General features: G+C 72.8%; 48 protein-coding genes and 1 riboswitch (1 of these 49 cut by a window edge). Of the genes, 12 read left to right on the plus strand and 36 right to left on the minus strand.

The window, feature by feature from the left end; genetic code table 11:
- Positions 1-109: 109 nt before the first annotated feature.
- From ABT041_RS21925 to ABT041_RS21935, 3 genes are read right to left on the minus strand one after another with little or no spacing between them, the layout of a single operon-like run.
- Positions 110-871, minus strand: coding sequence for a DUF3710 domain-containing protein (locus tag ABT041_RS21925; RefSeq protein WP_351186882.1), 762 nt, complete (start codon positions 869-871; stop codon positions 110-112).
- 1 nt (position 872) lies between these two features.
- The gene (dut, locus tag ABT041_RS21930) at positions 873-1,385 is read right to left on the minus strand and encodes a dUTP diphosphatase (RefSeq protein WP_351186884.1); all 513 of its coding nucleotides are present in this window, start codon (positions 1,383-1,385) and stop codon (positions 873-875) included.
- Positions 1,385-1,969 carry a PaaI family thioesterase gene (locus ABT041_RS21935; protein ID WP_351186886.1) on the minus strand — a complete coding sequence of 195 codons (585 nt, stop codon included), beginning with the start codon at positions 1,967-1,969 and terminating at the stop codon, positions 1,385-1,387. Before ABT041_RS21935 ends, dut begins: the two co-directional genes overlap by 1 nt.
- 561 nt (positions 1,970-2,530) lie before the next feature.
- On the opposite strand from ABT041_RS21935, the gene ABT041_RS21940 reads away from it, so the two are divergent.
- Positions 2,531-3,034, plus strand: coding sequence for a DUF3093 domain-containing protein (locus tag ABT041_RS21940; protein ID WP_351186888.1), 504 nt, complete (start codon positions 2,531-2,533; stop codon positions 3,032-3,034).
- Here ABT041_RS21940 and ABT041_RS21945 read toward each other — a convergent pair.
- From ABT041_RS21945 to ABT041_RS21960, 4 genes are all read right to left on the minus strand, one after another.
- Entirely contained in the window at positions 3,031-4,077 is a 1,047-nt protein-coding gene (locus ABT041_RS21945) for a hypothetical protein (RefSeq protein WP_351186890.1), read from the minus strand. The genes ABT041_RS21940 and ABT041_RS21945 overlap by 4 nt on opposite strands.
- 12 nt (positions 4,078-4,089) lie before the next feature.
- Entirely contained in the window at positions 4,090-4,386 is a 297-nt protein-coding gene (locus ABT041_RS21950) for a DUF4193 domain-containing protein (RefSeq protein WP_003955561.1), read from the minus strand.
- Positions 4,387-4,781: 395 nt separating this feature from the next.
- The gene (locus ABT041_RS21955) at positions 4,782-6,020 is read right to left on the minus strand and encodes a sensor histidine kinase (protein WP_351186892.1); all 1,239 of its coding nucleotides are present in this window, start codon (positions 6,018-6,020) and stop codon (positions 4,782-4,784) included.
- A gap of 4 nt (positions 6,021-6,024) precedes the next feature.
- Positions 6,025-6,678, minus strand: coding sequence for a response regulator transcription factor (locus ABT041_RS21960; RefSeq protein ID WP_017237674.1), 654 nt, complete (start codon positions 6,676-6,678; stop codon positions 6,025-6,027).
- A gap of 375 nt (positions 6,679-7,053) precedes the next feature.
- Between ABT041_RS21960 and ABT041_RS21965 the strand changes: the two genes are divergently transcribed.
- Entirely contained in the window at positions 7,054-7,227 is a 174-nt protein-coding gene (locus tag ABT041_RS21965) for a hypothetical protein (RefSeq protein WP_167352214.1), read from the plus strand.
- A gap of 138 nt (positions 7,228-7,365) precedes the next feature.
- On the opposite strand, the gene ABT041_RS21970 is transcribed toward ABT041_RS21965, so the two are convergent.
- Together ABT041_RS21970 and ABT041_RS21975 are read right to left on the minus strand one after the other, a co-directional pair.
- Positions 7,366-8,184 carry an inositol monophosphatase family protein gene (locus ABT041_RS21970; protein ID WP_351186894.1) on the minus strand — a complete coding sequence of 273 codons (819 nt, stop codon included), beginning with the start codon at positions 8,182-8,184 and terminating at the stop codon, positions 7,366-7,368.
- 10 nt (positions 8,185-8,194) lie between these two features.
- Positions 8,195-9,322 (minus strand): ferrochelatase, encoded by a 1,128-nt coding sequence (locus ABT041_RS21975; RefSeq protein WP_351186896.1) that lies wholly within the window; start codon positions 9,320-9,322, stop codon positions 8,195-8,197.
- A gap of 166 nt (positions 9,323-9,488) precedes the next feature.
- Here ABT041_RS21975 and ABT041_RS21980 point away from each other — a divergent pair, with 166 nt between their 5' ends.
- Entirely contained in the window at positions 9,489-10,760 is a 1,272-nt protein-coding gene (locus ABT041_RS21980) for an MFS transporter (RefSeq protein WP_351186898.1), read from the plus strand.
- Positions 10,690-12,039 carry a D-arabinono-1,4-lactone oxidase gene (locus ABT041_RS21985; RefSeq protein ID WP_351186900.1) on the plus strand — a complete coding sequence of 450 codons (1,350 nt, stop codon included), beginning with the start codon at positions 10,690-10,692 and terminating at the stop codon, positions 12,037-12,039. The genes ABT041_RS21980 and ABT041_RS21985 overlap by 71 nt, the downstream gene beginning before the upstream one ends.
- Before the next feature lie 3 nt (positions 12,040-12,042).
- Here ABT041_RS21985 and ABT041_RS21990 read toward each other — a convergent pair whose 3' ends face one another.
- Complete coding sequence (locus tag ABT041_RS21990) at positions 12,043-12,927, minus strand: hypothetical protein (RefSeq protein WP_502976571.1); 885 nt, start codon at positions 12,925-12,927, stop codon at positions 12,043-12,045.
- 465 nt (positions 12,928-13,392) lie between these two features.
- Between ABT041_RS21990 and sepH the strand changes: the two genes are divergently transcribed.
- Positions 13,393-14,433 (plus strand): septation protein SepH, encoded by a 1,041-nt coding sequence (sepH, locus tag ABT041_RS21995; RefSeq protein ID WP_351186904.1) that lies wholly within the window; start codon positions 13,393-13,395, stop codon positions 14,431-14,433.
- A gap of 362 nt (positions 14,434-14,795) precedes the next feature.
- Here the strand turns inward: sepH and ABT041_RS22000 are convergent, their stop codons facing one another.
- Positions 14,796-15,623, minus strand: a complete 828-nt coding sequence (locus ABT041_RS22000; protein WP_351186906.1) for a sulfurtransferase — start codon at positions 15,621-15,623, stop codon at positions 14,796-14,798.
- A gap of 162 nt (positions 15,624-15,785) precedes the next feature.
- On the opposite strand from ABT041_RS22000, the gene ABT041_RS22005 reads away from it, so the two are divergent.
- A complete protein-coding gene (locus ABT041_RS22005) occupies positions 15,786-16,559 on the plus strand; it encodes a VOC family protein (protein ID WP_351186908.1) in 774 nt (257 codons plus the stop codon).
- 84 nt (positions 16,560-16,643) lie between these two features.
- On the opposite strand, the gene ABT041_RS22010 is transcribed toward ABT041_RS22005, so the two are convergent.
- The 4 genes from ABT041_RS22010 to ABT041_RS22025 all read right to left on the minus strand — a co-directional run bounded on the left by ABT041_RS22010 (position 16,644) and on the right by ABT041_RS22025 (position 22,532).
- Positions 16,644-18,011 carry a polysialyltransferase family glycosyltransferase gene (locus ABT041_RS22010; protein WP_351186910.1) on the minus strand — a complete coding sequence of 456 codons (1,368 nt, stop codon included), beginning with the start codon at positions 18,009-18,011 and terminating at the stop codon, positions 16,644-16,646.
- A gap of 3 nt (positions 18,012-18,014) precedes the next feature.
- Complete coding sequence (locus tag ABT041_RS22015; protein ID WP_351186912.1) at positions 18,015-18,980, minus strand: glycosyltransferase family 2 protein; 966 nt, start codon at positions 18,978-18,980, stop codon at positions 18,015-18,017.
- Between the two features lie 129 nt (positions 18,981-19,109).
- On the minus strand, positions 19,110-21,761 hold the full coding sequence (locus ABT041_RS22020; RefSeq protein ID WP_351186914.1) for a YfhO family protein: 2,652 nt from the start codon (positions 21,759-21,761) through the stop codon (positions 19,110-19,112).
- 153 nt (positions 21,762-21,914) lie between these two features.
- Positions 21,915-22,532, minus strand: a complete 618-nt coding sequence (locus ABT041_RS22025) for an isochorismatase family protein (protein WP_351186916.1) — start codon at positions 22,530-22,532, stop codon at positions 21,915-21,917.
- A 110-nt stretch (positions 22,533-22,642) separates the two neighbouring features.
- Between ABT041_RS22025 and ABT041_RS22030 the strand changes: the two genes are divergently transcribed.
- Positions 22,643-23,317, plus strand: coding sequence for a TetR/AcrR family transcriptional regulator (locus ABT041_RS22030; RefSeq protein WP_351186918.1), 675 nt, complete (start codon positions 22,643-22,645; stop codon positions 23,315-23,317).
- A 63-nt stretch (positions 23,318-23,380) separates the two neighbouring features.
- Here the strand turns inward: ABT041_RS22030 and ABT041_RS22035 are convergent, their stop codons facing one another.
- The 4 genes from ABT041_RS22035 to ABT041_RS22050 are packed head-to-tail and all read right to left on the minus strand — an operon-like array spanning position 23,381 to position 28,859.
- A complete protein-coding gene (locus ABT041_RS22035; RefSeq protein ID WP_351186920.1) occupies positions 23,381-24,031 on the minus strand; it encodes a thymidine kinase in 651 nt (216 codons plus the stop codon).
- 51 nt (positions 24,032-24,082) lie between these two features.
- On the minus strand, positions 24,083-25,288 hold the full coding sequence (locus ABT041_RS22040) for an alkaline phosphatase family protein (protein WP_351186922.1): 1,206 nt from the start codon (positions 25,286-25,288) through the stop codon (positions 24,083-24,085).
- On the minus strand, positions 25,288-25,884 hold the full coding sequence (locus tag ABT041_RS22045) for a DUF5998 family protein (RefSeq protein WP_351186924.1): 597 nt from the start codon (positions 25,882-25,884) through the stop codon (positions 25,288-25,290). Before ABT041_RS22045 ends, ABT041_RS22040 begins: the two co-directional genes overlap by 1 nt.
- Positions 25,885-25,925: 41 nt before the next feature.
- Complete coding sequence (locus ABT041_RS22050) at positions 25,926-28,859, minus strand: bifunctional acetate--CoA ligase family protein/GNAT family N-acetyltransferase (protein WP_351186926.1); 2,934 nt, start codon at positions 28,857-28,859, stop codon at positions 25,926-25,928.
- Positions 28,860-29,066: 207 nt separating this feature from the next.
- Here ABT041_RS22050 and ABT041_RS22055 point away from each other — a divergent pair, with 207 nt between their 5' ends.
- Entirely contained in the window at positions 29,067-29,348 is a 282-nt protein-coding gene (locus ABT041_RS22055; RefSeq protein ID WP_015036698.1) for an HPr family phosphocarrier protein, read from the plus strand.
- Positions 29,349-29,484: 136 nt separating this feature from the next.
- Here ABT041_RS22055 and ABT041_RS22060 read toward each other — a convergent pair whose 3' ends face one another.
- The 4 genes from ABT041_RS22060 to ABT041_RS22075 form a co-directional block, all read right to left on the minus strand.
- A complete protein-coding gene (locus ABT041_RS22060) occupies positions 29,485-30,168 on the minus strand; it encodes a GntR family transcriptional regulator (protein WP_351186929.1) in 684 nt (227 codons plus the stop codon).
- Positions 30,169-30,359: 191 nt separating this feature from the next.
- Positions 30,360-31,130 (minus strand): M23 family metallopeptidase, encoded by a 771-nt coding sequence (locus ABT041_RS22065; protein WP_351186931.1) that lies wholly within the window; start codon positions 31,128-31,130, stop codon positions 30,360-30,362.
- Between the two features lie 12 nt (positions 31,131-31,142).
- Positions 31,143-31,307, minus strand: a riboswitch (cyclic di-AMP (ydaO/yuaA leader).
- A gap of 200 nt (positions 31,308-31,507) precedes the next feature.
- Complete coding sequence (locus tag ABT041_RS22070; protein ID WP_502976573.1) at positions 31,508-32,875, minus strand: M16 family metallopeptidase; 1,368 nt, start codon at positions 32,873-32,875, stop codon at positions 31,508-31,510.
- A gap of 26 nt (positions 32,876-32,901) precedes the next feature.
- Positions 32,902-34,257, minus strand: a complete 1,356-nt coding sequence (locus ABT041_RS22075; RefSeq protein ID WP_351186935.1) for a M16 family metallopeptidase — start codon at positions 34,255-34,257, stop codon at positions 32,902-32,904.
- A gap of 181 nt (positions 34,258-34,438) precedes the next feature.
- On the opposite strand from ABT041_RS22075, the gene ABT041_RS22080 reads away from it, so the two are divergent.
- Positions 34,439-36,895: a DNA gyrase/topoisomerase IV subunit A gene (locus ABT041_RS22080; RefSeq protein ID WP_351186937.1), complete on the plus strand. Its 2,457-nt coding sequence runs from the start codon at positions 34,439-34,441 to the stop codon at positions 36,893-36,895.
- Between the two features lie 90 nt (positions 36,896-36,985).
- On the opposite strand, the gene ABT041_RS22085 is transcribed toward ABT041_RS22080, so the two are convergent.
- On the minus strand, positions 36,986-38,038 hold the full coding sequence (locus ABT041_RS22085) for a CobW family GTP-binding protein (protein ID WP_351186939.1): 1,053 nt from the start codon (positions 38,036-38,038) through the stop codon (positions 36,986-36,988).
- A 110-nt stretch (positions 38,039-38,148) separates the two neighbouring features.
- Here ABT041_RS22085 and ABT041_RS22090 point away from each other — a divergent pair, with 110 nt between their 5' ends.
- Both ABT041_RS22090 and ABT041_RS22095 read left to right on the plus strand, forming a co-directional pair.
- Positions 38,149-39,828, plus strand: coding sequence for a sensor histidine kinase (locus tag ABT041_RS22090; protein WP_351186941.1), 1,680 nt, complete (start codon positions 38,149-38,151; stop codon positions 39,826-39,828).
- Entirely contained in the window at positions 39,825-40,514 is a 690-nt protein-coding gene (locus tag ABT041_RS22095; RefSeq protein WP_351186943.1) for a response regulator, read from the plus strand. Before ABT041_RS22090 ends, ABT041_RS22095 begins: the two co-directional genes overlap by 4 nt.
- 85 nt (positions 40,515-40,599) lie before the next feature.
- On the opposite strand, the gene ABT041_RS22100 is transcribed toward ABT041_RS22095, so the two are convergent.
- The 5 genes from ABT041_RS22100 to ABT041_RS22120 form a co-directional block, all read right to left on the minus strand.
- The gene (locus tag ABT041_RS22100; RefSeq protein ID WP_351186945.1) at positions 40,600-42,192 is read right to left on the minus strand and encodes a monocarboxylic acid transporter; all 1,593 of its coding nucleotides are present in this window, start codon (positions 42,190-42,192) and stop codon (positions 40,600-40,602) included.
- The gene (locus ABT041_RS22105) at positions 42,189-42,674 is read right to left on the minus strand and encodes a DUF485 domain-containing protein (protein WP_351186947.1); all 486 of its coding nucleotides are present in this window, start codon (positions 42,672-42,674) and stop codon (positions 42,189-42,191) included. Before ABT041_RS22105 ends, ABT041_RS22100 begins: the two co-directional genes overlap by 4 nt.
- A 98-nt stretch (positions 42,675-42,772) precedes the next feature.
- The gene (locus tag ABT041_RS22110; protein ID WP_351186949.1) at positions 42,773-43,600 is read right to left on the minus strand and encodes a response regulator; all 828 of its coding nucleotides are present in this window, start codon (positions 43,598-43,600) and stop codon (positions 42,773-42,775) included.
- Positions 43,597-44,712: a sensor histidine kinase gene (locus ABT041_RS22115; RefSeq protein ID WP_351186951.1), complete on the minus strand. Its 1,116-nt coding sequence runs from the start codon at positions 44,710-44,712 to the stop codon at positions 43,597-43,599. The genes ABT041_RS22110 and ABT041_RS22115 overlap by 4 nt, the downstream gene beginning before the upstream one ends.
- 232 nt (positions 44,713-44,944) lie before the next feature.
- Positions 44,945-47,062 carry a DNA gyrase/topoisomerase IV subunit B gene (locus tag ABT041_RS22120; protein WP_351186953.1) on the minus strand — a complete coding sequence of 706 codons (2,118 nt, stop codon included), beginning with the start codon at positions 47,060-47,062 and terminating at the stop codon, positions 44,945-44,947.
- A gap of 433 nt (positions 47,063-47,495) precedes the next feature.
- On the opposite strand from ABT041_RS22120, the gene ABT041_RS22125 reads away from it, so the two are divergent.
- Entirely contained in the window at positions 47,496-47,729 is a 234-nt protein-coding gene (locus ABT041_RS22125) for a DUF7455 domain-containing protein (protein WP_017237643.1), read from the plus strand.
- A gap of 102 nt (positions 47,730-47,831) precedes the next feature.
- Here the strand turns inward: ABT041_RS22125 and ABT041_RS22130 are convergent, their stop codons facing one another.
- From ABT041_RS22130 to ABT041_RS22160, 7 genes are all read right to left on the minus strand, one after another.
- On the minus strand, positions 47,832-48,650 hold the full coding sequence (locus ABT041_RS22130) for a S1 family serine peptidase (protein WP_351186955.1): 819 nt from the start codon (positions 48,648-48,650) through the stop codon (positions 47,832-47,834).
- Positions 48,651-48,792: 142 nt separating this feature from the next.
- Positions 48,793-50,340, minus strand: coding sequence for an RNA polymerase sigma factor (locus tag ABT041_RS22135; RefSeq protein WP_351186957.1), 1,548 nt, complete (start codon positions 50,338-50,340; stop codon positions 48,793-48,795).
- Positions 50,341-50,718: 378 nt separating this feature from the next.
- Complete coding sequence (locus tag ABT041_RS22140; RefSeq protein ID WP_351186959.1) at positions 50,719-51,606, minus strand: FadR/GntR family transcriptional regulator; 888 nt, start codon at positions 51,604-51,606, stop codon at positions 50,719-50,721.
- A 160-nt stretch (positions 51,607-51,766) separates the two neighbouring features.
- Entirely contained in the window at positions 51,767-53,569 is a 1,803-nt protein-coding gene (locus tag ABT041_RS22145; RefSeq protein WP_351186961.1) for an ATP-binding cassette domain-containing protein, read from the minus strand.
- 122 nt (positions 53,570-53,691) lie between these two features.
- The gene (locus ABT041_RS22150; RefSeq protein WP_351186963.1) at positions 53,692-54,462 is read right to left on the minus strand and encodes an NUDIX hydrolase; all 771 of its coding nucleotides are present in this window, start codon (positions 54,460-54,462) and stop codon (positions 53,692-53,694) included.
- Positions 54,463-54,571: 109 nt separating this feature from the next.
- The gene (locus tag ABT041_RS22155; protein ID WP_351186965.1) at positions 54,572-56,647 is read right to left on the minus strand and encodes an amylo-alpha-1,6-glucosidase; all 2,076 of its coding nucleotides are present in this window, start codon (positions 56,645-56,647) and stop codon (positions 54,572-54,574) included.
- Positions 56,648-56,762: 115 nt separating this feature from the next.
- Positions 56,763-57,265, minus strand: partial view of a DUF4192 domain-containing protein gene (locus ABT041_RS22160; RefSeq protein WP_351186967.1) — the 3' end only. The gene runs 958 nt beyond the window's last position; only the last 503 of its 1,461 coding nucleotides appear in the window; its start codon lies beyond the right edge, outside the window; its stop codon occupies positions 56,763-56,765.

Here is a 57,265-nt window from a genome sequence, read left to right on the forward strand (position 1 = left end):
CTCTTCTGTTCCCACCGGCCGCCCCCCTCCCCCCCCCGCGGCGCCCCCCCCCCCCCCCCCCCGGCCGTGTCTCGATCATGCCGGGCCACCACGGCGGCCCGACGGGGGTTCAGCGGATCTCGGAGATCTCCGGGCCGCGCTGAAGCTGACCCATGCCGCCCGAGAAGCGGGAGTTCTCCTGCTCCTCCTGCTGCACGCCGTCCGGCACCATCTGCGCGTCGTTCGGCAGCTTGAGGACGATCGGGTCGCGGGGGGCCATCGGACCCTCGCCGCGGACGACCACGGTGTCCCGGACGATCTGCTCCAGGAGGCCGGCGGCCTCGGGCTGGACCGCGCCCTGCCCGGAGATCACTCCGCGCAGGAACCAGCGGGGTCCGTCGACGCCCACGAAGCGCACCAGCTGCACGCCGCGGTTGCCGTCCGGCAGCTGCACCGGGACCTGCGCCCGCAGCTCCCAGCCGAGGGGGCCCTCGACCTCGTCGATGGCACCGCCCTGCTGGACGATGCCGGTGGCGATCTCGTCGCGGACCTCGCCCCAGATGCCCTCGTTCTTGGGGGCGGCGAAGGCCTGCAGCTGTACGGCGCTGTCGCGCAGCACGACGGTGGCCGCGACGATCGCGTCGCCCGCCACCTCCACCCGCAGCTCCATGCCCTCGACTCCGGGCACGAAGATCCCGCCGAGGTCCACGCGGCCCTCGTCGGGCTTGGCTACCTCGGAGATGTCCCAGGGTCCGTCGGGCCGGGGCGCCGGCGGAAGGTTCACGCGGCGCGGCGCCTCGGCCGCGTCCTCGCCCTCCACCGCGTCGACGACCTGCTCGGCCTCGCTCGCCGCGTCCTCGGCGGCACCGCTCTTCTTGCGACGTCCGAACACGTCACTGTCCTTCCCGGTCGGATACGACCGAAGCGTATCGATTCCCACCCGTTGTGCCGTCCACGGCGGCATGACCGCCGGTGGAACCGAAGCCCCCCTCGGCCCGCGCCGAACCGGGAAGCTCCGCCACCTCGTGGAAGCGAACCTTCTCGACCTGCTGGACGACAAGCTGGGCGATCCGATCGAATCGTTCGAACCGCACGTCCTCGCGCGGGTCGAGATTGACCACGATCACCTTGATCTCTCCACGGTACCCGGCATCCACCGTCCCCGGGGCATTCACGAGCGCCACTCCGCAGCGGGCGGCGAGACCGGAGCGCGGGTGCACGAAGGCCGCGTACCCGTCCGGGAGGGCGATGGAGACCCCGGTGGGCAGCACGGCGCGCTCGCCGGGGGCCAGCACGGCGGCCTCGGTGGTCACCAGGTCGGCTCCGGCGTCGCCGGGGTGCCCGTAGGCCGGGATCGGCACCTCCGGGTCCAGGCGCCGGATCAGTACGTCGACAGGGTTGCGCATCAGGGGTTCACCTCGAAGGCGCGGGCGCGCCGGACCTGGTCGGGGTCGGACATGGCGGCCTGGATCTCCTCCGGGCGGCCGTTGTCGATGAAGTGGTCGACCTTGACCTCGATGAAGAGGGCGTCGGCGCGGACCGCGACGGGGCCCTCGGGCCCCCCGATCCGGCCGACGGCGGTCGAGTAGATCTTGCGGCCGTGCACGGCGGTGACGGCGGCCTCCAGGTGGAGGACCGTGCCGACCGGGACGGGCCGGGCGAAGTCGGTCTCCAGGCGTCCGGTCACGGCGATGACCCGCAGCAGCCAGTTCAGGGAGCCGAGGGTCTCGTCGAGCGCGGTGGCGAGCACGCCGCCGTGCGCGAGGCCGGGGGCGCCCTGGTGGTCGGGGGTCACCGTGAACTCGGCGGTGACGGTCACGCCCTCGCCCGCGCGCGCTTCCAGGTGGAGGCCGTGGGGCTGCCCGCCGCCGCACCCGAAGCAGTGCTCGTAGTGCGCACCGAGCAGCTCGCCGGGGGCGGGCGCGTCGGGGTGGCGTACCGGCGGTATGGCGTCGGCCGGCGGGGTGAGGGCGGCAGATGTTGCAGTCACAGCCGCAGACCTTACCCGCGCGGATGCCCGCAGGTCGCGCCGTGCCGGGCCCCACGGGGACGGGGCGGGTCACGGCGGGGGGTGGGGCGTCGCTCACGCCGTCCCGGGCCCATACCCGACCGCGCGGCTCACGCCGTGCCGGGCCCCACGGGGACGGGGCGGGTCACGGCGGGGGTGGGGCGTCGCTCACGCCGTGCCGGACCCACGCCCGACCGCGCGGCTCACGCCGTGCCGGGCCCCACGAGGACGGGGCGGGTCACGGCGGGGGGTGGGCGTCACTCACGCCGTCCCGGGCCCACACCCGACCGCGCGGCTCGCGCCGTGCCGGGCCCCACGAGGACGGGGCGGGTCACGGCGGGGGGTGGGCGTCACTCACGCCGTGCCGGACCCACGCCCGACCGCGCGGCTCGCGCCGTGCCGGGCCCCACGGGGACGGGGCGGGTCACGGCGGGGGGTGGGGCGTCGCTCACGCCGTCCCGGGCCCACGCACGCGCGCCCGGGTCTCGCCGTGCCGGCACCCACGCGGGCGGGCGTCGCTCGCGCCGTGCCAAGCTTGGTCGCATGCAGCCTTCCGTACCGTCCCAGGCCCCCTCCCCCGCGCCCGCCGCCGCGCCGCGCTTCGACGAGCGGCTCACGGCGCCGCGCTCGTGGTGGGTGATCGTGGGTCTGCTCGGTCTTTCCGGCGGTCTGATCATGTTCCCGCTGGGCACGGTCCCGATGCTGGGCGGCATCATCGTGGCCGCCGTCCTCGCCGGGGTGGCGGTCTCCTCGTACGGCTCCGCCCGGATCCGGGTGGTGGCCGGTTCGCTGGTGGCGGGCGACGCCCGGATCCCGGTCTCGGCGCTCGGGGCGGCCGAGGCGCTGGACGCGGAGGAGGCGCGCGCCTGGCGCACCCACAAGGCGGACCCGCGCGCCTTCATGCTGATGCGCAGCTATGTGCCGGGGGCGGTACGGGTCGAGGTGACGGACCCGGCGGACCCGACGCCGTACGTGTACCTGTCCAGCCGCGAGCCGGAGGCGCTGGTCGCGGCCCTGGAGGCGGAGCGCGCCCCGCTCGGCGGCTAGAAGCCCAGTTCCTCGGGGTTCTCGGGCTGCTCCAGCGGGGGCAGCTCCGGGAGGGCGTCCCAGGGGATCTGGCGGGCGCGGAGGTCCTTGCGGATGTGCGCGGCGAGCTTCTTGGTGTCGCGGCGGTTCATGACGGCGCCGACGGCGGCGCCCACCATGAAGGGCATGAGGTTCGGCAGGTTGCGCACCATGCGCTTCATGATCTGCTGGCGCAGTTCGCGCTTGAGCTGGCCGCCTAGTGCGGCGTTGACCGTGGTGGGCCTGGTGGGGTCGATGCCCCGCTCCTCGGCCCAGGAGGTCAGATAGGCCGTCGAACGCTGGGTGATCCGGCCGGGGGGCCGCAGCCCGTAGACCTCGTGCAGTTCGGCGATGAGTTTGAGCTCCACGGCGGCGACGCCGGTGATCTCGGCCGCCAGTTCGGCCGGCAGGGCCGGGGGCACGGGGAGCATGGCGGCGGCGCCGACGCCCGCGCCCACGGTCGAGCTCGCGTTCGCCGCGCCGGCGACGAGCTTGTCGGCGATCTGCTCGGGGCCGAGCCCGGGGAACTGTCGGCGCAGGGTCGCCAGGTCGCGGACGGGGATCCGCGGGGCGAGTTCGATCAGCCGGTCGGCGAGATGGCCGAGGCCGGCCCTGGCGCTGTCTCCGCCGCGCTTCACGCCCTTCCGGACGCCCTGCGTGACGCCGCGCCGAACGGCGTCGATCCGGCCGGGATCGATCCTGATCCGGTCGAGCTGGGCCCGCGCCGGGTTGGCGAGGCGCCGGACGGCGCCGAAGCGTCCGCCCTGCCGTGCTTCGGCCTGCCCGGCCTGTTCCTGCCCCTCGGGCAGGCGTGCCGTATCCGTCTCGGCGACCTCGATGACTGCTTCGAGCGAGGCCGGGAGGCCTCGCTCGTCGTCACGTGCGCCGAGGGAGGGCAGGGAGGCGGCGCGCTCGGCTTCAGGTGCCTCCTGGGCGCCCTCTGCCGGGCCCGGGCCGCCCTTGTGCGTCTCCGGGCTCCCGGGGAGCCGCAGACGCCGCTTCCGGGACGGGTTGTCGCCTGCCACGGCCGAGCGGTCTCAGTCGCAGTCGCGGCAGATCGGCTGGCCGTTCTTCTCCCGCGCCAGCTGGCTGCGGTGGTGCACGAGGAAGCAGCTCATGCAGGTGAACTCGTCGGCCTGCTTGGGCAGGACCCGGACGGCCAGCTCCTCGTTCGAGAGGTCGGCGCCGGGAAGCTCCAGGCCTTCGGCGGCCTCGAACTCGTCGACGTCGACGGTCGAGGTCGACTTGTCGTTCCGGCGGGCCTTCAGTTCTTCAAGGCTGTCCGAGTCGACGTCGTCGTCGGTCTTGCGTGGGGTGTCGTAATCCGTTGCCATGTCGCTCTCCCCCTCTGGGTGGTTGCGGTGTCTCCAGCGCACGTAACGCGTGAGAGGTCGGACTTGTGCCCGACCTGAGGCGGAGATTTTGCCTCACATCAAGGTCTGTTACTCAATCGACACCCGTCGCGCACTCTCGCGAGTGATCGGCTTCGGGTGGCGAACCGGACCGTACACGGTCCTCCGGGCGGCCCTCACGGGTGCCACCCCGTGTACTTCCCGTCATTCCGGGCCCCGGAAACCCGGACTTTTCCTGGTTTTCCGAGGGATTTCCCGGTCACGGAGAGTGGAGGGCCGGACACCCTCTCCTGTGATCGATCACACATGAGCGTCTCAGAATCGGGGCTCCGGAATTCCGCGCAAAGCGAACGGAACCGGTCGGCCCGTGCAGTGTGTCAGATCGGCAGAGTGACGCGCATCACGAGTCCGCCGCCCTCGCGCGGCTCCGCGATGATACGGCCGCCGTGGGCTCTCGCCACGGATCGGGCGATCGACAGGCCGAGACCGACCCCCTTGTCGCTGCCGGTCCGCTCCTGCCGGAGCCGCCGGAACGGCTCGAAGAGGTTGTCGATCTCGTACGCGGGGACCACCGGTCCCGTGTTCGAGACGACCAGGACCGCCTGGCCGTCCTTGGCCTCGGTGGTGACCTCCACCCAGCCACCCTCCGGCACGTTGTACCGGACGGCGTTCTGGAGCAGGTTCAGCGCGATCCGTTCGAGGAGCACGCCGTTGCCCTGGACCACGGCGGGCGCGCGCTCGCCGCGGATCTCCACGCCCTTGGCCTCGGCCTCGGCGTGCACCTGGTCGACGCCCCGCTCGGCGGCCTCGGCCAGGTCGACGGGTTTGCGCTCGATGATCTGGTTGTCGCTCCGGGCGAGCAGCAGCAGGCCCTCGACGAGCTGTTCGCTGCGCTCGTTGGTGGCGAGCAGCGTCTTGCCGAGCTGCTGGAGCTCCACCGGTGCCCCGGGATCCGAGAGGTGGACCTCCAGGAGGGTGCGGTTGATCGCGAGCGGGGTCCGCAGCTCGTGCGAGGCGTTCGCGACGAACCGCTGCTGGGCCGTGAAGGCCCGCTCCAGGCGGTCCAGCATCTCGTCGAAGGTGTCGGCGAGCTCCTTGAGCTCGTCGTCGGGGCCGTCCAGCTCGATCCGCCGGGACAGGTCGGAGCCGGCCACCTGGCGGGCGGTGCGGGTGATCCGGCCGAGCGGGGAGAGCACCCGTCCCGCCATGGCGTAGCCGAAGGCGAAGGCGATGATGCTCAGGCCGAGCAGGGCGAAGAGGGAGCGGCGCAGGAGGTCGTCGAGGGCGATGTCGCTCTGGTGCCGCAGGCAGAGCGTGACGGCGTCGTTGAGCTGGTCACCGGTGGGCGACTCGGGCAGCCGGCACCAGGAGGTGGTGGGCTGGACCGTGCCGTTGACGACCTTGAACGGCAGCTGGGAGGTGCTGTCGCTGAGGGCCTGGGCGGTGAAGAGGTAGATGATCGACAGCAGCAGGATGCCGGCGATCAGGAACATCCCGCCGTAGAGCAGTGTGAGCCGTATCCGGATGGTCGGGCGCAGCAACGGCCGGACCGGGTCCCGGGGGTCCCAGGTCGGTTTCGGCGGCGCCTGCGGGTGGGGCGCGGGGGTCGTGGCCATCGGCTCAGATCCGGTACCCGGAGCCGGGCACGGTGACGATGACCGGCGGCTCGCCGAGCTTGCGACGCAGGGTCATGACGGTGACGCGCACGACGTTGGTGAAGGGGTCGGTGTTCTCGTCCCAGGCCTTCTCCAGGAGCTGCTCGGCCGAGACGACGGCGCCCTCGCTGCGCATGAGGACCTCCAGGACGGCGAACTCCTTCGGCGCGAGCTGGACCTCCTTGCCCTCGCGGAAGACCTCGCGGCGGTTCGGGTCGAGCTTGATGCCGGCGCGCTCCAGGACGGGCGGGAGCGGGACGGTGGTGCGGCGGCCGAGGGCGCGCACGCGCGCGGTGAGCTCGGTGAAGGCGAAGGGCTTGGGGAGGTAGTCGTCCGCCCCGAGCTCCAGGCCCTCGACGCGGTCGCTGACGTCGCCGGAGGCGGTGAGCATCAGGACGCGGGTGGGCATGCCGAGCTCGACGATCTTGCGGCAGACGTCGTCGCCGTGGACGAGCGGGAGGTCGCGGTCGAGGACGACGACGTCGTAGTCGTTGACCCCCACGCGCTCCAGAGCCGCGGCGCCGTCGTACACGACGTCGACGGCCATGGCCTCCCGGCGCAGTCCGGTGGCCACCGCATCGGCGAGCAGCTGCTCGTCCTCGACGACGAGTACGCGCACGTCGTAGATCCTTTCCCGTTGAGCCATTGTCCGAGGTGGGGACCGGCTGAAATCCGAGCACTGACTGTGCGTGTCCATCCTGCCCCGTACGCGCGTAAACCGGCTGTAAGACGGGGGTGCGGGGCCCGGGGCGGGCGGCTGTCGAGCGGGGGCGCGCGGTGGGGCGCGCGGGCCGGAACCAAGAATTCACCGGATTCTCGGGCCAGTTGAGGTTTCTCTGAGGAAAGGGCTGGGGAGGACGACTGCACACCCCGTGATCACGCCCTGTATGTGGCGCGCCACCTACCGCTCTCTGTCCCCCAGAGTTTGCAGTGTGTGATCCACCCACCCTCGGCACACCCCCGTGCCACCGGACCCACGAGGAGGGGGCGCACGATGGACGCTTTCACCGCAGGACTGCTGCACCGCATCAGGACCACGCAGACGGACCTCACGCGGGCCCGTGAGACGGGCGACGACTACCTGGCGGAGATGGAGCAGGCGGAGCTGGACGACCTGCACCGGCTGGCCGCCGAGCACGGCGTGGAGGTGGCCGCGCCGGGAGTCTGACCGTCCCACCTGTCCGACCCGTACACCCGTCCGGCCCGCACGCCCGATCCGCGGCCGTCCGACCGTACGCACGCGTGGGCCCCGGCGCCGTCCCGGCACCGGGGCCCACGTGCGTCCGTCTCCCGGCCGCCGGGAGGGCTAGTCGTGCCAGGCCCCCAGCTCCTCCAGGAGCTCCTGGAGCGGGGCGAAGAGGCCCGGGGAGGCGGCGAGCGTCAGTTCGCCGGACTCCGGCTCGCCGGGGCGGCCGCCGGTGAGGCCGCCGGCCTCGCGGGCGATGAGCGCGCCCGCGGCCAGGTCCCAGGGGTTGAGGCCGCGCTCGTAGTACGCGTCGAGGCGGCCTGCGGCGACGTCGCAGAGGTCGATGGCGGCCGAGCCGCCGCGGCGGATGTCGCGGACGCGCGGGATGACCTGCTGGGCCACGTCCGCCTGGTGGGCGCGGCGGGTCTGGATGTAGCCGAAGCCGGTGCCGAGGAGGGCCTGGTCGAGCGCGGGCGAGGGGCGGACGGCGAGACGCCGCTCCCCCGCGTACGCGCCGCCGCCGAGGACGGCGTGGTACGTCTCGCCGCGCATCGGGGCCTCGACGACGCCGACGACGGTCTCGCCGTCCCGTTCGGCGGCGATCGAGACCGCCCAGGTGGGCAGGCCGTACAGGTAGTTCACGGTGCCGTCGAGCGGGTCGATCACCCAGCGGATCCCGCTGGTCCCGGGGCTCGACGCGCCCTCCTCCCCGAGGAAGCCGTCCTGCGGGCGGTGCTCGGAGAGGAAGCCGGTGATCAGCTTCTCGGCGGCGATGTCCATCTCGGTGACCACGTCGATGGGGCTCGACTTGGTCTGGGCGACGGCCAGGTCGTCGGGCCGGCCGTCGCGGAGCAGCGCTCCGGCCCGCCGCGCGGCCTCCAGGGCGAGGTCGAGCAGTTCGGTGAGCAGGGGATCGGGTACGTCGGAAACGTCGGTCACGCTGAACTCCTTACGCGTACGGGCTGTCGGCGCCGGCCGCGGCGGGCCGCTCCGCCCTGGCCGGGCAGCAGCCGATGGGGCAGAGGTCGTGGGAGGGGCCGAGCGCACCGAGGGCGCAGCGCTCGACCCTGGCCCCCCGCTCGCCGGCGGCGCGCTCCAGGACGAGCTCGCGGACGGCGGCGGCGAAGCGCGGGTCGGCCCCGACGGTCGCCGAGCGCCGGACGGGCAGCCCGAGCTCGGCCGCCTTGGCCGTGGCCTCGGTGTCGAGGTCGTAGAGGACCTCCATGTGGTCGGAGACGAAGCCGATCGGGACCATGACGGCGGCGGGCACGCCGGCCCCGTGCAGCTCCTCCAGGTGGTCGCAGATGTCGGGCTCCAGCCACGGGATGTGGGGGGCGCCGCTGCGGGACTGGTAGACGAGCTTCCAGGGGTGGTCGACGCCGGTCTCCTCGCGGACGGCGTCGGCGATGACCCGGGCCACGTCGAGGTGCTGGCGGACATAGGCCCCGCCCTCGCCGTGCTCGGTGACCGGTCCTGAGCTGTCGGCGGCGGAGTCGGGGATGGAGTGCGTGGTGAAGGCGAGGTGGGCGCCGTCCCGCACGGACGGGTCGAGCTCGGCGAGGGAGGCGAGGACGCCCTCGATCATGGGCTCGACGAAGCCGGGGTGGTTGAAGTAGTGCCGGAGCTTGTCGACCCGGGGCAGCGGGAGCCCCTCCGCCTCCAGGGTGGCGAGCGCGTCGGCGAGGTTCTCGCGGTACTGGCGGCAGCCGGAGTAGGAGGCGTACGCGCTGGTGGTGAGGACGGCGATGTGGCGCCGCCCGTCGGTGATCATCTCGCGGAGGGTGTCGGTGAGGTACGGCGCCCAGTTCCGGTTTCCCCAGTAGACCGGCAGACCGAGCCCGGCCTGCGCGAAGTCGGTCCGCAGCGCGTCGAGGAGCGCGCGGTTCTGGTCGTTGATCGGGGAGACGCCGCCGAAGAGGAAGTAGTGCTGCCCCACTTCCTTGAGCCGTTCCTTCGGGATGCCGCGGCCGCGCGTCACGTTCTCGAGGAACGGGACCACGTCGTCCGGGCCCTCGGGGCCGCCGAAGGAGAGCAGCAGCAGGGCGTCGTACGGGGCGGGATCGTGCTGATCGGACATGGCACCGATCCTCCCACCCGCCGGCGGCGGCCAAGGGCGCGGCCTGTCCGGGGGTGTTCGTCCGAAAACCCGTCCATGAGCGTTCGTCCGAAAAATGGGGATGACCGACCGACTTCAACACCGTAGACTTTAGCCGTTAATTACACGTGTTGACCAAGGACCTCTCTTGCCCAGTCCCTACCGCGCGATCTTCGCGGCGCCCGGAACCGCCTCGTTCTCCGTCGCGGGATTCCTCGGCCGGATGCCGCTGTCCATGATGGGCATCGGCATCGTGACCATGATTTCGCAGGTCACCGGCCGGTACGGCCTGGCGGGCGCCCTCTCGGCGACGCTCGCGATGTCCGCCGCGGTCCTCGGCCCCCTGGTCTCGCGCCTGGTCGACCGGCACGGACAGCGCAAGGTGCTCCGCCCGGTCACGCTGGTCTCGCTGACCGCGGCCGCCGGACTGCTCCTGTGCGTGCAGCAGAAGGCCCCGGACTGGACCCTGTTCGTCTTCACGGCCGTGATCGGCTGTGTGCCGAGCGTCGGCGCGATGACCCGCGCCCGCTGGGCGGAGATCTACCGGGGCGAGGAGCGGCGCCTGCACACGGCGTACTCCTGGGAGTCGATCGTGGACGAGGTGTGCTTCATCTTCGGCCCGATCCTCTCCATCGGCCTGTCCACGGCCTGGTTCCCGGAGGCCGGTCCGCTGTTCGCCGGCGCGTTCCTGGCCGTCGGCGTCTTCTGGCTGACCTCGCAGCGCGCCACGGAGCCGGTGCCGCACCCCAAGGAGGGCGCCCGGGGCGCCTCCGCGCTCCGCTCCCGCGGCCTCCAGGTGCTCACCCTCGCCTTCGTCGCCACCGGCGCCATCTTCGGCTCGGTGGACGTGGTGACCGTGGCCTTCGCCGAGGAGCAGGGCAGGAAGGCCGCCGCGAGCCTGGTCCTGGCCGTCTACGCGCTGGGCTCCGGTCTGGCGGGCGCCGTCTTCGGACTGCTCCACCTCAAGGGCCAGGCGTCCCGCAGGTGGCTCCTGGGCCTGTGCGCGATGGCCGTGAGTATGATCCCCCTCCTACTGGCCGGGAACCTGCCGTTGCTGGCCGTGGCGCTCTTTGTCGCGGGCCTGTCCATCGCGCCGACGATGGTGACCACCATGGCCCTCGTCGAAGCGCACGTACCGCGCACCAAGCTGACCGAGGGCATGACCTGGACGGGTACCGGGCTCGCGATCGGCGTGGCGCTCGGCTCCTCGGCCGCCGGCTGGGTGGTCGACGCGTCGGGGGCGGAGGCGGGGTACGTGGTGCCCGTCGTCTCGGGCGCGCTCGCGGTCGCGGTGGGTCTCCTCGGACACCGCCGGCTGCGCAGGCCGGCGCCGAACCGGGAGGGGCAGCGTGGGCAGCACGACAGCAGCGGGGACAGCGGGGTCGGGGAGCGCCAGGACGGCGAGCAGCCCGTGGCGTAACTGGGCGGGGAACATCACCTCCCGCCCCGTACGGGAGGTGAGCCCGGCCTCGGCCGAGGAGCTCGCCGAGGCGGTGCGCCGCGCGGCCGAGGACGGGCTGCGGGTCAAGACCGTCGGCACCGGCCACTCCTTCACCTCGATCGCGGCCACCGACGGCGTACTGATCCGGCCGGGACTGCTGACCGGGATCCGGCGGATCGACCGCGAGGCGATGACCGTGACGGTCGAGTCGGGCACCCCGCTGAAGCGGCTCAACGTGGCGCTGGCCCGGGAGGGCCTGTCGCTCACGAACATGGGCGACATCATGGAGCAGACCGTCGCCGGCGCCACCTCCACCGGCACGCACGGCACGGGCCGCGAGTCGGCCTCCATCGCCGCGCAGATCCGCGAGCTGGAGCTGGTCACGGCCTCGGGCGAGCTGCTCACCTGCTCGGAGAAGGAGAATCCCGAGGTCTTCGCGGCCGCCAGGATCGGGCTCGGCGCCCTCGGGGTGATCACGGCGATCACCTTCGCGGTGGAGCCCATATTCCTGCTCACCGCGCGCGAGGAGCCGATGAGCTTCGACCGGGTCACCTCGGACTTCGACGCGCTGCACGCGGAGAACGAGCACTTCGAGTTCTACTGGTTCCCCCACACGGACAACTGCAACACCAAGCGCAACAACCGCAGCGCGGGCCCCGCCGCTCCCCCCGGGCGGATCGGCGGCTGGGTCGAGGACGAACTCCTCTCCAACGGGATCTTCCAACTCGCCTGCTCGCTCGGCCGGGCGGTGCCGCCGGTCATCCCGTCGATCGCCAAGGTCTCCAGCCGGGCCCTGTCGGCCCGTACGTACACCGACATCCCGTACAAGGTCTTCACCTCGCCCCGCCGGGTCCGCTTCCTGGAGATGGAGTACGCGCTTCCGCGTGAGGCGGCGGTCGCCGCGCTGCGCGAGCTCAAGGCGATGATCGAGCGCTCGCCGCTCAAGGTGAGCTTCCCGGTGGAGGTGCGCACGGCCCCGGCGGACGACATCGCGCTGTCCACGGCCTCGGGCCGGGAGAGCGCGTACATCGCCGTCCACCTCTACAAGGGAACGCCCCACCACGGGTACTTCACCGCGGTGGAGCGCATCATGACGGCGCACGGGGGCCGCCCCCACTGGGGCAAGGTCCACACCCGCGACGCCGCCTACCTCTCCGAGGCCTATCCGCGCTTCGCCGAGTTCACGGCGCTGCGCGACCGGCTCGACCCGGACCGGCTGTTCGCCAACGACTATCTGCGCCGGGTCCTGGGCGACTGACGGTCACTCGGCTCCCCCGTCGGCCCCGGCCGGCGCCGGGGCCTGGGTGGCCGGGGCCTCGGGCTGTCCCGTGGCCGGCTCCTGGGTCGGCGCGGTCGGTTCCGTCGTCGGACCGGTCGGCGTCGGCGCCGGAGTCGTCCCGCCACCGGCGGAACCGGAAGGGGTGGGCTCGGCCGACGGGGTCCCGGTGGCCGGCTCGCGGGTCGGCGTGGCTCCCGTCGTGGGGGTGCCGGTGCCGCCCTGCTGCCGTCCGGTGCCGTCGGCGGATCCCGAGGGCGCGGGCGCGGGGTCCTGCTGCCGGTCCGGCGCGTCCCGCTCCGCGCTCCCGCCTCCGCGGACCGCGGAACCGAAGGTGGTGGTGCCCTGCCTGCCGCTGAAGTCCTGCCCGGCGACCAGTTCGTAGGCGGTGATGCCCCCCATGGTGACGCCGAAGACCAGGGCGGCGGCGATCGCCGGGCGCTTCCAGCCCCGGACGCGGGTGCCGTGGGTGGTCGCCTCGCCGAACTCCTCGTCGGACGGGAGCGGGGCCGGGACCGTGGTGAGCAGGAGGGTCCGGTCGTCCTGCGGCCCGGCGGGGACCGGGACCTGACGCGCCTTCGGCTTGGCCGCCGCGGTCACGTCCCGGACCTGCTCGCCGGTGCGCTTGAAGAGGTGCTGGAAGAGCGGTCCGCCGCAGGTCGCGATGACACTGATCACACCGGCGCCGAGGATCGTGCCGTACACGCCGAGCGTCGAGGCGAGTTTGGCGGCGACGACCGCGGCCAGGGCACTGCCGGAGACCTGAGCCACACTCAGGTCGATCCTTCTCCTGCCGCTGTCCCCGCCCTCCTCCGGCTCGTCCCTGTCGGTTTCCGGCCTGTGACGCATCTCCAGCCCCTGATGGTTCATCCGTTCGCCTTGCACCCAGAAGGGACAAACAGGAGAAGCGAATAGTTCCGTTTCTGCTGTTTCTGTGAAGAGCGACACGTACGGGGGAAGATCGCGGAGACTCAACTCCCGTACCGCCCGAGAAGTTGAGCGGCGCGCCGGTCCACCCAGGTGGCCCGAATGGAGTACATTGACGAACCCTGGGTCCGGACGCCCTCACGGGTGCCCGCGATCACGGGGAGGGGGCCGGACACGGCGCTCGAACCGGCGGCGCCTCGGCATCGCACGGGAACCGGCTGCACAGAGTGACCGCCAGTCACTCCGGGTAGCGATCAGGTAACCGTGCCATAACGGCGTTCCAGGGTCCATGCCCGACACGCCGGGCAACTCGGCAAGGTAGTGGCAGGCTGCACCCGGGCAGGCCACACTCGACTAGCGGAAGCAGCGACGCACGTGACGTCGGCAGGCACCACCCGGGAGGTCCCCATGCCCGAACTGCGTGTCGTGGCCGTCTCCAACGACGGCACACGACTGGTGCTGAAGGCTGCTGACAGCACGGAGTACACGCTTCCGATCGACGAGCGGCTCCGTGCCGCCGTGCGCAACGACCGCGCGCGCCTCGGCCAGATCGAGATCGAGGTGGAGAGCCACCTCCGCCCCCGCGACATCCAGGCGCGGATACGAGCCGGTGCCTCCGCGGAGGAGGTCGCCCAGCTCGCCGGCATCCCCGTCGACCGCGTGCGCCGCTTCGAGGGCCCCGTGCTCGCGGAGCGCGCCTTCATGGCCGAGCGCGCCCGCAAGACCCCGGTCCGCAGGCCCGGGGAGAACAGCGGCCCGCAGCTCGGCGAGGCGGTGCAGGAGCGGCTGCTGCTGCGCGGCGCCGAGAAGGACACCGTGCAGTGGGACTCCTGGCGGCGCGACGACGGCACCTGGGAGGTGCTGCTCGTCTACCGGGTCGCGGGCGAGGTCCACACGGCCAGCTGGACGTACGACCCGCCGCGGCGGCTCGTCCAGGCGGTCGACGACGAGGCGCGGGCCCTGATCGGCGAGACGGACGACACGATCGCCGCCGCGCCGGAGCCGAGCTTCCCGTTCGTGCCGCGCATCGCCCGGCTGCCCCGGGACAGGCCGCTCGACCGCGCCCTGGACCGCCAGATCGACCGGTCCGACCGCCAGCTGGAGCGGGCTCCCGCGCCCGTCGAGCCGGAGGAGGAGCGGGACTCGCTGACGAGCCTCCTGGAGGCGGTGCCGAGCTTCCGCGGCGACATGGTCGTCCCCGAGCCGCCCGACACCGAGCCCTCGGAGGAGGCGGAGGCGGAGGAGCCGCCGGCCCCGGCCGCCTCGGCGGGCGCGGGCTCGGCCTACGCCGACGTCCTGATGCCGCGCGCCGTCTCGGGCCACCGGGACCGGCTGCACGGCGCCACCGACCGACAGGCCGAGGCGGACGGCGTCCGCCCGGGCCGCCGCGCCGCGGTACCGAGCTGGGACGAGATCGTCTTCGGCACCCGAAGGAAGAAGCAGGACTGACGGCTGTACGGGGAGGGCCCGCGCCTCTGGAGGACGCGGGCCCTCCGCGTACGACCGGGTACTGACGGGGCCCTCCCGCGTACGGCTGGGCGCCTTCCCCCGTACGCCTGGGTACGGGTGGGCACCCTCCCCCGTACACCTGGGTACTGGGCCGGGCCCGCCGCCCGTACGTCCGCCACTTGCCGGCGCGGGCCCCGCCCGTACGTCAGCTACTCGGGTACCAGCGCGGGCCCTGCCCGTACGCCTGCGTACCGACGCGGGCCCGCCCCTACGCCTCGCTTACTCGGGGTTCTGGCGCCGGCCCTGCCCGTACGGCCCCGGGCCGGTGCGCGCCCGCCCCGTACGCCCCGGTCACTCGGGTCCTAGCGCGGGTCCGGGCCCGTGGCGACCGGGCGGGTCGGGTCCGAGGACCATTCCGACCAGGAACCCGCGTAGAGGCCCGCGGGGATGCCCGCGATCTCCAGGGCGAGGACCTCGTGGGCGCCCGAGACGCCCGAGCCGCAGTAGACGGCGACCGGGGTCCCCTCGGTCGCGCCGAGCGCGGTGAAGCGGTCCCGCAGGACGTCGGCGGCCAGGAAGAGGCCCTCGGCGTCGACGTTCTCGGTCGTCGGGGCCGAGACCGCGCCCGGGACGTGCCCGCCGACCCGGTCGATCGGCTCCACGTCGCCCCGGTAGCGCTCCGCCGCCCGCGCGTCGAGCAGCAGCCCCGTACCGGCCAGCGCCGCCGCCGCGTCGGCGTCGAGCAGTCCGAGGGCGCCCGGTTCCGGCCGGAAGTCGCCCGGCTCGGGGGCGGGGACCTTCTCGGTCAGCTCGCCCGTCCAGGCCGCGAGGCCCCCGTCCAGGACCCGCACGTCCGGGTGCCCCGCCCAGCGGAGCAGCCACCAGGCGCGGGCGGCACCCCAGCCGAGCCCGCCGTCGTAGACGACGACCGGCCGGTCCTTCGAGACGCCCGCCCGGCGCATCGCGGCGCCGAAGACCTCCGGGTCGGGCAGCGGGTGGCGGCCGCCACTCCCGGGCGGTCCGGCGAGTTCCGCGTCCAGGTCGACGTAGACGGCGCCGGGAAGGTGGCCGGCCTCGTACGCGGGCCGTCCGGGCGGGCCGCCGAGCGTCCACCGGACGTCCAGGAGGACCGGCGGCCGCGGCCCGGCCGACTCGCTCAGCAGTTCGCTTGCGGAGATGATGGGCTTCATGGGAGCCATCCTCGCGCAGCCGCACGGCCGCGTGGGACGGTCCCGGCGACCTCCGACCGGATCGCGCCACGTTCGGTGCGCCCCGGGCGCGCGGCGCCGCCCTCGGTGTCACCATCGGACGCGTGGGCACGGCCGCGACGATGGTCCGAGGAGAGAGTGACGATGACGCAGGCGACTCCCCGATCCCCCGGCACACCCTGCTGGGTGAGCTTGATGGTGCACGGGATTGACGCCACGCAGGAGTTCTACAACGCGCTCTTCGACTGGGAGTTCGTCCCGGGACCGCAGCAGCTCGGCCCGTACGTGCGCGCGCTGCTCGGGGGCAAGGAGGTGGCGGGCATCGGCCAGCTGCCGCCCGACCGGAACCTGCGCATCGCCTGGACCCCCTATCTGGCCACCCAGGACGCCGACGAGACCGCCGAGAGCATCCGCTGCTGCGGCGGCACCGTCGCCGTCGGCCCGCTGGACGCGGGCGAGGCGGGCCGCATGGCCATCTGCTCCGACCCCACCGGCGCGGTCTTCGGGGTCTGGCAGGCGGAGGCGCACCACGGCACGGTGATCGCCGGGCCCCCCGGGACACCGGTGTGGAACGAGCTCCTCACGTACGAGACGTCCTCGATCGGCAAGTTCTACCGGACGGTCTTCGGCTTCGAGGTCGAGCCGATCGTCTCCGCCGACCACGACTACGCGACGCTGCACGTGGCCGGAGCGCCGGTGGCCTCGCTGCACGGCGTCGGCAACGCCCTGCCCCGGGACCGGGGCCCGCACTGGATGACGTACTTCGAGGTCGCCGACACCGACGCGGCCGCGCGGCTCGTCGTGGAGCTCGGCGGTCAGGTGCTGCGCCCGCCGCGCGAGGGCACGGCGGGCCGGCTCGCCCTGGTGGCGGACCCGGAGGGCGCGGTCTTCACCCTGGTCAGGTCCGCCGAGCGCTGACGCCTCCGGTCAGGTCCGTCGCGCCCTTCACGCGCGCCGCCTCCGGTCAGCCTCGGCGGCTCCCGTCAGCCGCGTCGGACCCCGTCACCCCCGGCGGCTGCGGGCCAGGCCGCGGCGGAGCCGGGCCACGGCCGTGCGCTGCGGGGCGGGGCCGCCGCCGGGCAGGCCGAGCTCGGTCAGCCGCTCGGCGGTGAAGTGGTGCGCGGTGCCGGGGTCGGCGTGGTGCTCGGCCAGGAAGGCGGCGGCCTCCTCGCGGAGCCCCGGATGGACCTTGTGCCGCATGCAGTAGCCGACGGCCCGGACGAGCGGCGTGAGCGAGGCCGGGGCCGCCCCGGGGACGGAGGGCTCCTCGCCGCCCTCCAGGTCCGCGACGAGGTGGTCGACGACGGTGAGCGGGATCCGGTTGCTGTTCTCGAAGGGGGTGAGCCGTTCGAGGACCTCGGCCGTGCCCACGCGCGCGATGGGGACGCCGTAGTGGACGGCGGCGGTGAGCATCGCCGTGGAGAAGCAGCCGACGACGAGCCCGGGCCGGCAGCGCTCGTAGAAGGTCTCGGCGAGCAGCGGCCCGTCGAGGACCGTGAGCCGTACGCCGCTGCGCGCGGCCTCCTCGTCCAGGGCCTGGGAGTAGCGGGCGGGCGCGGTCGGGTGCGGCTTGAAGACGATCGAGCGGTGTCCGGCCGCGGCGGCCCCGCGCAGCATCCGTACGTGCAGCTCCTCTTCCTCCTCGGCGGTGAGGAGGGAGAGGGCGGCGAGGTACTGGCCGAGCAGCAGGGCCGTCGGCTCGGCGGCGGCCGCCCGGGCGATCTCCGGGTCGTCGGCCGCCGCCTCGGCGATCTCCCGCAGGACGGCGCGGAAGGCGGTGTCGGGGACGAGTTCGGGCTCGACCCCGTACTCGCTCAGGAGCAGCGGGCGCAGGCCCGGCACCAGGTCGAGGTGGAGGACTCGGCGGACGCGGCAGGCGATCGACTGCGCGAGGTCGGAGCGGGTCGGGCCGTAGCTCATCAGGCCGTCGGCGTAGACGTGCACGGTGCTCTCGGGGAAGGTGCCGGCGAGCGCCTTGGCGGGGTTGACCTGGATGGATTCGACGATCAGCTCGACCGGGCCGGTGCCCAGGTCCCAGGCGGTGCGCAGGACGCGCTGCCAGAGCGGGGCCTCCTCGGGGCGGGGCGCCCAGGCGGCCGGGTGGTACGGGTGGATCGTCTCGTTCCAGTCGAGGGTGCCGTCGAAGCGGGCGGCGATCCGCTCGTACCCGGTCATGGTCTCCAGGCGCAGCGCGGTCTCCGGGATCTCGGCGTTGTGCGAGAGCAGCAGGAGCCGGCGGGCGGAGTCACGGGGGCCGAACTGTCCGGCGTCGAGCGCGGCGGCCAGGGTGGCCGCGCCGTACAGGGTGGACACCTGGAAGATCTGGACCGGCAGGTCGGGGGCGGGCGCCGTCTCGGGGGCGGGGGCCATGGGTCAGGCGGTCCTTCCGGTGTCGCGCAGGCTCCGGAGGAGGGTGCTGCGCGGGGTGTCCATGGTGGCGAGGGTCTCGTCGAGGACCTCCTGCGGCATGCGGTGCAGGGCGTCGCGGACGTCGGAGCGCAGCCGCGCGGCGACGGCGGGCTCGTACTTGTCGACCTTGCCCATGTGGAAGGCGATCATCGCGCAGTAGGTGCGGACCGCCTTCGGGAGGAAGCGGTCGGCCTCCGCGTCCCGGGAGACGTCGTCGAGCAGGAGGTCGTACGAGGGAATGAAGTCCAGTTGCCGGTTGTCCGTGATCTGCGTGAGCGAGGTGGTGACGCCGCGCCGGTAGAAGACGCCGTGCAGGGAAAGCGCCGCGAAGGTGCGCGCCTTGAGGTGGAGCCGCCAGATCCAGAGGCGGTCCTCCGCCGTTCTGAGGGAAGTCTCGAAGCGTGATTCGCCGTTCTTGAAAAGACGACCGCTGTAAATGCCGAAGGGCACGAAGGGATAGTCGACCATCGTGACCATGCTGGCCGGAGAGATTCCGTCCCTGGGGTCCATGACGGTGTCGCGGCGCTTGGCCGGGGCATAGCGGATCTGCCGCTTCCGGCCTTCCGACAGGACGTGGTCGGTGCGGGCGAAGTCGCAGTCCAGGCGGGAGATCCCGGCCACGGCGGCGCTCAGGTGGCCGGGCGCGTACCAGTCGTCGCCGTCGAGAAAGGTGAGGTAGTCGCCGCTCGCCGCGTCGATTCCGGTGTTGCGGGCCTGGGCGACGCCCTGATTCGTCTCGTGCCGGATGACGGTGGCGTTCGGCAGGCGGCTCTGCCAGCGGTCCAGGATCTCCGGGGTGTCGTCCGTCGAGCAGTCGTCGATGAGCAGGAACTCGAATTCCGGATCCGCGTTGTTCGCGAGACTGCGCAAGGTGTCGGGCGCATAGGCCCCGACATTGTGGAACGGTACGACGACGGACAGTTTCGGCACTCGGGATCCCCACGCTGAATCGAACAATTTAACGCCGTTATGGCGGGCACAGTAACGACCGACTTCTCCGGGTGAACGATCCGCGCGTGCACTCCCGGTGAACTCTTGTCGTCTCCGACGCGAACCGCGTCACTGGCGGGCCCGCCGGCGGTGCAGGAAGGCCGTCGTGGCGAGGGCGAGGAGCGCGGCCGCGCCGATCGCGCCGCCGAGCCGGAGCCCCGGCGGCCGGAAGGAGCAGCTGACCGTGCTCGCCCGTCCGTCGAGGGGGACGGCGACGAGGCCCTCGTACGCGCGCGCGGGGCGGGCGTCCGCGTCGCCGGCGGCGCAGCGCCAGCCGGAGATGCGGGGCGCGGCGAGGACCGCGACGCCCTTGCTGCCCGGGGGCAGTTCGGCGGTGACGGTGTGCCCGTCGGCACGCACGCGCGTGGCGCCGGTCGCGGTGAGCTGCCGTACGGCGGAGTCGAGGCGGGCGCGGAGCAGGCAGCCGATCGGCTCCCGGGGCAGCCGCGCCTTGCCCTCGGGCGCCAGGTCGATCCGTACGGCGCCGGAGGCCGGGACGGTGCCGAGGGCCTGCATGGGGGCGCGTACGGAGGGCGGCTTGCCGTCGAAGTCCACGGGCCGGTCCCCCGCAAGGGCCGCCGTGCCCCGGTACTCGGGGGCCCAGAACCAGACCTGGGAGCCCGCCGGACAGCGGGCGGTGACGGTGCGTCCGGTACGGCTGGGGGCGGGCAGCTCGTACACGTCGGCGCCGAGGAGGCGTTCCTGTCGGGCGAAGGCCGAGTCCCCGGGGTGCGTGGCCGGCCGCTCCGGCGGGCGGACGGTGACCAGGGGCGGCACGGGGGCGGTGGTGACGGTGACCGTGGCGCGGGGCGGGGCGTCCTGCCGTACCGGCTCCGTGGGCTGGGAGTGGAGCCGGGTGCCGATGGAGAAGAGGGCGTCCGTGACGGGGTTGTCGAGGCTGACGGGGTGCCGGCCCTTGGCGTAGTAGCCGAAGCCGAGCGAGGCGAGGGTGCGGGAGGTCACATCGGCGGTGAGGCTGCTGTAGTAGTCGGCGCCCTGCCCTCCGACGAGCAGCACGTCGTTGCCGCCGGGGACCTCGCCGGGGTCGGTGCGGTGGCGGGGCCAGTCGTCCGCCCGGGCCACCTCGGCGGCGGCGGTCGCGTGCCAGGGGCCGATCCGGGGCGACCAGGAGACCTTGGCGCGCTGCTGCTCCTCGATCCGCTTCCCGTTGACGGCCGCCTCGCCCGCCTGCGCGGCGACGAGCAGGACGACGGCGAGGACGGGGAGCACGCGCGCGGCGGACCGGGGACGGGCTGCCGAATCGGGCCGTACGCGCGCGGTGCCCGCGTCGCTGGCGGTCGCATCGTGGCGTACGCGCGCGGTGCCCGGATCGTCGGCGGCCGAATCGGGCCGTACGCGCGCGTGGCTCCGGCGGTCGCCGGCCAGGGCCAGGACGACGGCGGCGAGCGCCAGGAGCGCGGCCGCGCCGGCGGCGGGGAAGGTCCACCGGTCGATGTCGGCACTCCCCCGGGCCGCCCACGCCAGGGCTCCGAGCAGCGCCAGGCCCCCGAGGAGCGCGGTCGGCCGGGGCACGCCCCGGGCGGCGGAGAACCAGGCGGCGATCAGCAGCAGACCGCACAGGACGAAGGTCTGACGGTACGGAATGCCGTTGGGTGAGGCGCCCGCGTGCCACAGGAGGTGCGTGGGCTCCCACTGGAGGGAGAGCGTCACCAGGACGATCGCGGCCGTCCACCCGGCCCGGACGCGGGCGGCGACGGCCCGGTTGAAGGGCAGCGTCAGGGCGAGCGCGAGGGCGGGCGTCCCGATGAAGAGGGCGGGGCTGGAGACGCTCGCGGTGGCGGGCAGGAACCGGGCGAGGACGTCCGTCCAGGGCGCCGGCGCGAAGGTGGTCTCCGGGGTGGGGTCGGCGACCTTGGTGGCGAGGAAGACGACCACGACGAGCGGCGCGGCGAGCCCGATGCCGAGGAGGACGCCCCGGGCGGCGCGCAGCGCCCCGGCGAGGCGCTGCCGGGCGGTGGCCGTCTCCTCGGCGGTGAGGAGGCGCACGACGAGGACGACGGCGGCGCCGAGGGTCGCCATGTACGCGGTGTAGAAGTTGGCGGTCCAGGCCAGGGCGACGACGAGGGGGCCGAGGACGGGACGGCGGCCGGTGCGGGCCCATTCGCCGACCAGGCAGAGAAGGGGGAAGGCGACGAGCCCGTCGAGCCACATCGGGACGGAGGCGCCGTAGTTGAGGGTCCAGCCGGAGAGGGCGTACGCGGTGCCGAGGACGGCGGCGACCGGCCACGGTCCGGGGCGCAGCCGCAGGAGCAGCAGGGCCATCGCGGCCGCCGCCGCGCTGATCTTGGCGGCGGTGACGACGTACAGCGCGAGTTCGACGCGGTCCGCCGGGAAGAGCACGACGAGCAGGTCGAAGGGGCTGCTCAGGTAGGTGCCGATGTCGCCGAGGAAGTTGGAGCCGAAGCCGGAGTTCCAGTTGAGGAAGGTGTCCCCGTGCGTCTCGCCGAGCAGGAAGGCCCGCCAGTAGGCGTGGAACGGCAGGTACTGCTGGCCGAGGTCGACGATGTTCCTGGTCACCGGGCCGAAGGGGTACGTCCGGGAGAGCCGGGTGGCGAGGCAGAGCAGCGCGGCGGTGAGCAGGCCGGCGGCGGCCGGGGCCCGCAGACCCGCGAACCGCCGCCGCCCGTCGCCGCCGGGCTCGTCGCGTACGGTCCCGTGCTCGGCGTCCTCGACGGACACGGCCTCGGCGGCGGGTGGCACGAATCCTCCAGGGGGCGCACGGCACGGAGCGGCCCGGAGGGGTCGTCACGGGCCGACCGTCATTACCGCCGAGGCGGGCGACCCGCAACCGATCAGGAGGCGCTCTTCAGGCACACCCCGGGTGAACTCCGGGTGCCCCACGCCCTGGAGGCATCAGCCGACGGGCGCCGCGGTGACGAGCTCGTCGACCGTGCGGGCCACGGTGCCGAACAGGTCGCGGACCGTCGTGAGGCTCGCGGCCTGGAGGGCCGCCGAGGACTGGACGGTGCCGTCCGGCGCCTCCAGCGGGCGGGTCGCGGTGGCCTCGGCGACCACGGTCGGGCGGTAGCCGAGGTTGAAGGCGCCCTGGGCGGTGAAGAGGACGCACATGTGCGTCATGAAGCCGGCGATGACGAGGTCGCCGCTCACGCCGAGCTCCTTGAGGGTCGGCTCCAGGTCGGTGGCGTGGAAGGCGTTGGGGAACTGCTTGACGACGACCTTCTCGCCCTCGATCGGGGCGACTTCGTCGCTGATCGCGCCGATCTCGGCCCGGATGTCGTACGGGGTGCCCTCCCCGCCGTCGTTGACGATGTGGACGACCGGCGCACCGGCGGCGCGGGCGGCGGCGAGCAGCCTGGCCCCGGCGGACAGGGCCTCCTCGGCTCCGTCGAGCCGCATGACGCCGGTGCGGTAGGTGTTCTGGAAGTCGACCAGGATCAGGGCGGACTCGCTCAGTCGCGGCAGCTCCTGGGGCAGGCCGATCACATCGCGGAGGGTGGTGGACGCGGTCATGACGGTTCCTCTCGGTCGAACGAGATTGACGTTATGAACGCTAACACATGGCGTTAACGTCGCTACCAAAGATCCCGGATGCTCGTGTTAGCGCTGTTATCGTGGGAGCCATGTCGACGGCACGAGAGCGCATCCTGGAAGCCACCGGGGAACTGCTCGCCACCAAGGACGCGCTGGCGATCTCGACCCGCGCCATCTGCGACCGGGCAAAGGTCGGCGCGCCGGAGATCTACCGCCAGTTCGGCGACAAGCAGGGGCTGCTCACGGCGGTGGCCGACATCGGCTTCGAGCGATTCCTCGCCGAGAAGCGGCGGAACCCGCTCACCGAGGACCCGGTGGCGGACCTGCGCACGGCCTGGGACAGCCATGTCGCGTTCGCGCTGCGCAACCCGCACCTCTACCGGCTGATGTTCACGCCGACGGGCGACGCCAAGCCCCGGGCCATCAAGGAGGCCCAGGCGATCCTGTTGAAGGCCGTGGAGCGCTGCGGTGACGCCGGACGGCTGCGGATGGCCCCGGAGCTGGCCGGCCAGTCGATCCTCTCCGCCAACGTGGGCGTGTGCATGATGGCGCTGTCGTTCCCCGAGCTGTTCGAGGACGCCGCCATCTCGTACGCGGTACGGGACGCGGTCATCGGGAAGGTCACCGGCGACGAGCGCGAGGACACCCGGATCGGCACCGCGACCGTCCTCGCCCAGGCGCTGCTCGGCACCCTGACGGGAACGGCTCCGGTGAGCACGGCCGCCCTGGACGAACTGACCGACACCCTGCGGCCGCGGGCCTGAGACCCAGGGAGGCTCGAGCCCTACGGACGCCTGAGACCTCCGAAGCCCGAGCCCCACGTCCCGTCAGGCGTTGCCGACGGGAAGGACGTCCGGGGACAGGGCGCCCGCGTGGGCGGAGGCCGAGGTCATGCGGCGGCGGTGGTGGCGGCGGCAGAGGACCTCGTAGCCGATCTCCTCGGCCGGACGGTTCACGTCCCCGACGACGACCTGCTCGCCCTCGACGACCATCTCGCCCCCGACCGTACGGGCGTTGTGCGTGGCGCGGGCGCCGCACCAGCACAGGGCCTCGACCTGGAGCTGCTCGATCCGGTCCGCGAGCTCGATCAGCCGCTGCGAGCCCGGGAACAGCTTCGTACGGAAGTCGGTCGTGATCCCGAAGGCGAAGACGTCGAGGCCGAGGTCGTCGACGATGCGGGCGAGCTGGTCGATCTGCTCCGGGGCGAGGAACTGGGCCTCGTCCACGATCACGTAGTCGGCCTTGCCGCCCTGGGAGAGCTGGGTGACGAGGTACCCGTACAGGTCCATGTCCCGCGGCGCCTCGACCGCCTCCGTCACCAGGCCGAGCCGGGAGGACAGCTTGCCCTCGCCCGCCCGGTCGTCACGGGTGAAGATCACGCCCTGAAGCCCCCGCGCGTCGCGGTTGTGGGCGATCTGGAGCGCCAGGGTGCTCTTCCCGCAATCCATGGTTCCGGAGAAGAAGACCAGCTCGGGCATGACGGGACGGGGACCTTTCAGGTCGTGGGAGGTACGGGGCGGTGTCAGGGGTCAGGAACGGACTTCGAGCAACGGGACCAGCTGCTCGGCCGGGGTCATGGACCCGTGCATGCCGACCATCGCGGACTCGTTGGGCTCGTTGACGGAGGCGGTGATCGCCACGTCGTCGTGGGCCGCGGCGACGACGTCGCCGATCCGGCCGTACACCCGCTCGTCGACCTCGTCGCCGAACCAGCCGAGGGAGATGGCCTCGTCGCGGCTCGCCACCCAGAACTGCTCGCCGACGACCTCGCGCCAGCAGGTGAGGACGTCCGCCTCGGCACCCGGCACGGCGTAGACGTGGCGGGCCCGGCCCTCGCCGCCGAGGAGGGCGACGCCCGCGCGCAGCTCCCAGTCCTCGTCGAAGTCGATCCGGTGCTGCTCGTCGAAGGGGATGTCGACCATGCCGTGGTCGGCCGTGACGTACAGGGCCGAGCGGGGCGGCAGCTGCTCGGCGAGCCGCTGCACGAGCCGGTCGACGAACATCAGCTGGCCGCGCCAGGCGTCGGAGTCTATGCCGAAGCGGTGACCCGCGCCGTCGAGCTCGCTGTAGTACGTGTAGACCAGCGAGCGGTCGCCGGCGGCGAGCTGCTCGGCGGCGAAGTCCATGCGCTCCTCGCCGGAGAGCCGCCCGTGAAACGTTCCGCCACTGAGCGCTACCTTGGTGAGCGGGGTCTGCTCGAAGATCGGGGAGGACACCTGGGCGGTGTGGATCCCGGCCTCGTGCGCGAGCTGGAAGACGGTCGGGTACGGCTGCCAGACGTGCGGCGCGGTCCACGGCTTCCAGCGCAGCTGGTTCATCAGCTCGCCGGTGTCCGGGTTGCGCACGGTGTAGCCGGGCAGTCCGTGCGTCCCGGGGTGGCGGCCGGTGCCGACCGAGGCCAGCGAGGTCGCGGTGGTGGCGGGGAAGCCGGCGGTGACCGGACGGCCCGTGCCGCCCCGCGAGGAGCCGAGGAGCGAGCTCAGGTACGGGGCCTCGTCCGGGTGGGCCTTGATCTGCTCCCAGCCGAGCCCGTCGATCAGGAAGACGCAGTTCCGGTCGGCCGGGGCGAGCTCCGCGATCCGGGCGTCGAAGCCGGACACGCCCTGGCCCGCCACGAGCGTCGGCAGCAGGTCGCCGAGCGAGCCGGAGGAGTACTCGGGCACCGGCGCGCTCTCCGGGGCGAGCGGAACCGGGTCGTCGGGCCAGCCGTGGGCCACTGCCGTGGGCTGCACCATCAGCGGGTGGGCGCGGCGGTCGCCGCGATCGCTTCGGACAGGGCCTGGGCGAACGCGAGGGTCTGCCGGACCGTGTCCGGGCCGTCTCCGGCGTCGCTCACCCGCAGACTGAGGTCGTCGGCGGTGGCGTTGCCCGTGTAGCCGTGGTCGGCGTCGCAGTTGGGGTCGCCGCAGGCGGCGGGCTCCAGGTCGATGCGCGAGACGGCGCCCCAGCCGATGGTGAGGACCACTTCGCGGGGCAGCGTGCCCGGCGTGTACGACTCGGGGTTGGCGACCACGCGGCTGACGACCACCGACGAGATCCGGTCCAGCTTCACGGACTCGGTGGAGGTCGTGGCGTACGGGGTCGGGGAGCTCGTGTCGGCGGCCTGCTCGTCGGTGTGGCTGACGATGAAGCGGTGCGGCGTCAGGACGAGGACGGTGACGTGGCGCCGGACCTCGTTGGCGTCGAAGGTGGTCTCCTGGTGGACCACGTACGACGAAATGGCCTCGCCGCCGACGGCGGCCTCCACCGCCTCGGCCACGAGGGCCGGGTAGTAGCCGCTGCGCTCGATCGCCGCGCGCAGCCCCTGGGTCGTCGTACCGCTCTTTGCCATGGACTCCATCCTACGGGGCCGAGGGGCCCCCTCCGGCCCCGTCAGTAACGTGGCAGGCTCCGCGGGCCGAGGTCGGTGCGGGGCGGGGGCGGGGCGAGCCGGACGGTCGCGCCGAGGACGGAGAGGCCGCGCGGGGCCACGACCACCGGCTCCAGGGAGACCGCGACCACCTCGGGGTGGTCGTCGACGAGCCGGGAGACCCGCAGCAGCAGCTCCTCCAGGGCCGGGGTGTCGACCGGGGCCGAGCCGCGCCAGCCGAAGAGCAGCGGGGCCGTGCGCAGGGAGCGGATGAGTTCGGCGGCGTCCCGGTCGGTGGCCGGAACCAGCCGGTGGGCCGTGTCCCCGAGGAGTTCGGAGGCGGCGCCCGAGAGGCCGAAGGAGAGGACGGCGCCGACGGCCGGGTCGATCGCGGAGCGGACGACGGTGTCGACGCCCCGGGGCACCATCGCCTGGACGACCGGCTGGAGCTCCTCCGGTTTGCCGAGGACCTCGGTCAGCTCGGCGTACGCCGTGCGGAGCTGCTCCTCGGTGGCGAGGTCGAGCCGGACGCCCCCGAGGTCCGGGCGGTGCCGGAGGTGGGGCGCGGTCGTCTTGAGGGCGACGGGGTAGCCGAGCCGGGCGGCGGCCGCGACGGCGGCGTCGGGCGTCGGCGCGGGGAGGGTCGGCAGGACCGCGATGCCGTACCGGGCGAGCAGCGCCCCGGCCTCTTCGGTGTCGAGGGTCACACCGCGGGCGTCGACGCCGCCGGCGTCGAGGGCGCCCTCGATGAGCGCGGCGGCTCCGGCCTCGTCGATGTCCTCGTACTCGGGCACCCGGCCGGGCTCGGCGGCCTGCCGCCGCCACTGGCCGTACCGCACGGCCTCGGCCAGGGCCCGCACGGCCCGCTCGGCGGCGGGGTAGGCGGGGATGGTCGCCTGCTGCGCGGGGGCGGCGGTCGGCGGGGGCACGGTTGTCGGGTCTGCTCCCCCGGCTCCGGCCTGAGCGCCCACGGCCCCCGCCGGAGCGCCGCCGGAACGGTTCTCCCGGGGGGCGGCCGCGCGCCCCGGCGCCGTCGGCCGGGTGCTCGTCGCCACCGCGAGGGCCTCCGCGAGGCCGCCCATCTCCACGTGGACGACGACGACCGGCTTGGTCGGTGAGGGGGCGGAGGCGACGGCCTCGCGGAGGGCGGCCGCGAGGACCTCGCCGTCGCCGAACTCGGTGGCCCCGTCCTCTCCGACCCAGGGGATCGCGGTGACGACGACGGCGTCGGAGGTCTCGTCCGCGAGCGCCGCCGCCAGCGCGTCCCGGAAGTCCCGCGGGACCGCCGCCGTCGTCAGGTCGATCGGCCGCAGCGGGCGCAGCCCCTCGGTCAGGCAGGCGTCGTACGTGAGGAGGCCGAGCGACTCGGAGTTGCCGAGGATCGCGACCCGGGGCCCGGCGGGCAGCGGCTGGGCGGCCAGGAGCAGTCCGGCGTCGACGAGTTCGGTGACGGTGTCGACGCGGATCACGCCGGCCTGGCGGAGCAGCGCGGAGACCGTGGCGTGCGGGATGCGGGTGACCGGGACCCGGTGGCCGGGCGGGGCGCTGCCGCTGTGCCGGGCGCCCTTGACGACCACGACGGGTTTGACGGCGGCGGTGCGGCGGGCGAGCCGGGTGAACTTGCGGGGGTTGCCGATCGACTCCAGGTAGAGGAGGACGACGTCGGTGCCGGGGTCGTCGTACCAGTGCTGGAGGAAGTCGTTGCCGGAGACGTCGGCGCGGTTGCCGGCCGAGATGAAGGAGGAGAGGCCCGCGCCCCGCCGGTGCAGTCCGGCGAGGAGGGCGATCCCGATGGCGCCGGACTGGGTGAAGAGCCCGATCCGCCCGGCGGCCGGCATCTGCGGCGCGAGGGAGGCGTTGAGCCGGACGTCGTCGGCGGTGTTGATGATCCCGAAGGCGTTGGGGCCGATGATCCGCATGCCGTACGAGCGGGCCTGCCGGACGAGCTCACGCTGGCGCTCGCGGCCGGCGGCGCCGCTCTCGGCGTATCCGGCGGAGAGCACGACGAGGCCGCGCACCCCGTGTTCGCCGCAGTCCGCGACGGCCTCGGGCACCCGTTCGGCGGGGACGGCGACGACGGCCAGGTCCACGGGCTCGCCGATGGCGCCGACGGAGGGGTGGGCGGGGACGCCGTCGAGCTCGGTCTCTTCGGTGAGCGCGGCGTTCACCGCGTACACCCGCCCCGTGAAGCCGGCGCCGAGGAGGTTGCGCAGGACGGTCCGGCCGACGCCGCCGGGGGCGCGTCCGGCGCCGACGACGGCGACGGAGCCGGGGGTGAGGAGGCGCTGCACGGAGCGGGCCTCGGCGCGCTGCTCCCGCGCGCGCTGGACGGCGAGGGAGCGGTCGGTCGGTTCGAGGTCGAGGTGGAGCCGGACGGAGCCGTCCTCGAAGCTGCGCTTCTGGGTGTAGCCCGCGTCCGTGAAGACCTTGATCATCTTGGTGTTGGCGGGGAGCACCTCGGCGGCGAAGCGCCGGATGTCCCGCTCGCGCGCGACCGCCGCGATGTGTTCGAGGAGCGCGGAGGCGACGCCCCTGCCCTGGTGCGCGTCCTGGACGAGGAAGGCGACCTCGGCCTCGTCGGCGGGGGCCGAGGCGGGCATTCCGTGGGCGTTGATGCGGTCGTAGCGCACGGTGGCGATGAACTCGCCGCCCACGGTCGCCGCGAGCCCGACCCGGTCCACGAAGTCGTGGTGGGTGAAGCGGTGCACGTCCTTGGCGGAGAGCCGCGGGTAGGGCGCGAAGAAGCGGTAGTACTTCGACTCGTCCGAGACCTGCTCGTAGAAGCTGACGAGCCGGTCGGCGTCGTCGGCGGTGATCGGCCTGATGCGCGCGGTGCCGCCGTCGCGGAGCACCACGTCCGCCTCCCAGTGGTCCGGGTAGGCGTGCTCCGCCGGGGCGGGCCGCGCCGATGCCGCCGGTGGTTCCGCCGCTTCCGACTGCTCCGACGCGCTCTGCATGGGGTCAGCCTACGGCCGCGACACGACTGTGGCACCGGTCGCGGGGTGGGGAAGCGGGACGCAAGGTGTTGCAAGCTGGGGAGGGCCGACGGTCGGTCCGGTCCGGGCCGAAGGGTCGCCTCTTCCGGGCCGTAGGTCGGCGTGAGCACCGCGCAACCCGTGAGAGACTGGTCTAGACAACCCGCTTGAGACTTGAAGGGCAACACCATGGCTGAGCGCCGCGTCAACGTCGGCTGGGCCGAGGGCCTGCACGCCCGCCCCGCGTCCATCTTCGTCCGTGCCGCCACGGCTTCCGGCGTGCCGGTGACGATCGCCAAGTCCGACGGCACCCCCGTGAACGCCGCCTCCATGCTCGCGGTGCTCGGTCTGGGTGCGCAGGGCGGCGAGGAGATCGTTCTCGCTTCGGAGGCCGACGGCGCCGAGGCCGCGCTCGACCGCCTGGCGAAGCTGGTCGCCGAGGGCCTGGACGAGCTCCCCGAGACCGTCTGACCCCGACCCCCCGAACGGTGAATGGCCGTGCCCTCCGGAATTCCGGAGGGCACGGCCATTCGCATTTCCCTCGTCCTGTTTTCGGGCAGCACGAAAACCGCGGCGGAATACCTATTCTTTGTATACGGCGTGCATGTTAATTCCGGACACTCGCCGTGTTGACGGCATGTTGCGAAACCCTCACGCGGCCGCGCTCCGGGTTTTTGAGCCGGTGCAGCGGCATCGACCGCTCCGCGTGCAGCGCGGTCAGCGACCTCGCCCGCTCGGCGTCGCCGCGCGCCACCGCGTCCACGATCGCGCCGTGCTCGGCCCATGCCTCCACCGGCTGGGCGGGCTGGTCCACCACATACATCCAGGCGATCTTGTGCCGCAGCTGGGTGAGCAGCGCCGTCAGGGCCGGGCTGCCCGAGGCCTGCGCGAGCGTCTCGTGGAACCAGCCGCCGAGCGAGCGCAGATCCTCGCCCTGTCCGCGCCTGGCCCGCTCCTGCCCCAGCCTGACCAGGCCGCGCAGCACCTTGAGGTGCGCCTCGGTGCGCCGCTGCGCGGCCCGCGCGGCCCCGAGCGGTTCCAGCAGCGCCCGCATGTCGAGCAGATCGGCCGCCTCCTGCTCGGTCGGCTCGGCGACGTGGGCGCCCGCATGGCGGCGGGTGACGACGAAGCCCTCTGACTCCAGGGTGCGCAGCGCCTCGCGGACCGGGACGCGGGAGACCCCGTACCGGCGGGCGAGCTGCTCCTCCGTCAGCCGGCTGCCCCGCTCGTACACACCGGAGACGATGTCGTCCCGAATCGCCGTGCATACCGAGTGCGCGGGAATGCGCATGTCCGACCTCCGCTTTGGTCCGCGCGAGTCAATTCCGTCGGCGCCTGTTCTGCGCCCGATCTTCGACTCTATTGCAGCGCGCCGGAATTTCCGATGCCCCAGCGGAATCCATGGCCGTCTTTTGGTCAGCGAAAAGCCCCGGCTCAGTACGAGCCGGGGCTTTTGCGACGCGGTGCGCGGCCGGGGTCGGGTCAGACCTGGACGCCGCGGGCGCGGAGGTACGCGATGGGGTCGATGTCCGAGCCGTACTCGGGGCTCGTGCGCGCCTCGAAGTGGAGGTGCGGGCCGGTGGAGTTGCCGGTCGAGCCCGAGATGCCGATCTGCTGGCCCGGCTCGACGGTCTGGCCGACGTAGACCCCGATGGAGGAGAGGTGGCCGTACTGGGTGTACGTGCCGTCGTTCATCCGGATCACGATGTTGTTGCCGTACGCGCCGCCCCAGCCGGCCTCGACGACGGTGCCGGAGCCGACGGAGACGACCCGGGTGCCGTAGGCGGCGTGGAAGTCGATGCCGGAGTGGCTGCCGGAGGACCAGAGCGAGCCGCCGGTCTTGTAGCCGGTGGAGACGTACGAGCCGGCGACGGGGAGCTGGAAGGAGGCCAGGCGACGGCGCTCGGCCTCGCGGGCGGCGCGCTCGCGCTCGAGCCGGATCTCCTTGGCGCGGGCCTCGGCCTTGCGCTTCGCCTCGGCCTTGGCCTTCGCCTTGGCGATGGCCTCGACGGCCTCCTGCTCCTGGGCGGCGGCCTGGGCGTTGATCGGGTCGACGAGGGAGTCCTCGGTGATGACCTGGGTGAGGCCGGTGTCCTCGACGGAGTGCTTGTCCGTGTCGGCGGCGAGCGCCGGGGAGGCGAGGGTTCCGATGACGCCGGTGGTGGCGATGGTCGCGACGCCGGCGATGCCCGCGCTGCGGCGCGCCATCCGGCTCGGACCACGATGCTTCCCGGTGGCACGGGTGAACGCCATGGAGAGGCTGATCCTTTCCTTCCTTCTCGCCTACCGGGTTAGCTGACGGGTTCGGAGCAGGAAGGTCTCCTACGAGCCCCTCCGTCGAGACGAAGGCGCCCGATTCACCCCAGGGACTACGTGTGGGTCCCCGGCTCCCCAGGCTCGCGCCTGACGGGGACTCGGCGATGACTGTCCGATGCCGCGGGTGCGGCACGTGCAACTGACGAACAGCCGCACCGACGCTATGTCGATCGTCTTTCAATCACCAACCAGACACGCCTTTTGTAAGACATGCCACAGGGCAAACGATCACCCTTACCGACAATACGGACAAAGCGGAGGACCCCGACGAACTATGCCGTCGGGGCCCTCCTGTTGTCGTCTGCCGGCGGGAATCAGCCAGTCACGACGGTCACTTCACCGATGCCCAGAGCGCGCACCGGCTCCGCGACCTGCGCCGCGTCGCCGACGAGGACGGTGACGAGCCGGTCCACCGGGAAGGCGCTGACCACGGCGGCCGTCGCCTCGACCGTGCCGGTTTCGGCCAGGCGCGCGTACAACTGGGCCTGGAAGTCGTCCGGGAGGTGCTGCTCGACCTGGTCGGCGAGCGTCCCGGCGACGGAGGCGGCCGTCTCGTACTTGAGGGGCGCCACGCCCACCAGGTTCTGCACGGCGGTCTCGCGCTCGGCGTCGGTGAGGCCCTCGGCGGCGAGCGTGCGCAGCACCTTCCACAGGTCCTCAAGTGCCGGGCCCGTGTTGGGGGTGTCCACGGATCCGCTGATGGCGAGCATCGCGGCGCCGTTCCCCTCGGCGTCCGAGCGGAGCACCTGACCGAAGGCCCGCACGCCGTACGTGTAGCCCTTCTCCTCGCGCAGGACCCGGTCCAGACGCGAGGTCAGCGTGCCGCCGAGGCAGTACGTGCCGAGGACCTGGGCCGGCCAGACGCGGTCGTGCCGGTCGGGGCCGATCCGGCCGATGAGCAGCTGCGTCTGCACGGCGCCGGGACGGTCCACGATGACGACCCGTCCGGTGTCGTCGGCGGTGATCGGCGGCATCGGCAGCGGCTCGGCCGGCTCACCGGTCCAGGCGCCCAGCGTCTCGGCGAGGACCTTCTCCAGGTCGACGCCCGTCAGGTCGCCGACGACCACGGCGGTGGCCGTCGCGGGCCGGACGTGCGCCTCGAAGAAGGCACGGACGGCGGCGGCGTCGATCGCGGCGACGGTCTCCTCGGTGCCCTGGCGCGGCCGGGACATCCGGGACTCGGCCGGGAACAGCTCCTTGGAGAGCTGCTTCGCGGCACGACGGGCCGGGTTGGCCGTCTCGTGCGGGATCTCGTCGAGACGGTTGCGCACCAGGCGCTCGACCTCGGTGTCCAGGAACGCCGGGGCGATCAGGGCCTCGGAGAGCAGCCCGAGCGCCTTGGGCAGCCGGGAGACCGGGACCTCGAGGGAGACCCGTACGCCCGGGTGGTCGGCGTGCGCGTCGAGCGTGGCGCCGCAGCGCTCCAGCTCGGCCGCGAACTCCTCGGCGCTGTGCTGGTCGGTGCCCTCCGAGAGCGCGCGGGCCATGATGGTCGCGACACCGTCGAGACCGGCCGGCTCGGCGTCCAGCGGGGCGGGCAGGAAGATCTCCACGGCGACGACCTGCTGGCCGGGGCGGTGGCTGGTGAGCACGGTCAGACCGTTGTCCAGCTTCCCGCGGTCCGGGGCCGGGAAGGCCCACGGCTTCGCGGTGCCCGGCTGCGGCTGCGGGTGGAAGTCCATGCTCGTCAAAGACGCGGCGGCGTCGGTCACTGGTCCGCTCCCTCTTCGTCATCGCCGTCGGCGTGGTCGCTCTGCTCGGTCGCCAGGGGCTCGTAGACGAGCACCGCGCGGTTGTCGGGGCGCAGCTTGGCAGCGGCGACCTCACGCACCTCGTCGGCGGTGATCTCCAGGACGCGGTCGACGGCGGTAAGGGCGAGCTGCGGGTCGCCGAACAGCACGGCGAACCGGCACAGTTCGTCCGCGCGGCCCGCGACCGTGCCGAGCCGGTCCAGCCACTCGCGCTCCAACTGGGCCTGCGCGCGCTCCATCTCCTCGGGCGTGGGGCCCTCGGCGGCGAAACGGGCGAGCTCCTCGTCGACGGCCGCCTCGATCTGCGGGACGTCGACGCCACCGGAGGTCTTGACGTCCAGCCAGCCGAGCGAGGGCGCCCCGGCGAGCCGCAGCAGGCCGAAGCCGGCGGCGACGGCCGTACGGTCGCGGCGGACCAGACGGTTGTGCAGCCGGGAGGACTCCCCGCCGCCCAGGACCGTCAGGGCCAGGTCGGCGGCGTCGCACGCGCGCGTGCCGTCGTGCGGCAGCCGGTAGGCGGCCATCAGCGCACGCGCCGGGACCTCCTCCTCGACGACCTCGCGCAGCTGCTCGCCGATGACCTCGGGCAGCTCGCCGGAGCGCGGCTCGGGCTTGCCGTCGTGGGCGGGGATGGAGCCGAAGTACTTCTCGACCCAGGCGAGCGTCTGCACCGGGTCGATGTCGCCGACGACGGACAGCACGGCGTTGTTCGGGGCGTAGTACGTGCGGAAGAAGTTCCGCGCGTCCTCCAGGGTCGCCGCGTCCAGGTCGGCCATCGAGCCGATCGGCGTGTGGTGGTACGGGTGGCCCTCCGGGTAGGCGAGGGCGGTCAGCTTCTCGAAGGCCGTGCCGTACGGCACGTTGTCGTAGCGCTGGCGGCGCTCGTTCTTGACGACGTCCCGCTGGTTCTCCATGGACTCGTCGTCCAGGGCGGCGAGCAGCGAGCCCATGCGGTCGGCCTCCAGCCAGAGCGCGAGCTCCAGCTGGTGCGTGGGCATGGTCTCGAAGTAGTTGGTGCGCTCGAAGCTCGTCGTGCCGTTGAGCGAGCCGCCCGCACCCTGCACCAGCTCGAAGTGGCCGTTCCCGTGGACCTGCTTCGAGCCCTGGAACATCAGGTGCTCGAAGAGGTGGGCGAGGCCCGTGCGGCCCTTGACCTCGTGGCGCGAGCCGACGTCGTACCAGAGGCAGACCGCGGCGACCGGGGTCAGGTGGTCCTCGGAGAGCACCACGCGCAGGCCGTTCGCCAACCGGTGCTCGGTCGCTGTCAGGCCGCCGGAGCCGGCCTCGGCCGTGGCCGTGTGACCCATGGGCATGTACGTCCCTTCGATCGCGATGTGAAAAAGTCCTGCCACTGTATGCAAGCGCGCCGACACCTGGCGAAGTTCCCGGGCCTTCGTGATGTCCCTCTTCCGGGTCGCGGTCGGCGCTGTCGGTGGCACGGTCCACAATGGTCCGCGTCAGATCAACCTTGTTCGTGAAGGAGCCGCAGCCGCGATGGCCCGCCGCAGCACGAAGACACCGCCGCCGGACGACGCGTACGAGGAGAGGATCCTCGACATCGACGTGGTCGACGAGATGCAGGGCTCCTTCCTCGAGTACGCGTACTCGGTGATCTACTCGCGCGCCCTCCCCGACGCCCGCGACGGCATGAAGCCCGTGCAGCGCCGCATCGTCTACCAGATGGGCGAGATGGGGCTCCGCCCCGACCGCGGCTTCGTCAAGTGCGCCCGTGTCGTCGGCGAGGTGATGGGCAAGCTCCACCCGCACGGCGACGCGTCGATCTACGACGCGATGGTCCGCATGGCACAGCCCTTCTCCATGCGCCTCCCGCTCGTCGACGGCCACGGCAACTTCGGCTCCCTGGGCAACGACGACCCGCCGGCCGCCATGCGGTACACCGAGTCGCGGATGGCCCCCGCCGCGCTGCTCATGACCGAGTCCATCGACGAGGACACGGTCGACTTCGCGCCGAACTACGACGGCCAGGAGAAGGAGCCGGTGGCACTCCCCGCCGCCTATCCGAACCTGCTGGTCAACGGCGCGTCCGGCATCGCCGTCGGCATGGCGACGAACATGCCCCCGCACAACCTCGGCGAGGTCGTCGCGGCCGCCCGCCACCTGATCCGCCACCCGAACGCCGACCTCGAGACGCTGATGCGCTTCGTGCCCGGCCCCGACCTGCCGACCGGCGGCCGGATCGTCGGCCTCTCCGGCATCAAGGACGCGTACGAGTCGGGCCGCGGCTCCTTCAAGATCCGCGCCACCGCGACCGTGGAGACCGTGACGGCCCGCCGCAAGGGCATCGTCGTCACCGAGCTGCCCTTCACCGTCGGCCCCGAGAAGGTCGTCTCCAAGATCAAGGACCTGGTCGGTTCCAAGAAGCTCCAGGGCATCGCCGACGTCAAGGACCTCACCGACCGCAGCCACGGCCTGCGCCTGGTCATCGAGATCAAGAACGGCTTCGTGCCCGAGGCGGTCCTGGAGCAGCTCTACAAGCTGACGCCGATGGAGGAGTCCTTCGGCATCAACAACGTGGCGCTGGTCGACGGACAGCCGCTCACCCTCGGCCTCAAGGAGCTCCTGGAGGTCTACCTCGACCACCGCTTCGAGGTGGTCCGGCGCCGCTCCGAGTTCCGCCGCACGAAGAAGTCCGACCGCCTCCACCTGGTCGAGGGCCTCCTCGTCGCCCTGCTCGACATCGACGAGGTCATCCGGCTCATCCGGGAGAGCGAGAACTCCGCCCAGGCCAAGGAGCGCCTGATGGAGCGCTTCTCGCTGAGCGAGATCCAGACGCAGTACATCCTGGACACCCCGCTGCGCCGCCTCACCAAGTTCGACCGCCTTGAACTGGAGAGCGAGCGCGACCGCCTCAACGGCGAGATCGACGAGCTGACCGGGATCCTCGAATCCGACGCGGAGCTCCGCAAGCTGGTCTCGGCGGAGCTGGCCGCGGTCGCCAAGAAGTTCGCCACGGACCGGCGGACCGTCCTCCTGGAGTCGGCCGGCGCGCCCGTCGCGGCGGTGTCCCTGGAGGTCGCGGACGACCCGTGCCGGGTGCTGCTCTCCTCGACGGGCCTGCTGGCCCGTACCGTGACCGAGCACCTGCCGCCCGTGGTGGACGGCAAGCGGGCCAAGCACGACGTGATCGTCTCGACGGTCGCCGCGACCCAGCGCGGTGACGTCGGCGCGGTGACCTCGGCCGGCCGGCTGCTGCGGATCGCGGTGATCGACCTGCCGCAGCTGCCGGACACCGCCACCGCCCCGAACCTGGCGGGCGGCGCGCCGCTGTCGGAGTTCCTCTCCCTGGAGGCGGACGAGACGGTGGTCTGCCTGACCACGCTGGAGGAGTCCTCGCCGGGCCTCGCCCTCGGCACGCTCCAGGGCGTGGTGAAGCGCGTGGTGCCGGACTATCCGGCGAACAAGGACGAGCTGGAGGTCATCACCCTCAAGGAAGGCGACCGGATCGTCGGCGCGACGGAGCTGCGGACGGGCGAGGAGGACCTGGTCTTCATCACCTCCGACGCCCAGCTGCTGCGCTACCAGGCCTCGCAGGTGCGGCCCCAGGGCCGCCCGGCGGGCGGCATGGCGGGCATCAAGCTCACCGCGGGCGCCGAGGTCATCTCGTTCACGGCCGTGGACCCGGCGGCGGACGCCGTCGTCTTCACCGTCGCGGGCTCCACGGGCACCCTGGACGCCTCGGCGGGCACGTCGGCGAAGCTGACCCCGTTCGACCAGTACCCGCGCAAGGGCCGCGCGACCGGCGGTGTCCGCTGCCAGCGCTTCCTGAAGGGGGAGGACGTCCTGATCCTGGCCTGGGCGGGCGCCACCCCGGCCCGCGCCGCCCAGAAGAACGGCACCCCGGTGGACCTGCCGGACCCGGACCCGCGCCGCGACGGCTCGGGCACCCCGCTGCCCAAGCCGGTCGAGGTGGTGGCCGGCCCGACGGTCTAGGACCTGTCCGCCGGGCGACCCGGCCCCGGGCCGGACGGTCTGGGTCCGGCCGCGGGCGACCCGGACCCGGCGGGAACGGTCCGGCAGGACCTAGGACTCCTCCGGGTCCTCTTCGGACCGCTGCACGTATCGCAGGACGCCCCACATGCTGTGTTCGTCGGGGGCGTCCTGCGGGCCGTTCAGCTCACAGGCGGCGAGTTCCTTGCGGAGCCCGGCCGCGTCGATGCCGGAGCCGATCAGGACGAGCTGGGTGAGCCGTTCCTCGCCGGCGGGCCAGGGCTCCGGGTAGAAGCGCAGGAAGCGGCCGACCGCGTGCACGGTGTAGCGGTTGGCCGGATCGGCGGCACCGAGGTCGACGAAGCCCTTGATCCGGTAGAGGCCCTCGGGGCGCGAGTCGAGGAAGGCCATCAGGCGGCGGGGGTGCAGCGGCGTCGACGCCGTCACCGACAGGCTCTCGTAGGCCGCGTGCGGATGGGCGTGAGCGTCGTCCTCGGAGCCGTACAGGATGTCCTCGATCGACATCTGGCCCTCGATCTCCCCCTCGGGTACGACCCGGTCGAAGAGCAGCTCCGGATCGACGCGCCCGTGCGAGGCCTCGATCACGGCGGCGCGCCCTGCGAGCCCGGTCACCGTCTCCCGTACGGCCTTCAGCTCGTCCTCGGGCACCCGGTCGGCCTTGTTGACGACGACGAGGTCGGCGAGGGAGAGGTGCCGTTCGGTCCCGGGATGCCGCTGCCGTGTGGCCGCGAACTCGGACGCGTCGACGACCTGCACGAGTCCTCCGTACACGACCCGCTCGTTCTCGCTGGCGAGCACCATGCGGACCAGCTCCTCCGGCTCCGCGAGCCCGCTCGCCTCGATCACGATCACATCGAGCCGGGACTCGGGCCGGGTCAGGACCTCCAGGTACTCGTCGAGCTCGCCGGCGTCGACGGCGCAGCAGAGGCAGCCGTTGCCCAGGGAGACGGTGGAGCCGACCTGGCCGGCGACGGTCATCGCGTCGATGCCGATGTCCCCGAAGTCGTTGACCATGACTCCGATACGGGTGCCCCGGGCGCTGCGCAACAGATGGTTGAGGAGCGTGGTCTTCCCGGCCCCGAGAAACCCGGCGAGGACGACGACGGGGATCTGCTGCGTGGTCAAGGGACGTGCCTCCGGTTCCTCGGGTCCTGCGGTCGTGCGAAAGCCCCAGAATAGGCGCCCGTTCCGTCACCATTTCCGGTCACGGCGCGCGGCCGTTTACCTTTTCGGGCATGAGCCCCGCACAGAGCAGCCCTCCGCGCCCCCGCGCGCGCCGTCGGCGGTTCGGGTGGCCGCAGCGGGTGTTCTCGCAGGTCCTGCTGATGCAGCTGGCCATCGCGACCGGTGTGACCGTCCTGGCCACCGGCCTCTTCCTCGCCCCGCTGAGCGCGCAGCTCGACGACCAGGCCATGCGGCGGGCCCTGGCCATCGCCGGGACCACCGCGTCGCCCCGGCTCGCCGCGGACCTCACCGGCAGCCGGCCGTCCGCGCTCGGCCCGGTGCAGGCGGAGGCCGAGCGGATCAGGACCTCCACGGGCGCCGAGTACGTCGTGGTCATGGACACGCACGGGGTGCGCTGGTCGCACACCGACCCCGCACAGATCGGCCGGGTCGTCTCCACCGACCCGAGCGCCGTCCTCGCCGGTCATGAGGTCATGGAGATCGACAGCGGCACCCTGGGCCGCTCGGCGCGCGGCAAGGCGCCGCTGCGGGACGCCGACGGGCGGATCGTCGGCGCGGTCTCCGTCGGCATCGAGTACGACAGCGTCCGCGACCGGCTCGTGGCCGCGATCCCCGGCCTCCTCGCCTACGCGGGCGGTGCGCTCGCCGCCGGGGCGCTCGCCGCGTACCTGATCTCCCGGCGCCTCCAGCGGCAGACCCACGACCTGGCGTTCTCCGACATCTCCGCGCTGCTCGCCGAGCGCGAGGCCATGCTGCACGGCATCCGCGAGGGCGTCGTGGCCCTCGACCGCAACGGCTCCGTACGGCTCATGAACGACGAGGCGCAGCGACTCCTCGGCCTCGGCCCCGAGGCGGCGGGCCGGCCGCTCGACGAGGTCCTCGGCGGGGGCCGTACCGCCGACGTCCTGGCGGGCCGGGTCACCGGCGATGACCTGCTCACCGTCCAGGGGCACCGGGTGCTGATCGCCAACCGGATGCCCACGCACGACGGCGGCGCCGTGGCGACCCTCCGCGACCGCACCGAGCTGGAGCGCCTCGGGCGGGAGCTCGACTCCACCCGCGGCCTGATCGACGCGCTGCGCGCCCAGGACCACGAGCACGCCAACCGGCTGCACACCCTCCTCGGGCTCCTGGAGCTGGAGATGCACGAGGAGGCGGTCGAGTTCGTCACGGAGGTCGTCGGCGTGCACCGGGCCACCGCCGAGCAGGTCACCGAGAAGGTCCACGACCCGCTCCTCGCCGCGCTCCTGGTCGGAAAGGCGACCGTCGCGGCCGAGCGAGGGGTCTCGCTGCGGCTCGCGCCCGACTCCCTGCTGCCGGATCGGCTCGTCGACCCGCGCGAACTGGTCACCGTCGTCGGCAACCTCGTCGACAACGCCCTGGACGCCGTCGCCGGCACCCCCGGCGCCCGCATCGAGGTCTCCTTCCGCGCCGAGGGCCGTACGGTGGTGCTGCGGGTCTCGGACAGCGGCCCGGGCGTCCCTGAGGAGCGCCGCGAGCTGATCTTCACCGAGGGCTGGACGACGAAGGAGCTGCCCTCCCACGGGAAGCGCGGTCTCGGCCTGCCCCTGGTGCGCCGGCTCGCCGAGCGCCGGGGCGGCACGGTGGAGGTTGCCGACGGTCCGGAGAGCGGCGCCGTGTTCACGGTCGTCCTCCCGGACGCCCTGACCGAAGCCGAGACAGCCGAGCCGGAAAGGGCTGCGGAACGCTCTGAGGAGGCGTCGCGATGATCGACGTGCTCGTGGTGGACGACGACGAGCGTGTGGCGCGGATCAACGCCGCCTACGTCGCCAAGGTGCCAGGTTTCCGCGTCGTCGCCACCGCCCACTCGACGGCCGAGGCGCTCGCCGCCCTGGACGGACAGCCGGTGGACCTGATCCTCCTCGACCACTACCTGCCCGACGAGAACGGGCTCGCGGCGGTACGGGAACTCCGCACGCGCGGCCACCAGTGCGACGTGATCATGGTGACGGCGGCGCGTGACGTGGCCACCGTGCAGTCGGCGATGCGGCACGGAGCGCTCCAGTACCTCGTCAAGCCGTTCAACTTCGCCGGGCTCCGCGCCAAGCTCGAGGCGTACGCGACGCTCCGGCGCACCCTGGAGAGCGGCGGCGAGGCGGAGCAGGCCGAGGTGGACCGGATCTTCGGCGTCCTGTCGGCGGGGGCCGTCGCCCCCGACCTCCCCAAGGGCCACTCCCCCACCACCGCCGAGCTGGTCCGGCAGGTCCTGCTCGCGGCCGGCGGCCCGTTGTCCACGCAGGAGATCGCCGAGCGGACCGGCGTCAGCCGCCAGACCGCACAGCGCTACCTCAAACTCCTGGAACGCACCGGCCGGGTCCGCCTCTCCCTCCGGTACGGCGAAACGGGCCGCCCCGAACACCGCTACGCCTGGGCGAGCTCACCGACGGCCGGCTGACGCCCCTCACGGCCGGGCCACGGCCAGACGGCTCGGGGGGCGGTGGTCAAACAGCACCCCGCGCCCCGGCGCTTCAGGTCGACGGTCAGACGGCACCCGCGCCCGTCAGCGACCGCACCTCGGTCTCCGCGTGCCGGGCCTCGTCGGGCGGCTCGGGTGAGGTGACCGTACCGATCCACCCGGCCAGGAAGCCGAGCGGGATGGAGACCGCCCCCGGGTTCTGCAGCGGGAACAGATGGAAGTCGACGCCCGGGAACAGCGACTCGGGGCTGCCGGAGACGACCGGCGAGACCAGGACCAGGAGCACGGCAGGGATCAGACCGCCGTACACCGACCAGACCGCGCCCCGGGTGGTGAACTTCCGCCAGAACAGCGAGTAGAGCAGCACCGGCAGGTTCGCGGAGGCCGCGACGGCGAAGGCCAGGCCGACGAGGAAGGCCACGTTGAGGTCGCGGGCCAGCAGCCCGAGGCCGATGGCGGCCGCGCCGATCCCGGCGGCGGCGACCCGGGCCACCGCCACCTCGCTGTACTGCTTCGCGAGCGGACGGCGCAGCGAGGCGTACAGGTCGTGGGCGACGGAGGCCGACGAGGCCAGCGTGATCCCCGCGACGACGGCGAGGATGGTCGCGAAGGCGACGGCGGCGACGACCGCGAAGAGCACCGTGCCGCCGGTGGAGCCCGCACCGCCGCCGAGGTCGAGGGCGAGCAGCGGCACGGCGGTGTTCCCGGAGGCGTTGGACGCGCGGACCTCGTCGGGGCCGATCAGCGCGGCGGCGCCGAAACCGAGCACGATGGTCATCAGATAGAAGCCGCCGATGAGGCCGATGGACCAGACGACGGAGCGTCGGGCGGCGCGGGCGGTCGGGACGGTGTAGAAGCGCGAGAGGATGTGCGGCAGTCCCGCGGTGCCCAGGACGAGGGCGAGGCCGAGGCTGATGAAGTCGAGGCGGGCCGTCCAGTCCCCGCCGTAACGCAGCCCGGGGGCGAGGAAGCCCAGGCCGTGCCCGCTGCGCTCGGCCGCGGCGGAGAGCAGGCTGTTCACGTCGCCGTGGAACCGGAGCAGCACGAGGACGGTGAGCGCGATCGTGCCCGCCATGAGCAGGACCGCCTTGACGATCTGGATCCAGGTGGTGGCCCGCATGCCGCCGAGCGACACGTAGATCACCATCAGCGCGCCCACACCGATCACGGTCCATGAGCGCGCCCCCTCGCTGGAACCGCCGAGCAGCAGCGCCACCAGACTCCCGGCGCCCACCATCTGGGCCACGAGGTACAGCACGGAGACGGCCACCGAGGACGTGCCGGCGGCGATCCGTACCGGCCGCTCCGCCATCCGCGCGGCGACGACGTCGGCCAGCGTGAAACGCCCGCAGTTGCGCACCAGTTCGGCGACCAGCAGGAGCACGACCAGCCAGGCCACCAGGAAGCCCACGGAGTACAGCATGCCGTCGTAGCCGTAGAGCGCGATCAGCCCGGAGATGCCGAGGAAGGAGGCCGCGGACATGTAGTCCCCGGCGATGGCGAACCCGTTCTCCAGCGGCGAGAACAGCCGCCCTCCTGCGTAGAACTCCTCCGCCGACCCGTGCCGGTGCCGGCTGACCCAGGTCGTGATCCCCAGGGTCACGGCGACGAACACGCTGAACAGCACGAGCGCCAGGGTCTGGTGGTCTCCGGTCACGGCTGCACCATCCCTCGGGTCATCTCCTGCGTGTCCCAGCGCAGTTCCAGCGCGGCCCGGTCCCTGCGCAGTCGCGCGTGGCGCGCGTACGCCCAGGTCAGCAGGAAGGTGCTGAGGAACTGCCCGAGCCCCGCGACCATCGCCACGTTCACCGACCCGGCCACCGGCCGGGCCATGAGGCCGGGCGCGGCGGTCGCCGCCACCACATAGGCGAGGTACCAGAGGAGGAACGCCAGGGTGGCCGGGAAGACGAACCGGCGGTAGCGGCCGCGCACCTCCTGGAAGGCGGGGCTCCGCTGGACCTCCAGATAGATCTCCGCCGCGCTGTGGACCCGCTGTCGCGGCACCGCTCCGGGGCGGTCCTCACCGGACGCCTCGGCCGCCGTCCCCTCGCCCCAGCCGGAGGCCGTCGCGTCATACCAGGGGTCGTCGACCGCCATCGCCGCAGCGTCGCGCCCCTCCTGCTTGTCCACCTGCTCCACCGGCCAACTCTCCTTGTCAGCGAACCGTTTCGGCCGCGTGCCCAAGGATGGACAGAGCGGGAAGATCCCGGACTCTTCTCCTCCCTCACTTCACCCCATCAGGTGACTCTTCTTCCAGGTGGCCTGACCAGGCCGTGCTGATATGCGTACCGCACGGCCTGCGCCCGGTCGCGCACCCCGATCTTGGCGAAGAGGTTGTTGATATGGGTCTTCACCGTGGCCGTCGAGATCCGCAACCGTCCGGCGATCTCCGCGTTGGACAGGCCGTCCGCGACCAGCACGAGCACCTCCGTCTCCCGCTCGGTCAGCCCGACGTCACCCGGCCCGCCCGAACCGCCCGTTCCCCCGGGACCAACCGATTCGTCCGAACTCCCCAAACACACCCTGGAGTCACCACCAGCGACCGCCCCGCGCCGGGAACCGCCCCCGGTCTCGCGCCCGGCCCAGCGCTCCTGATGGTCCCGGTGCTCCTGATGGTCCCGTTCCTCGATCAGCCGCTCGAGGAGTCGCCGCTGCACGGAAGGGGAGAGTCCCGCACGCCCGTCGATCACATCCCGCACGGCCCGCTCGATGTCCTCCCCGCCGGCGTCCTTGGTGAGGTAACCACGCGCTCCGGCCCGCAACGCCGGGAACAGCGAGTCGTCGTCGGCGTACGTGGTCAGCACGACGACCTCCGTCCCGGGGTGCCGTTCGCGGATCCGGCGGGTGGCCTCGACGCCGTCGCAGCGGGGCATCCGCAGATCCATCAGGACGACGTCGGGACCGAGCTCGGCGGTGAGCGCGACGGCCTCCTCCCCGTCCCGGGCCGATCCCACGACCTCGATCCCCGGAAGCAGACCGAGCAGCATCACGATCCCCTCCCGCACGACGGCCTGGTCGTCGGCCACGACGACGCGTGCGACGCGGTCGCCGCCCGCGGCGCTCATGCCGGCACCCGCAGTCGCACCGTGAACCCGGCCCCGTCGGGCCCCGCGTCCAGGCTGCCGCCGAGCAGTTCGGCCCGCTCTCTCATGCCGAGCAGTCCGTACCCGGAGCCGGAGGACCCGAGCCCCTCCCCCACTGCGACGCCGTCCTCCGTCCGGGGTGGCCCGAAATCGCGTATCTCCAGGGAGACCTCGTCCGTCCCGTAGGCCAGCCGGATCCTGGTCCGGGCTCCCGGTGCGTGCTTGCGGACATTGGTGAGCGCCTCCTGCGCGACCCGCCGCACCGCCTGCGAGGCCTCGGCGGGCAGGTCCCGGCGCTCGCCGGTGACGTCGACCTCGGCGCGGTCCTCCCGCCCGAGCTCCCGGAGGTAGTCCTCGACCGGCGCCATGTCCCCGCGCAGGGCCGAGAGCGCGTGCCGGGTCTCGGCGAGCCCCTCTCTGGCCATGGAACGGGCCGAGGTCACGAGCTTGAGGATCTCCGCGCTGTCCGCCCCGGCCTCGATCTGGAGCCGTGCGACCTCCAGATGCACCATCTGGGCGGAGAGACTGTGGGCGAGCACGTCATGTATCTCCCGGGCGATCCTGGCCCGCTCGGCGAGCGCAGCCGACGCGGCCTCCGCCTCCCGGGCGAGCCGCTCCTGCGCGAGCAGCTGGAACCCGGCACCCCGCGCCTCGGCATCGAGGCGCAGGGAGTAGCCGGTGAGCAGCACGGCCGCCGTGGTGACGCCGGCCCCGAGGATCCCGGTCTCGTCGGCCTCGGCGAAGCCCGCCACGAGCACCACCACGGTGGCCAGCCCCGCGGGGAGCGGCAGCCGTTCCATGGCCATGACCGAGACGACGATCCAGAGCACCGTCGCGGGCGTCGGGGCGCCCGCCGCATACGCCCCCAGACCGCAGAGTGTGATCACCGCGAGCATTCCCAGCGAGGCCGCCAGGCGATTCTCGAGGGTCGTTCGGTGATACCGGAGCGCCACCGCCATACAGAGCCCGAAGCCCAGCGGAGGCAGGGGCGCGTACCAGCCGCCGAAGGCACCCGAGGTGTAACAGCCCGTCACCACCAGGACGCTGAAGCCCGCGATCAGGGTGTGGTCGAGAACGATCCGCCCCCGGGGCACACCGACGCGGGTGAGCGCCTCCCGCGAGGGCCAGGAACGCCAGGACGGCCCGTGCGCCCCAGCACTTCCGGTCCCTGCCACTGCCCCCCGCCGAAGCCTGGTCCTCGCGAATCCCGGATCGCGGTTCACACCCATGTCCGTCCCCCTCCGACATCTCCATGCTACGGAGAGTGCGCGGCCGTGGGATCGGCCCGTGGGTGGAGCGCTCGGCTCCACCCACGGGTGGAGTTGCTCAGGCGTCGATGCGCGAGCGGTCCAGGGTGGCCGCGGAGCCGGTGATGAACTCCTTGCGGGGCGCCACGTCGTTGCCCATGAGGAGGTCGAAGACCTGCTCCGCCGCGTCCAGGTCGCCGATGTTGATGCGGCGCAGGGTGCGGTGACGCGGGTCCATCGTGGTCTCCGCGAGCTGGTCGGCGTCCATCTCGCCGAGACCCTTGTAGCGCTGGATGGAGTCCTTGTAGCGGACCCCCTTGCGCTGGAACTCCAGGAGGGTCTGTCGCAGCTCGTTGTCCGAGTACGTGTAGACGTACTTGTCCTGGCCCTTCTTGGGCTGGACGAGCTCGATCCGGTGCAGCGGCGGCACCGCGGCGAAGACCCGGCCGGCCTCGACCATGGGACGCATGTACCGCTGGAAGAGCGTCAGCAGCAGGCAGCGGATGTGGGCGCCGTCGACATCGGCGTCGACCAGCAGGACGATCTTCCCGTAGCGGGCGGCGTCGATGTCGAAGGTGCGGCCCGAGCCGGCTCCTATGACCTGGATGATCGCGCCGCACTCGGCGTTCTTGAGCATGTCCGAGACGGACGACTTCTGGACGTTGAGGATCTTGCCGCGGATCGGCAGCAGGGCCTGGAACTCGCTGTTCCGGGCGAGCTTGGCCGTACCGAGGGCCGAGTCCCCCTCGACGATGAAGAGCTCGCTGCGCTCCACGTCGTCGCTGCGGCAGTCCGCGAGCTTCGCCGGCAGCGAGGAGGACTCGAGCGCGGTCTTCCTGCGCTGCGCCTCCTTGTGCTGACGGGCCGCGATCCGGGTCCGCGCCGCGGCGACGGCCTTCTCCAGGACGGCGCGGGCCTGCGCCTTGGCGTCCCGCTTGGTGGAGGTGAGGAAGGCCTTGAGCTCCTTGGCCACCACGTTCGCCACGATCCGGCGGGCTGCGGAGGTACCGAGGATCTCCTTGGTCTGGCCCTCGAACTGCGGCTCGGCGAGGCGGACCGTCACGACGGCCGTGAGGCCCTCCAGGGCGTCGTCCTTGACGATGTCGTCCTCGGCGACGCGCAGCATCTTGGCCGAGCGCAGCACCTCGTTCACCGTCTTGGTGATGGCCTGCTCGAAGCCGGAGACGTGGGTGCCGCCCTTGGGGGTGGCGATGATGTTGACGAAGGACTTCACCGTGGTGTCGTAGCCGGTGCCCCAGCGCAGGGCGACGTCGACGGCGAGCTCACGGGTGACCTCGGTCGGGGTCATGTGGCCGCGCTCGTCGAGGACCGGGACCGTCTCCTTGAAGGTGCCCTGTCCGGTGAGGCGCTGGATGTCGCAGACGGCCTTGTCCTGCGCGAGGTACTCGCAGAACTCGCTGATGCCCCCGTCGAAGCGGAAGGTCTCCTCGCTCTTGCCGACGCCGGCCAGGTCCCGCTCGTCGCGGACGACGATGGTGAGGCCCGGGACGAGGAAGGCGGTCTGCCGGGCGCGCTGGTGGAGCGTCTCCAGGGAGAGCTTGGCGTCCTTGAGGAAGATCTGCCGGTCCGCCCAGTAGCGGATGCGCGTGCCGGTGCGGGTCTTGGGGACGCGCTTGCCCTTGATCAGACCGTTGGCCGGGTCGAAGGGGCTGTCGGGGCCCTGCTCGGTGAAGATGCCGGGGACACCGCGGCGGAAGGAGATCGAGTGGGTCGCGCTGTTCCGGTCGACCTCGACGTCGAGGCGGGCCGACAGGGCGTTGACCACGGAGGCGCCGACGCCGTGCAGACCGCCGGACGCCGCGTACGAACCGCCGCCGAACTTTCCGCCGGCGTGCAGCTTGGTCATGACGACCTCGACGCCGGAGAGGCCGGTCTTCGGCTCGACGTCGACCGGGATGCCGCGGCCGTTGTCCTGGACCTCGACCGAGCCGTCGTCGTGGAGGATGACCTCGATGTGGTCGCAGTAGCCGCCGAGGGCCTCGTCCACGGAGTTGTCGATGATCTCCCAGATGCAGTGCATCAGGCCGCGGCTGTCGGTGGACCCGATGTACATACCGGGGCGCTTGCGGACCGCTTCGAGCCCTTCGAGTACGAGCAAGTGCCGAGCGGTGTAGTTGGAACCGTCACGGTCTGCGGTCAGCAGCGCACTGGACGGCACGGACGTCTCGGCGGTCACGCGGTTCGCTCCTCGCTGAATTTGGAATCTGGCCCTGTGGGGTAAGGCCCGGCCTCGGTCACCGCTCAGAGGGTACCGATGCCTGGTAGAGCCGTTGTAACGCCACCCTCCCCGAATCCTCATGCTAGTCCAGCGTCGCATGGATGTTCGATCCCTCGATGGGGTGACGCGAACATCACGTTCCCTTCCAGGCATGAACCATTTAGGCTCCGGGCACGTCCTCATGAACAACCGGCGACCCCGCCGGGAGGGCTAACCGACACAAGCAACGCGAAATCCGTAGAGCGACGCAATACGGCTCATTCGCCGCCAACCGGCAGCAGACAGCCACCTTGGGAAGAAGTTTCAAGGAAAAGCCACGAGCGGGAACGTTTTCGGCCTGGTTGGATGTTGACCCTGGTACGACAGCTCGTCGAGCTAGAGAAGAGGCGACGTGACTACTGTTCTGACCCCCGCGAGCCCCCTGACGGCCGCTGACCGCTGCGACCGCTGCGGCGCCCAGGCATACCTGCGTGTCGTCCTGACCAGCGGAGGTGACTTGCTCTTCTGCGCCCACCACGGACGCAAGTTCGAGCCGGAACTCAAGAAGATCGCCGTTGAGATACAGGATGAGACGGACCGGCTCACGGACGTGCCGGCCCGCACGCAGGGCGAGGACCACGCCTGACGCGCCATCCACGACGAGCACAGGGCCGGTCGCGCTGATCGGACGGCGGGCGGTCACCCCCTGATTCCAGGGGGGTGACCGCCCGTTCTCGTATCCGCCCGCTCAGGAGCGGGCGGGAAGCACCTCTGACACCCGCGTGTAGACGCCGGGGTTCTCTGCCTGCCCGCAGCCGCTCCCCCAGGACACCAGGCCGACGAGGAGCCCCTTGGCCACCAGCGGGCCTCCGCTGTCGCCCTGGCAGGCGTCCTTCCCGCCCTGCGGGTCGCCCGCGCACAGCATCGTCCCGCGCTGGTAGCGGACGCCGAAGCCGCCCGGGTACGCCCGCTCGCACGCCGTGTCCGGCAGCACCTGGACCCGTGCCGTCCGCAGGGTCGAGGCGTAGGCCCCGTTGCCGGTGGTGTCGCCCCAGCCGTAGACGTCCGCCTCCGTCCCGGGCGCGTACGCCGTGTCTCCGGAGCGGGCGACACCGATCACGTACGACTGCGGCAGCGCGCTGACGAGCGTCAGCACGGCGAGGTCGCCCGAGTTCGTCGTCGGGTCGTAGTCCGGGTTGACCCAGGTGTCCGAGATCCGGACCTCCTGCCCCTCCTGTCCGCGGAGCGCCGCACGGCCCGCGATGACCACGAAGTCGCGCACCTCCCACGGCTCTCCGCCGAGCACCTCACGGCCGAGGCAGTGCGCCGCCGTGAGCACCTTGGTGGGGGCGACGAGCACACCCCCGCAGAACTGCCCCGCGCGCGTACCCCCGAACCGGTCACGGCTGGACAGCGCCACGACCCACGGCGCGTCCGTGATCTGGGCCGGCCGGCCACCCACCACGACGCTGTCGGCGGCCACGGGACCGGCGATGGCGAGCTGTCCCGCCGCCGCGGTCATCAGGCTCAGAGCACCCGTCAATGCTCGGATGAGGGAACCACGCATGGAGCCTCCTGACTCTCGGGTGATGTCGGTTCACCCAGCGTCCAGCACCTGCCCTCACCGTGCACCCGCGCAAAGCCGGAGGGCCCGGCTCCCCTCTCGGGGAACCGGGCCCTTCCGTGTACTGCTGCGTCCCTCGTACGGATCAGTCGAGGTAGTCGCGCAGGACCTGCGAGCGCGACGGGTGACGGAGCTTCGACATCGTCTTCGACTCGATCTGACGGATCCGCTCTCGCGTCACGCCGTAGACCTTGCCGATCTCGTCAAGCGTCTTCGGCTGGCCGTCGGTGAGGCCGAAGCGCATGGAGACGACGCCCGCCTCACGCTCGGAGAGCGTGTCGAGGACGGAGTGCAGCTGCTCCTGGAGCAGCGTGAAGCTGACCGCGTCGGCCGGCACGACCGCCTCGGAGTCCTCGATGAGGTCACCGAACTCGCTGTCGCCGTCCTCGCCCAGCGGGGTGTGGAGGGAGATCGGCTCCCGGCCGTACTTCTGGACCTCGATGACCTTCTCGGGGGTCATGTCGAGCTCCTTGGCCAGCTCCTCCGGGGTGGGCTCACGGCCCAGGTCCTGGAGCATCTGGCGCTGGACGCGCGCGAGCTTGTTGATGACCTCGACCATGTGCACCGGGATACGGATGGTGCGGGCCTGGTCGGCCATGGCGCGGGTGATCGCCTGACGGATCCACCAGGTGGCGTACGTGGAGAACTTGTAGCCCTTGGTGTAGTCGAACTTCTCGACGGCGCGGATCAGACCGAGGTTGCCCTCCTGGATCAGGTCCAGGAAGAGCATGCCGCGGCCGGTGTAGCGCTTGGCCAGCGAGACCACCAGACGGAGGTTGGCCTCCAGGAGGTGGTTCTTGGCCCGGCGGCCGTCCTCGGCGATGATCTCCAGCTCGCGCTTGAGCTTCGGGGCGAGCTTGTCGGAGTTCGCGAGCTTGTCCTCGGCGAACAGACCGGCCTCGATGCGCTTGGCGAGCTCGACCTCCTGCTCGGCGTTGAGCAGCGGGACCTTACCGATCTGCTTGAGGTAGTCCTTGACCGGGTCGGCGGTGGCGCCGGCGACGGCGACCTGCTGCGCCGGAGCGTCGTCCTCGTCCTCGTCGGACAGGACGAAGCCCTTGCTCTCGCCCTCGGTCTCCTCTTCCTCACCCTTGCCGGGCGCGACGTCCTCGAGGAGCTCCTCGCCCTCGATGAGCTCGTCGGCGTCCTTCTTGGACGTGGTCTTCTTGGCCGCCGTCTTCTTGGCGACGGTCTTCTTGGCCACCGCCTTCTTGGCGACGGTCTTCTTCGCGGCCGCCTTCTTGGCGGGCGATCCGGCCTCGTCGGCCGGGTCGGTGCCCTCGGCCGCAGGGGCCGCGGAGGCCGAGACGGTGCTCTTCGTCACGGTCGTCCTGGCGGTGACGGTCTTGGTGGCGGTGCGCTTGGCCGGGCTCTTCGCTGCGACGCTCTTGCGGGCGCGCTTCGGCGACTCCGCTGCACTGACCATCAGCGTCACACCCTCTTCCTCGAGGATCTGATTGAGGCTGCGCAGAACATTCTTCCACTGGGTTGGCGGAATCTGGTCAGCTTCGAAGGCCCGACGCACGTCATCGCCGGCGATCTGCCCATCAGCCTTTCCCCGCTCGATGAGCGCCATCACAGACTCGGACTCGGCGATCTCCGGCGGGAGCGTACGGGATGTGCTGGCCGACACGAACAACCTCTCGGAACGATGGAAAACGGCTTCCGGCCCCGCCCTGGATCGGGCTGGAGCCGACGACCGTCGACGGGGAATGTGCCGACGGCGCGGGCTGGACCGGGGAACTGCACAGCGCCTCCACGGGCTGCTGTATTCCTTCCTCGGCCATCACCTCTTAGGTCATCGCACGGCTCGGAGGAGTGTTACGCCCAATCTTCGTGGCCCGAGTCACACCCCATTTGCGACGAAACGGCCAGAGCGGTCGATCGCGGCACATTCGCGCCGCCGGAACCCGGGCGCCGCCCGGGGAGGCCCTGTCGGGCCCCCGGGTGGCGCTCGGACCCGGCGGCACGCGGTGCGTGCGCCCCCGCGCTCCCGGCCACGACCCGCGGATCAGTGTTCGCGAGGGGCGGGGACGACGCGCTCCACCTCGGGGTGGACCGTGAGCAGCTGCCGCATGGCGCTCTCGGCGCCGTGGGCGTCCCCGGCGGCCAGCGCGTCCACGATCCGTGCATGGTGCGCGAGGCAGGCCTCGCTCGGCCGGTCGCAGCCGGTGGCGGGACCGCCGGAGACCTGGAGCGCGGCGCCGACGATGCCGGAGAGGTGCTCCAGCATGCGGTTCCCGGCCAGCTGGATGAGGAGGGTGTGGAACTCCGTGTCGGCCCGCGAGAAGGTGATGCCGTCCCCCTGCGCGAAGGCGTGCCCCATGATCTCGACCATGTCGGCGAGGCGCTGCTGCACGTCCTCACGGCCGTGCCCGGCGGCGAGGCGGGCGGCGAGGGGCTCGATCGTCCATCGCAGCTCGTTCAGCTCGCGGCGCTGGTCGTCTCGCTGCGGGCCGAAGGCGCGCCACTCGATGATGTCGGGGTCGAGGAGGTTCCAGTCGCTGACGGGCCTGACCCGCGTACCGACGTTCGGGCGGGCGCTGACGAGCCCCTTCGCCTCCAGGACGCGCAGCGACTCGCGGACGACGGTGCGCGAGACCTCGAACCGCTGGCCGATCTCCTCGGGGACGAGCGGGCGGTCGGCCCCGAGGTCGCCGGAGACGATCATCTGGCCGAGCTGCTGGACGAGCTGACCGTGCAGCCCGCGCCCCCGATTGCCGGCGGTCCGGCGGCCGACGCGGCCGAGGTCGGTGTCCACCCCCTCCCAGGAGGGCGGGCCCACGCGGCCGGCGGCGGGGGCCTCCGTGTAGGGGTAGCGGTCGAGATCGCCCGGGGCGCCGAGGCCGGAGTCGACGGGGCGGGCGGCGGTCATCATGGTGTGCGCAAGGGTACTCACGCATCCTTTGTCGGCGTTGCCTCCGTGACCCTTGAGGTCTTTGGTGAAAAGCACACGAAAGGGTGATCGGCACCCCCTACACAATTGACGATTAATCGGACATATGCGGCACATTTCAAGCGAGTTGACGGCTAACCGGAACCTTTCGGTCCACAAATGATCACCAACGGGCCCTACGGCGAAGGCCGGTGAACACATAGGCGCAGAGCAGACCGGTCAACGTCAGCGAGAGCGCCACCCCGGCGGGCTGGCCGACCACCTTCAGCGCCCCCGCCAGCCACCGGTCCAGGGCGGGCGTCCACTGCGGACCGGCGAACTCGCGCAGTCGCGCGGGAAGTCCGGCCGCCGAGCGCACCGACGGCCCGGTCAGCACCTTCTGCAGCAGCGGAACGAAGGCGATCGGCACCGCGAGCACCGCCGCCACTCCGGCCGCGGCGGCCCGGAACACTCCCGCACCGAGCACCCCGGCCCACGCGCAGCCGACCACAAGACCGAGCCAACTCGCCGAGAGGGTAGGCCAGTTCCTCGGTACGGGAACCAACTCGCCGCCGTAGACGAACCGCAGCACCTCCAGGTCGACCACCACCACGAGCACCCCGAGCGCGAGGGCGACGACCGCGGCGACGGCGAGTTTGGCGAGCAGCAGACCCGGCCTGCGGGGCACGGCTCCGCGCCCCGAGGTGAGCGCGGGATAGCGGTACTCCTCGCCGAAGGAGAACGCTCCGACCAGCCCGGCGCCGACGGCCGCGGGCGGCAGCGGGGAGATCGCGGGCCAGCCGGCGAGGACGGCGGGCAGCTCGGCCCGGCCGGACCGGCCGAGGAGCAGGGCGAGCGCCACGGAGGCGAGCAGGACGCCGGCCACGACGAGCGGGGTGGACGGCACGCCCAGGAGCCGGTGGAGCTCGTAGCGCAGCGGTCGAAGGGGCGAGCGCACGGGCCTCCGAGCGACGCCTCGCCGGCTGACCGACGCCTCCCGCCCGTTGGCTCCGGACGCCGGCCCGGCAGCACCCCCGGGCTTCGCGGGCCCCTCGCCTTCCTGGGTACGCCGCGCCTGCCCGGCAGCAGCACGGCCACGACCGGCACCGGCGCCGCCCTCGCCTCCCCTCTCCTCGGTGAGCCGGTGGACCGGCACGCCGTGCCGGAAGGCGGTGTCGCCGACGGCCGCGCAGTCGCTGCCGTAGACGGAGAGCCGGTTGCCGTCCTCGGCGACCACCTCGACGGCCCGGCGCGCGGCCCTGGCCTCCTGGGTCACGGCCGCGGCCAGGCGCGCGGCGTGCGGCGTGCGGACGACGACCCGGGGACGCAGACGGGTGCGGGCGAACTCGACGGCGTCCTGGTCCGCGACGAGCCGACCGCCCTCGAGGGTGACGACGCGGTCGGCGTTGCGGGCCGCGTCCTTGGGGTCCTCCGTGGTGTACAGCACGGTACCCCCCTCGGCGGCGTGCGCCCGCAGCAGCTCGTACAGCCACCCGCTCTCGGGTACGGAGAGACCCGCGGCCGGCTCGTCGAGGAGCAGGGTGTGGGGGTCGCCCAACAGGGCCGAGGCGAGACCGAGTCGACGGTCCGCGCCGATGGGCAGGGTGCCGATCCGCCGGTGCTCCAGGCCGGTGAGACCCACGGTCCGCACCAGTTCCTCGGCGCGTGAGGCGGGAACTCCCGTGGCGGCGCAGAGCATCCGGAGCTGACCCCGAAGGGTGCGGGAGGGGTGCCCGGGGACGTCGCCGAGGAGCACACCGACCTCGCGAGGGGGGTGGGCGACGCGGTGCAGCGGCCGGCCGCGGAAGTAGGTGATCCCACGGCCCGGCTCGAGTTCGAGCATGAGCCGGAGTGCGGTGGTCTTGCCGGCCCCCCGGGGGCCGAGGAGAGCGGTCACGGCACCCGGCCGTGCCTCGAAGGTCAGATCGTCCACGGCGGGCGGGCGATCGCGGCGGGGAGTGCTGGTCAGTCCGATTGCCTGGAGCATCGCTTCTCTCGCGGTAGGTGACACCGCTCCGCGGCAGGGCGGCGCTACCGCAGCAAGATAACGCTACATTTCGGACTTTCAGTGCATGGTCGGCGCCCCAGGGCGCCGGTTGCGCACGGCCCTCAGACCTCGGGGCGCAGCATCGGCGGGTTGAGAAGAGTGGCCCCACCTGCCCGGAAGAGCTGTGCGGGACGCCCTCCCTGACGGGTCGTGGTGCCTCCGGCCGGGACCAGGAAGCCGGGCGTGCCGGTCACTTTGCGGTGGAAGTTGCGCGGGTCGAGGGAGACTCCCCAGACCGCCTCGTAGACGCGCCGCAGCTCGCCGACCGTGAACTCCGGCGGGCAGAAGGCCGTGGCCAGCGAGGAGTACTCGATCTTGGAGCGGGCGCGCTCCACCCCGTCCGCGAGGATCCGGGCGTGGTCGAAGGCGAGCGCCCCCGGCCCGCCGTCCTCGGCCGCTGCGGCCTCGTCCTCGCCGAGGAGCTCCTCGACCGGGGCCCAGCGGGCGCTGTTGGCGTCGCCGCCGGCGCGCGGCGCGGGAAGGTCCGGCGCCAGCGCGAGGTGCGCGACGCTCACCACGCGCATGCGCGGGTCGCGGTCGGGCGCCCCGTACGTCGCCAGCTGTTCCAGGTGCGCGCCGTTGCTCGGCACGGGCGGCGGGGCGGCCGGATCGTGGGCACAGAGACCGGTCTCCTCGACCAGCTCGCGCGCCGCCGCCGCTCCCAGGTCCTCCTCCGCCCGTACGAAGCCGCCGGGCAGCGCCCAACGCCCCTGGTACGGCGACTCTCCTCGTCGCACGACCAGGGTGCACAGCGCGTGGCGTCGCACGGTGAGCACTACCAGGTCGACGGTCACGGCGAAGGGAGGAAAGGCCGACGGGTCGTAGGGAGGCATGCCGCGATCATAGTCGTCTTCCTGACGATAAACACGCCTCGCGGAGGCATCGGCCATGACTTCCTCACCAGGTCGTGAGGCTTCCCTCGTCTCTGTGCCCGGCATCTCGTCACACCCCCAGTTGAAGGCCCACTGCGGCCTCCTCGACCATACCGAGACCCAGCCTGCCGACCCGCACGGCGAAGGGTTCGCCGGCGACCACGAGCCCCGACAGGCGGATCGCGCCGAGCGGGGCCGAGGACAGCGGGTGCACCGACACGGAGCCGCCCGGCACGTCGGGCCGGACGCCCGCGAGGGCGAGAAGCGCCTGGACCGCTCCGCCGGCCGCGACGGCCGCCGGCCGGCAGGCCGCCGGGTGCGGCACCGGACGTCCGCCCGTCGTGCGCTGTTCTCCCGCGTACATCTCGGGGAGCCGGTGGGCGAAGGCCTCCGCCGCGTCGAGCAGCCCCCTCAGCAGCGAGGCCGCCTCCTTTTCGTAACCGGTGGAGGCGAGACCCGCCACGGCGACCGCGGTCTCGTGCACCCTGACCGCTCCGGCCCGGTGCCCGAAGGGATTGTGGCCCGGCTCCTTGGTGGCGAGGCTGCGCAGCCCCCAGCCGGAGTCGAGCGCCGGGGTGCCGAGCAGCCTGGCCACCTGTTCGGTCTGCGTCCTGTCCAGGAGGCCCGGAGCGTACCGGCCGCCGCCGAGCAGCCCGGTGTCGAGCAGGTGCGCGGCCCAGCCGCCCAGCTGGGGCCAGGTCCGGCCGTCCGGTGCGCGGGCGACGGCGGGGCGGCCGCCCGCCGGGTCGTCGAGCCAGAATTCCCGCCGGAACCGCTCGCGCAGGGTTCCGGCCGCGTCGCGCAGGGCGTCTCCTCCGGGCCGCCCGCAGTCGTCGAGGAGGTCGGCACCGAGCAGGGCGGCACGGTGGGCATGCGCCTGGGTCTCGGCCCGCCAGGGCCCGGCGGGCCCCGGATCCGGCACGAAACCGCTCCGGCCGGCCGTACGGCGGAGCCAGTCGAGGCAGCGCTCCGCGACGGGCAGCAGCTCCTCCTGGTCCGCGGCGGGAAGCCCCCAGCGGCGGGCCTCGGCGAGCACGGCGGGAAAGGCGAGGGTGGCTTCGATGCCCGTGCAGCGGGGCGGGAGGTGCGGGCCGGCGTCTCTGAGGGGTCCTTGGAGGCGGCCGGACTCGGGTCCGCCGGCGGAGAGTTGGGTGCGTCCGAAGGAGCGCAGGGTGGTGGCGGCGAGCCGGGTGCCGAGAGGCAGGGACATACGGGCCGCCCAGAGCGCCTCGGAGGTGACCGGTCCACACCGCCAGGGGACGCCCGCCGCGAGGTACACGTCCGCGGGGTGGGCCGGGTCGCGCTGGAGCAGGGCCCGCAGGTCCTCGACGCAGACGCGGAGCAGCTCTCCGGGCCGCGGGTCGTCGCCCTCGGCGCGGGCCTCGGCGAGGAGGTGGCCTCCCGGCCGTCCGGAACCGGCACCCGTGGAGGCTGTGGGCCGGGCGGCCGACTCCCCTCGCACGCGCAGCCGGAGGGTGAAGACCGCTCCTGGCGCCAGTTCGGCCTCCCAGCGCAGTACTCCCGCCGCCGCCAGGGAGTCCATGGGCGGTGGGTCCGCCGTGACGGAGACGGATCGGCCGTCGGCGCCGGTCCACCGCAGCCCGGTGCCGTGGACGCTCGCGGCGAGTTCGGGACCGGTCCTCCCGGACGCCACCGTGCCCAGGTCCGCGAGATCCGTCCCCAGAGCGACCTCCACGGGGAGCCGGAGGGGTCGGGTCGCGGCGCTGCGCAGGATGATCCGTTCGGTGCCGTCGGCGCTCCGGGTGCGTTCGACCGCGAGGGCCGGGTCGGGTCCGGCGTCCCCCGGGACACGGAGGACACCGAGGAACACCGCCCGGTCGGCGGCCGCCATGCGGCCCTGGAGCGCGACGGGTTCGCGTCCCGCCACCCGCAGGACGCAGCGGGACAGGAGCCTTCGCCCCGCCTCGTACACCCCCTCGGGTCCTTCTCCGGTGAGCTGCCCGTGCTCGGCGGAGACGGCGAGGGCGGGCAGGGCCACGCAGACGAGGGCTCCGTGCACCGAGGGGAGTTCCGCGGGCCGCGTCGCGCGTGGGAGCGCGATGCCGGCGCCGGACGTGTGTCCGGAGGCGGGTCCGGACGACTGGGTGGTGGGGCGGCCGGGGGCCGGGACGGGGCTGGGAGCCATGGCGGGTACGGGGTGCTCTCTGTGCGAACCGGGCGGCCGGCGGTGTGTCGGCGGGACGGTCCGTGCGACTCCGCCAGAGAGCTGAACGCGCTCACGTGCGGCCGGGTCACGGTCGTCATCGGCCACTCCTGGAGCCGCGCTGCCCGCCAGGCCGCGGAGAGCCGCTCGTCGGCCTCCCGGTGGCGGCCCCGCCGGGGCGGACTCCGGCGGTCGCCCGGCGCTCGCTCCCGCTCCGGTGCCCCGGCTTCCTGAGGCTCGGCGGGGTGCCCGGCCGGCGGCCGGCCCGCATGCGGACCCGCCGGGAGGGCGGCGGAGTCTCCTGCTCCGCAGCGGCCCGGGCGTCCCTCTCGCTCCGCAGGCAGGAGCGGAGCGACTCGGGGTCGAGTCCTTCGTTGCACGCCTGGTGCAGCAGCCGGGCGAAGACGTACTCCGGATCGGCGTCGAGGGCGAGTCCGAGGGCGACCCGGGCGCTGGGCTCGTCGCCCGTGGACCAGGCCGTCCAGCCCGCGAGGGTGAGGGGCGCGGCGGCATGCTCCTGGTAGGGCGGGACGCAGCGCCTGGACAGGACGCGCCAGAGCCTGAGCGCGGCGCTCCCCTCCCAGCCCTCCATCCACTCGG

Origin of the sequence: Streptomyces sp. NPDC002825 (assembly GCF_040295385.1) — a bacterium.
In the GTDB taxonomy this organism is placed as follows: Bacteria; Actinomycetota; Actinomycetes; order Streptomycetales; family Streptomycetaceae; genus Streptomyces.

What these genes read in the sequence shown, in the direction of transcription:
- ABT041_RS21965 (WP_167352214.1), top strand. Translation starts at nt 7,054, where the DNA reads ATGGACGCTTTCACCGCAGGACTGCTGCACCGCATCAGGACCACGCAG.
- ABT041_RS22090 (WP_351186941.1), top strand. Translation starts at nt 38,149, where the DNA reads ATGAGCCCCGCACAGAGCAGCCCTCCGCGCCCCCGCGCGCGCCGTCGG.
- ABT041_RS21975 (WP_351186896.1), bottom strand. Translation starts at nt 9,322, where the DNA reads ATGTCCGATCAGCACGATCCCGCCCCGTACGACGCCCTGCTGCTGCTC.
- ABT041_RS22065 (WP_351186931.1), bottom strand. Translation starts at nt 31,130, where the DNA reads ATGGCGTTCACCCGTGCCACCGGGAAGCATCGTGGTCCGAGCCGGATG.
- ABT041_RS22150 (WP_351186963.1), bottom strand. Translation starts at nt 54,462, where the DNA reads ATGCCTCCCTACGACCCGTCGGCCTTTCCTCCCTTCGCCGTGACCGTC.
- ABT041_RS22040 (WP_351186922.1), bottom strand. Translation starts at nt 25,288, where the DNA reads ATGGTGCAGCCCACGGCAGTGGCCCACGGCTGGCCCGACGACCCGGTT.
- ABT041_RS21950 (WP_003955561.1), bottom strand. Translation starts at nt 4,386, where the DNA reads ATGGCAACGGATTACGACACCCCACGCAAGACCGACGACGACGTCGAC.
- ABT041_RS22075 (WP_351186935.1), bottom strand. Translation starts at nt 34,257, where the DNA reads ATGCCCATGGGTCACACGGCCACGGCCGAGGCCGGCTCCGGCGGCCTG.
- ABT041_RS22035 (WP_351186920.1), bottom strand. Translation starts at nt 24,031, where the DNA reads ATGCCCGAGCTGGTCTTCTTCTCCGGAACCATGGATTGCGGGAAGAGC.
- ABT041_RS22005 (WP_351186908.1), top strand. Translation starts at nt 15,786, where the DNA reads ATGACGCAGGCGACTCCCCGATCCCCCGGCACACCCTGCTGGGTGAGC.
- ABT041_RS21955 (WP_351186892.1), bottom strand. Translation starts at nt 6,020, where the DNA reads ATGGCCACGACCCCCGCGCCCCACCCGCAGGCGCCGCCGAAACCGACC.
- ABT041_RS21990 (WP_502976571.1), bottom strand. Translation starts at nt 12,927, where the DNA reads ATGAACCATCAGGGGCTGGAGATGCGTCACAGGCCGGAAACCGACAGG.
- ABT041_RS22095 (WP_351186943.1), top strand. Translation starts at nt 39,825, where the DNA reads ATGATCGACGTGCTCGTGGTGGACGACGACGAGCGTGTGGCGCGGATC.
- ABT041_RS22010 (WP_351186910.1), bottom strand. Translation starts at nt 18,011, where the DNA reads ATGGCCCCCGCCCCCGAGACGGCGCCCGCCCCCGACCTGCCGGTCCAG.
- dut (WP_351186884.1), bottom strand. Translation starts at nt 1,385, where the DNA reads ATGCGCAACCCTGTCGACGTACTGATCCGGCGCCTGGACCCGGAGGTG.
- ABT041_RS22080 (WP_351186937.1), top strand. Translation starts at nt 34,439, where the DNA reads ATGGCCCGCCGCAGCACGAAGACACCGCCGCCGGACGACGCGTACGAG.
- sepH (WP_351186904.1), top strand. Translation starts at nt 13,393, where the DNA reads ATGCCCGAACTGCGTGTCGTGGCCGTCTCCAACGACGGCACACGACTG.
- ABT041_RS22055 (WP_015036698.1), top strand. Translation starts at nt 29,067, where the DNA reads ATGGCTGAGCGCCGCGTCAACGTCGGCTGGGCCGAGGGCCTGCACGCC.
- ABT041_RS21940 (WP_351186888.1), top strand. Translation starts at nt 2,531, where the DNA reads ATGCAGCCTTCCGTACCGTCCCAGGCCCCCTCCCCCGCGCCCGCCGCC.
- ABT041_RS22025 (WP_351186916.1), bottom strand. Translation starts at nt 22,532, where the DNA reads ATGACCGCGTCCACCACCCTCCGCGATGTGATCGGCCTGCCCCAGGAG.
- ABT041_RS22110 (WP_351186949.1), bottom strand. Translation starts at nt 43,600, where the DNA reads ATGAGCGCCGCGGGCGGCGACCGCGTCGCACGCGTCGTCGTGGCCGAC.
- ABT041_RS22030 (WP_351186918.1), top strand. Translation starts at nt 22,643, where the DNA reads ATGTCGACGGCACGAGAGCGCATCCTGGAAGCCACCGGGGAACTGCTC.
- ABT041_RS22000 (WP_351186906.1), bottom strand. Translation starts at nt 15,623, where the DNA reads ATGAAGCCCATCATCTCCGCAAGCGAACTGCTGAGCGAGTCGGCCGGG.
- ABT041_RS22050 (WP_351186926.1), bottom strand. Translation starts at nt 28,859, where the DNA reads ATGCAGAGCGCGTCGGAGCAGTCGGAAGCGGCGGAACCACCGGCGGCA.
- ABT041_RS22155 (WP_351186965.1), bottom strand. Translation starts at nt 56,647, where the DNA reads ATGGCTCCCAGCCCCGTCCCGGCCCCCGGCCGCCCCACCACCCAGTCG.
- ABT041_RS22045 (WP_351186924.1), bottom strand. Translation starts at nt 25,884, where the DNA reads ATGGCAAAGAGCGGTACGACGACCCAGGGGCTGCGCGCGGCGATCGAG.
- ABT041_RS22070 (WP_502976573.1), bottom strand. Translation starts at nt 32,875, where the DNA reads ATGGACTTCCACCCGCAGCCGCAGCCGGGCACCGCGAAGCCGTGGGCC.
- ABT041_RS22145 (WP_351186961.1), bottom strand. Translation starts at nt 53,569, where the DNA reads ATGCTCCAGGCAATCGGACTGACCAGCACTCCCCGCCGCGATCGCCCG.
- ABT041_RS22060 (WP_351186929.1), bottom strand. Translation starts at nt 30,168, where the DNA reads ATGCGCATTCCCGCGCACTCGGTATGCACGGCGATTCGGGACGACATC.
- ABT041_RS22130 (WP_351186955.1), bottom strand. Translation starts at nt 48,650, where the DNA reads ATGCGTGGTTCCCTCATCCGAGCATTGACGGGTGCTCTGAGCCTGATG.